At 69.5% G+C, this 57,671-nt stretch carries 49 protein-coding genes and 3 pseudogenes (2 of these 52 only partly in view); 23 read left to right on the forward strand and 29 right to left on the reverse strand.

Annotated features, from left to right (window positions below; all coding sequences use genetic code 11):
• Positions 1–32, reverse strand: the 5' end (the start) of a protein-coding gene (locus tag OHA98_RS16285) for a hypothetical protein (RefSeq protein ID WP_323179603.1). 298 nt of this gene lie to the left of the window's left edge; the window shows 32 of its 330 coding nt (coding positions 1–32); it begins with the start codon at positions 30–32; the stop codon falls past the left edge of the window.
• A 110-nt stretch (positions 33–142) separates the two neighbouring features.
• Here OHA98_RS16285 and OHA98_RS16290 point away from each other — a divergent pair, with 110 nt between their 5' ends.
• The gene (locus tag OHA98_RS16290; RefSeq protein ID WP_266926436.1) at positions 143–2,473 is read left to right on the forward strand and encodes an excinuclease ABC subunit UvrA; all 2,331 of its coding nucleotides are present in this window, start codon (positions 143–145) and stop codon (positions 2,471–2,473) included.
• A 14-nt stretch (positions 2,474–2,487) separates the two neighbouring features.
• A complete protein-coding gene (locus tag OHA98_RS16295) occupies positions 2,488–2,790 on the forward strand; it encodes an FAD-dependent oxidoreductase (protein ID WP_266926438.1) in 303 nt (100 codons plus the stop codon).
• On the opposite strand, the gene OHA98_RS16300 is transcribed toward OHA98_RS16295, so the two are convergent.
• From OHA98_RS16300 to OHA98_RS16310, 3 genes and pseudogenes are all read right to left on the reverse strand, one after another.
• Entirely contained in the window at positions 2,787–3,389 is a 603-nt protein-coding gene (locus tag OHA98_RS16300) for a hypothetical protein (RefSeq protein ID WP_266926440.1), read from the reverse strand. The genes OHA98_RS16295 and OHA98_RS16300 overlap by 4 nt on opposite strands.
• Before the next feature lie 146 nt (positions 3,390–3,535).
• Positions 3,536–4,177 (reverse strand): hypothetical protein, encoded by a 642-nt coding sequence (locus OHA98_RS16305; protein WP_266926442.1) that lies wholly within the window; start codon positions 4,175–4,177, stop codon positions 3,536–3,538.
• A gap of 265 nt (positions 4,178–4,442) precedes the next feature.
• Positions 4,443–5,000 (reverse strand): annotated as a pseudogene (locus OHA98_RS16310) (hypothetical protein); the annotation flags it as partial.
• Positions 5,001–5,034: 34 nt separating this feature from the next.
• Between OHA98_RS16310 and OHA98_RS16315 the strand changes: the two are divergent.
• Positions 5,035–5,163: pseudogene (locus tag OHA98_RS16315) on the forward strand (NUDIX hydrolase); the annotation flags it as partial.
• Between the two features lie 321 nt (positions 5,164–5,484).
• On the opposite strand, the pseudogene OHA98_RS16320 reads toward OHA98_RS16315, so the two are convergent.
• Positions 5,485–5,781, reverse strand: a pseudogene (locus tag OHA98_RS16320) (trans-aconitate 2-methyltransferase); the annotation flags it as partial.
• Between the two features lie 434 nt (positions 5,782–6,215).
• Here OHA98_RS16320 and OHA98_RS42905 point away from each other — a divergent pair.
• The 3 genes from OHA98_RS42905 (at position 6,216) to OHA98_RS16330 (ending at position 9,125) form a co-directional block, all read left to right on the forward strand.
• Positions 6,216–6,440 (forward strand): cold shock domain-containing protein, encoded by a 225-nt coding sequence (locus OHA98_RS42905; RefSeq protein ID WP_353962248.1) that lies wholly within the window; start codon positions 6,216–6,218, stop codon positions 6,438–6,440.
• 396 nt (positions 6,441–6,836) lie between these two features.
• Complete coding sequence (gene lysA, locus OHA98_RS16325; protein WP_266926443.1) at positions 6,837–8,192, forward strand: diaminopimelate decarboxylase; 1,356 nt, start codon at positions 6,837–6,839, stop codon at positions 8,190–8,192.
• A gap of 9 nt (positions 8,193–8,201) precedes the next feature.
• Positions 8,202–9,125, forward strand: a complete 924-nt coding sequence (locus OHA98_RS16330; protein ID WP_266926445.1) for a LysR family transcriptional regulator — start codon at positions 8,202–8,204, stop codon at positions 9,123–9,125.
• A gap of 50 nt (positions 9,126–9,175) precedes the next feature.
• On the opposite strand, the gene OHA98_RS16335 is transcribed toward OHA98_RS16330, so the two are convergent.
• From OHA98_RS16335 to OHA98_RS16400, 14 genes are all read right to left on the reverse strand, one after another.
• Positions 9,176–10,021 carry a serine hydrolase gene (locus OHA98_RS16335; RefSeq protein WP_266926447.1) on the reverse strand — a complete coding sequence of 282 codons (846 nt, stop codon included), beginning with the start codon at positions 10,019–10,021 and terminating at the stop codon, positions 9,176–9,178.
• The gene (locus tag OHA98_RS16340) at positions 10,018–11,637 is read right to left on the reverse strand and encodes an amidohydrolase family protein (protein WP_266926449.1); all 1,620 of its coding nucleotides are present in this window, start codon (positions 11,635–11,637) and stop codon (positions 10,018–10,020) included. Before OHA98_RS16340 ends, OHA98_RS16335 begins: the two co-directional genes overlap by 4 nt.
• Complete coding sequence (locus OHA98_RS16345) at positions 11,637–12,410, reverse strand: amino acid ABC transporter ATP-binding protein (protein ID WP_266926451.1); 774 nt, start codon at positions 12,408–12,410, stop codon at positions 11,637–11,639. Before OHA98_RS16345 ends, OHA98_RS16340 begins: the two co-directional genes overlap by 1 nt.
• Complete coding sequence (locus OHA98_RS16350) at positions 12,407–13,381, reverse strand: amino acid ABC transporter permease (protein WP_266926452.1); 975 nt, start codon at positions 13,379–13,381, stop codon at positions 12,407–12,409. The genes OHA98_RS16345 and OHA98_RS16350 overlap by 4 nt, the downstream gene beginning before the upstream one ends.
• A gap of 8 nt (positions 13,382–13,389) precedes the next feature.
• Positions 13,390–14,274 carry an ABC transporter substrate-binding protein gene (locus OHA98_RS16355; protein ID WP_266926454.1) on the reverse strand — a complete coding sequence of 295 codons (885 nt, stop codon included), beginning with the start codon at positions 14,272–14,274 and terminating at the stop codon, positions 13,390–13,392.
• 445 nt (positions 14,275–14,719) lie between these two features.
• A complete protein-coding gene (locus OHA98_RS16360; protein WP_266926456.1) occupies positions 14,720–14,860 on the reverse strand; it encodes a hypothetical protein in 141 nt (46 codons plus the stop codon).
• A 35-nt stretch (positions 14,861–14,895) separates the two neighbouring features.
• Positions 14,896–15,564, reverse strand: coding sequence for an HAD family phosphatase (locus OHA98_RS16365; protein ID WP_266926458.1), 669 nt, complete (start codon positions 15,562–15,564; stop codon positions 14,896–14,898).
• Positions 15,565–15,712: 148 nt separating this feature from the next.
• Entirely contained in the window at positions 15,713–18,754 is a 3,042-nt protein-coding gene (locus OHA98_RS16370) for a glycoside hydrolase family 38 C-terminal domain-containing protein (protein ID WP_266926460.1), read from the reverse strand.
• Between the two features lie 73 nt (positions 18,755–18,827).
• Positions 18,828–20,582: a beta-galactosidase gene (locus OHA98_RS16375; protein ID WP_266926461.1), complete on the reverse strand. Its 1,755-nt coding sequence runs from the start codon at positions 20,580–20,582 to the stop codon at positions 18,828–18,830.
• A 43-nt stretch (positions 20,583–20,625) separates the two neighbouring features.
• Positions 20,626–22,590: a glycoside hydrolase family 5 protein gene (locus OHA98_RS16380; RefSeq protein WP_266926463.1), complete on the reverse strand. Its 1,965-nt coding sequence runs from the start codon at positions 22,588–22,590 to the stop codon at positions 20,626–20,628.
• An 80-nt stretch (positions 22,591–22,670) separates the two neighbouring features.
• Entirely contained in the window at positions 22,671–23,516 is an 846-nt protein-coding gene (locus tag OHA98_RS16385; protein WP_266926465.1) for a carbohydrate ABC transporter permease, read from the reverse strand.
• Between the two features lie 5 nt (positions 23,517–23,521).
• On the reverse strand, positions 23,522–24,511 hold the full coding sequence (locus OHA98_RS16390) for a carbohydrate ABC transporter permease (protein WP_266926467.1): 990 nt from the start codon (positions 24,509–24,511) through the stop codon (positions 23,522–23,524).
• Positions 24,511–25,782, reverse strand: a complete 1,272-nt coding sequence (locus OHA98_RS16395; RefSeq protein ID WP_266926469.1) for an ABC transporter substrate-binding protein — start codon at positions 25,780–25,782, stop codon at positions 24,511–24,513. The genes OHA98_RS16390 and OHA98_RS16395 overlap by 1 nt, the downstream gene beginning before the upstream one ends.
• Positions 25,783–25,924: 142 nt before the next feature.
• Positions 25,925–27,082, reverse strand: a complete 1,158-nt coding sequence (locus OHA98_RS16400; RefSeq protein WP_266926471.1) for an ROK family transcriptional regulator — start codon at positions 27,080–27,082, stop codon at positions 25,925–25,927.
• A gap of 155 nt (positions 27,083–27,237) precedes the next feature.
• Here OHA98_RS16400 and OHA98_RS16405 point away from each other — a divergent pair, with 155 nt between their 5' ends.
• Together OHA98_RS16405 and OHA98_RS16410 are read left to right on the forward strand one after the other, a co-directional pair.
• The gene (locus OHA98_RS16405; protein ID WP_266926472.1) at positions 27,238–29,355 is read left to right on the forward strand and encodes an alpha-galactosidase; all 2,118 of its coding nucleotides are present in this window, start codon (positions 27,238–27,240) and stop codon (positions 29,353–29,355) included.
• A 46-nt stretch (positions 29,356–29,401) separates the two neighbouring features.
• Complete coding sequence (locus OHA98_RS16410) at positions 29,402–30,262, forward strand: alkaline phosphatase family protein (protein WP_323179564.1); 861 nt, start codon at positions 29,402–29,404, stop codon at positions 30,260–30,262.
• A 264-nt stretch (positions 30,263–30,526) separates the two neighbouring features.
• On the opposite strand, the gene OHA98_RS16415 is transcribed toward OHA98_RS16410, so the two are convergent.
• On the reverse strand, positions 30,527–31,258 hold the full coding sequence (locus tag OHA98_RS16415; protein WP_266926474.1) for an SDR family NAD(P)-dependent oxidoreductase: 732 nt from the start codon (positions 31,256–31,258) through the stop codon (positions 30,527–30,529).
• A gap of 44 nt (positions 31,259–31,302) precedes the next feature.
• Positions 31,303–31,500, reverse strand: coding sequence for a hypothetical protein (locus OHA98_RS16420; protein WP_266926475.1), 198 nt, complete (start codon positions 31,498–31,500; stop codon positions 31,303–31,305).
• A 210-nt stretch (positions 31,501–31,710) separates the two neighbouring features.
• Between OHA98_RS16420 and OHA98_RS16425 the strand changes: the two genes are divergently transcribed.
• From OHA98_RS16425 to OHA98_RS16460, 8 genes are read left to right on the forward strand one after another with little or no spacing between them, the layout of a single operon-like run.
• A complete protein-coding gene (locus OHA98_RS16425; protein WP_266926477.1) occupies positions 31,711–32,061 on the forward strand; it encodes an NADH-quinone oxidoreductase subunit A in 351 nt (116 codons plus the stop codon).
• Positions 32,052–33,314, forward strand: coding sequence for a hypothetical protein (locus OHA98_RS16430; RefSeq protein WP_266926479.1), 1,263 nt, complete (start codon positions 32,052–32,054; stop codon positions 33,312–33,314). The genes OHA98_RS16425 and OHA98_RS16430 overlap by 10 nt, the downstream gene beginning before the upstream one ends.
• Positions 33,307–34,239: an NADH-quinone oxidoreductase subunit H gene (locus OHA98_RS16435; protein ID WP_266926481.1), complete on the forward strand. Its 933-nt coding sequence runs from the start codon at positions 33,307–33,309 to the stop codon at positions 34,237–34,239. Before OHA98_RS16430 ends, OHA98_RS16435 begins: the two co-directional genes overlap by 8 nt.
• Positions 34,240–34,251: 12 nt before the next feature.
• A complete protein-coding gene (locus OHA98_RS16440; RefSeq protein WP_266926483.1) occupies positions 34,252–34,815 on the forward strand; it encodes an NADH-quinone oxidoreductase subunit J in 564 nt (187 codons plus the stop codon).
• Positions 34,812–35,117 carry an NADH-quinone oxidoreductase subunit NuoK gene (nuoK, locus tag OHA98_RS16445; RefSeq protein WP_266926485.1) on the forward strand — a complete coding sequence of 102 codons (306 nt, stop codon included), beginning with the start codon at positions 34,812–34,814 and terminating at the stop codon, positions 35,115–35,117. The genes OHA98_RS16440 and nuoK overlap by 4 nt, the downstream gene beginning before the upstream one ends.
• Complete coding sequence (locus OHA98_RS16450; protein ID WP_266926486.1) at positions 35,114–36,958, forward strand: NADH-quinone oxidoreductase subunit L; 1,845 nt, start codon at positions 35,114–35,116, stop codon at positions 36,956–36,958. The genes nuoK and OHA98_RS16450 overlap by 4 nt, the downstream gene beginning before the upstream one ends.
• Before the next feature lie 5 nt (positions 36,959–36,963).
• Positions 36,964–38,469 (forward strand): NuoM family protein, encoded by a 1,506-nt coding sequence (locus tag OHA98_RS16455; protein ID WP_266926488.1) that lies wholly within the window; start codon positions 36,964–36,966, stop codon positions 38,467–38,469.
• Between the two features lie 5 nt (positions 38,470–38,474).
• Positions 38,475–39,902, forward strand: coding sequence for an NADH-quinone oxidoreductase subunit N (locus OHA98_RS16460; RefSeq protein WP_266926489.1), 1,428 nt, complete (start codon positions 38,475–38,477; stop codon positions 39,900–39,902).
• A 252-nt stretch (positions 39,903–40,154) separates the two neighbouring features.
• Here OHA98_RS16460 and OHA98_RS16465 read toward each other — a convergent pair whose 3' ends face one another.
• Positions 40,155–41,159, reverse strand: coding sequence for an ATP-binding cassette domain-containing protein (locus OHA98_RS16465; protein WP_266926490.1), 1,005 nt, complete (start codon positions 41,157–41,159; stop codon positions 40,155–40,157).
• Between the two features lie 747 nt (positions 41,160–41,906).
• On the opposite strand from OHA98_RS16465, the gene OHA98_RS16470 reads away from it, so the two are divergent.
• The 3 genes from OHA98_RS16470 (at position 41,907) to OHA98_RS16480 (ending at position 44,823) form a co-directional block, all read left to right on the forward strand.
• Positions 41,907–42,182 (forward strand): LuxR C-terminal-related transcriptional regulator, encoded by a 276-nt coding sequence (locus OHA98_RS16470; protein ID WP_266926492.1) that lies wholly within the window; start codon positions 41,907–41,909, stop codon positions 42,180–42,182.
• Between the two features lie 1,052 nt (positions 42,183–43,234).
• Positions 43,235–43,486 carry a phosphopantetheine-binding protein gene (locus OHA98_RS16475; protein ID WP_266926494.1) on the forward strand — a complete coding sequence of 84 codons (252 nt, stop codon included), beginning with the start codon at positions 43,235–43,237 and terminating at the stop codon, positions 43,484–43,486.
• Between the two features lie 47 nt (positions 43,487–43,533).
• Positions 43,534–44,823: a hypothetical protein gene (locus tag OHA98_RS16480; protein WP_266926496.1), complete on the forward strand. Its 1,290-nt coding sequence runs from the start codon at positions 43,534–43,536 to the stop codon at positions 44,821–44,823.
• A gap of 110 nt (positions 44,824–44,933) precedes the next feature.
• Here OHA98_RS16480 and rfbB read toward each other — a convergent pair whose 3' ends face one another.
• From rfbB to OHA98_RS16515, 7 genes are all read right to left on the reverse strand, one after another.
• Positions 44,934–45,905: a dTDP-glucose 4,6-dehydratase gene (gene rfbB / locus OHA98_RS16485; RefSeq protein WP_266926498.1), complete on the reverse strand. Its 972-nt coding sequence runs from the start codon at positions 45,903–45,905 to the stop codon at positions 44,934–44,936.
• 54 nt (positions 45,906–45,959) lie between these two features.
• Positions 45,960–47,024, reverse strand: a complete 1,065-nt coding sequence (locus tag OHA98_RS16490; protein WP_323179565.1) for a Gfo/Idh/MocA family oxidoreductase — start codon at positions 47,022–47,024, stop codon at positions 45,960–45,962.
• A gap of 84 nt (positions 47,025–47,108) precedes the next feature.
• Positions 47,109–48,497 (reverse strand): NDP-hexose 2,3-dehydratase family protein, encoded by a 1,389-nt coding sequence (locus OHA98_RS16495; RefSeq protein ID WP_266926501.1) that lies wholly within the window; start codon positions 48,495–48,497, stop codon positions 47,109–47,111.
• Positions 48,494–49,441 carry an NAD(P)-dependent oxidoreductase gene (locus OHA98_RS16500; protein ID WP_266926503.1) on the reverse strand — a complete coding sequence of 316 codons (948 nt, stop codon included), beginning with the start codon at positions 49,439–49,441 and terminating at the stop codon, positions 48,494–48,496. The genes OHA98_RS16495 and OHA98_RS16500 overlap by 4 nt, the downstream gene beginning before the upstream one ends.
• Complete coding sequence (locus tag OHA98_RS16505; protein ID WP_266926505.1) at positions 49,438–50,556, reverse strand: hypothetical protein; 1,119 nt, start codon at positions 50,554–50,556, stop codon at positions 49,438–49,440. The genes OHA98_RS16500 and OHA98_RS16505 overlap by 4 nt, the downstream gene beginning before the upstream one ends.
• A 102-nt stretch (positions 50,557–50,658) precedes the next feature.
• Positions 50,659–51,810, reverse strand: coding sequence for a hypothetical protein (locus OHA98_RS16510; RefSeq protein ID WP_266926507.1), 1,152 nt, complete (start codon positions 51,808–51,810; stop codon positions 50,659–50,661).
• A 669-nt stretch (positions 51,811–52,479) separates the two neighbouring features.
• Positions 52,480–53,364, reverse strand: a complete 885-nt coding sequence (locus OHA98_RS16515; RefSeq protein ID WP_266926509.1) for an aminoglycoside phosphotransferase family protein — start codon at positions 53,362–53,364, stop codon at positions 52,480–52,482.
• Positions 53,365–53,896: 532 nt separating this feature from the next.
• Here OHA98_RS16515 and OHA98_RS16520 point away from each other — a divergent pair.
• The 4 genes from OHA98_RS16520 to OHA98_RS16535 all read left to right on the forward strand — a co-directional run.
• Positions 53,897–54,160: a MazG nucleotide pyrophosphohydrolase domain-containing protein gene (locus OHA98_RS16520; protein ID WP_266926511.1), complete on the forward strand. Its 264-nt coding sequence runs from the start codon at positions 53,897–53,899 to the stop codon at positions 54,158–54,160.
• A gap of 23 nt (positions 54,161–54,183) precedes the next feature.
• Positions 54,184–54,972 (forward strand): class I SAM-dependent methyltransferase, encoded by a 789-nt coding sequence (locus tag OHA98_RS16525; protein ID WP_266926513.1) that lies wholly within the window; start codon positions 54,184–54,186, stop codon positions 54,970–54,972.
• The gene (locus OHA98_RS16530; RefSeq protein WP_266926515.1) at positions 54,969–57,254 is read left to right on the forward strand and encodes a xanthine dehydrogenase family protein molybdopterin-binding subunit; all 2,286 of its coding nucleotides are present in this window, start codon (positions 54,969–54,971) and stop codon (positions 57,252–57,254) included. The genes OHA98_RS16525 and OHA98_RS16530 overlap by 4 nt, the downstream gene beginning before the upstream one ends.
• Before the next feature lie 135 nt (positions 57,255–57,389).
• Positions 57,390–57,671, forward strand: the 5' portion of a protein-coding gene (locus OHA98_RS16535) for a (2Fe-2S)-binding protein (protein WP_266926516.1). It continues 219 nt past the right edge of the window; 282 of the gene's 501 nt are visible here — the first part of the coding sequence; the start codon lies at positions 57,390–57,392; the stop codon falls past the right edge of the window.

The raw sequence follows: 57,671 nt of genomic DNA on the forward strand, positions 1-57,671 counted from the left end.
CCCAGACGGGACGACAGCAGCTGGAAGAGGATTCGGGTCGGTGTTCAACGCTGAACGATGCTAGCCTATGATTGCCGATTGGAAATCAATTGGCGTAGGGTGATGGCAGCGGACCCATTGCGGCGGGCGGAGGTTGCGGAGCATGACAGTTCGGGGAAACGCGCGATTCGGCGGCGATATCGTTCTCGGCGGCGCCCGGGAGAACAACCTCAAGAACGTCTCGCTGACCGTCCCCAAGGGAAAGCTCACTGTCTTCACCGGCGTGTCCGGCTCCGGGAAATCTTCGATCGTCTTCTCCACGATCGCGGTCGAGTCGCAGCGCCAGCTCAACGAGACGTTCCCCTGGTACGTACGGAACCGGCTCGCCCGGTACGAGCGGCCACGCGCCGAAGTGATGGAGAACCTGTCCACTGCGATCGTGGTCGACCAGAAGCCCATCGGCGGAAATTCACGCTCGACCGTCGGCACGATGACCGAGGTCCACCCCATTTTGCGAGTGCTGTTCTCACGGCACGGAGAACCCAGCGCCGGACCGTCGAACCTGTACTCCTTCAACGATGTGCACGGCATGTGCGAGACCTGCGAGGGGCTGGGGCGCACCACCACCGTGGACCTGGACCGGCTGCTCGACGAGAGCAAGACCCTGAACGAGGGTGCCATCAACTTCCCCTCGTTCGCGGTCGGCACCGCCCAGTGGCAGCTGTACGCGGAATCGGGTCTCTTCGACCCCGACATGCCACTGGCCCGCTTCACCGGCCGGCAGCGCGAACTCTTCCTGTACGGCGGCGGGTTCCGCGTCGACCGCCGCAGCCGGCACAGCGTCTACAAGAACGAGTACGAAGGCGTCGTCACCCGCTTCACCCGCCGCTACCTCAAACGCGAGGGACACACCCTGAGCGACCGTGACCGCCAGGCCGTCGCCCGGGTCGTCACCGAGGGCCTCTGCCCGGAGTGCGGGGGCGCCAGGCTCAACTCGGCGGCCCGGCGCTCGAAGATCGGAACGTACAGCATCGCCGACTGCGCGGCCATGGAGATCGGTGAACTCATCGAGGTGCTCATCGCCATCGACGACCCTGTCGCCAAGCCTGTGGCGACAGCGGCTCTCGCCGTACTGCGCCGCATCGAGGCAGTGGGCCTCGGCTACCTCAGCCTGGACCGCCAGACCTCCACCATGTCAGGTGGAGAGGGACAGCGGCTGAAGATCGTGCGTCACCTCGGCAGCAGCCTCACCGACGTGACGTACATCTTCGACGAACCCAGCGTCGGCCTGCACCCCCGCGACGTGCACCGGCTCAACGAGCTGCTCCTGGCCCTGAGGGACAAGGGCAATACGGTCCTGGTCGTCGAGCACGATCGGCAGGTTATCGCCATCGCCGACCACGTCGTCGACATGGGTCCGGGCGCAGGCGCCCACGGCGGCGAAGTCGTTTTCGAAGGCACGGTCGAGGAACTGCGCACCTCCGACTCCCTCACCGGGCAGCACCTCCGAACCGTGTCCGGGCTCAATCAGGCACCTCGCACCTCCACCGGCACCTACACCGTCACCGGGGCCGATCTGCGCAACCTCAAAGACATCACCGTCGACATCCCGGCCGGTGTGATCACCGCCGTCACCGGTGTCGCCGGATCGGGCAAGAGCACCCTGGTCTCCCGCGTCCTCGCCGCCCAGCAACCCGACGCGATCATCGTGGACCAGTCGGCGATCGGCACCTCGCCGCGCTCCACGCCGGCCACCTACATCAACATCATGGACACCATCCGCAAACTGTTCGCCCAGGCCAACGGGGTCGACGCCGGGATGTTCAGCTTCAATTCCACCGGTGGCTGCCCGGCGTGCAAGGGCCGCGGCCTCATCGACAACGACCTCGCCTTCCTGGACCCGGTCACCACCGTCTGTGAGGTCTGCGAGGGCCGGCGCTTTCGGCCCGAGGTCCTTGCCCACCTCCTCGACGGCCTCAACATCGTGCAGACCCTGAGCCTCACCGTCGAGGAGGCACTCGACCACTTCACCGAACGCGCGGTGCTGCGCAAGCTGGCCATGCTCCGCGAAGTCGGCCTCCCCTACCTCACCCTCGGACAACCGCTGTCCACACTGTCCGGCGGCGAACGGCAACGACTCAAGCTCGCTGACCGGCTGCACGGGACGGGCAGCCTCTACATCTTCGACGAGCCGACGACCGGCCTGCACATGGCGGACGTCGGGACACTGCTCGTCCTTCTCGACCGGCTCGCCGACGGCGGCAACACCGTGATCGTGATCGAACACGACCTGGATGTGATCAAGCACGCCGACTGGGTCATCGACCTCGGTCCCGAGGCCGGCCGACACGGTGGCAACATCATCTTCGAAGGCACACCGGATCAACTGAGCACCACACAGGGTTCGTTCACCGCCGATTACCTCCGGAGTCACCTCACGCAGGCCGCCGCACAGCACCAGCCCGCCGCACCCCTGCGCACACCACACCGCTAAGGGGAGACGGTTCCATGACAGAACCCACACAGACCGAGGTGCGCCACGCCCTGGACGGTGGACTGGAAGGGCTGCAGGCACCCCGGAAAGTGATCGTCGTCGGAGCAGGGCTCTCGGGGCTTGCGATCGCCTACGAACTCACGCGACGCGGCAGCCATGTCACCGTACTCGAGGCCACCGACCGACCCGGCGGGCGAGCGTACACCCTGCGCGAACCGTTCGCCGACGGCCTGTACGCAGAGGCCGGCGCGATGACCGTAACCCCCAACTGTCACTACGCGATGCATTACATACGGGAGTTAGCAGGGCTTTCCTAGGTGGTGTCGTAGGGCTGCCGTGGGGTGGGTTTCGGCAGGTGGGGCAGGTTCCGGTCCAGGTGGCCAACAGGACGACCGCCAAGGCCGGCTCGGCTGACGCCGCGAGGTGAGAACGTCATCGGTCCTATCCATCCCTGGCGGACGAGGGCGATCTGGGAGGGCAGCGGTGACACTGGGTCGAGTGCCCTCCCGCGCGACCAGTTCTCGAACAGCTCCTCGGTCGTCTCGACGGCGGACACCACTATGGTCACCTTCAGGTCCCCGTCGCTCCAGGTGTTCCACAGCGCCCAGCCCTCCGGCCTGGGACCGACGCCGATCCGCGCGCACACCTCCTCGTATGCCTCCTCCACCCCGGCCGGCATGATCATGGGCTTCAACACCGAGGCTCCGACGAGGCGGACCAGAGGCCGGTCCTCGTCCAGGCAGCCATCGCCCGCGAAGTGGTAGTGGCGCAGAGCCCGAGCAAGCACCTTCACGCTGCGCTGCAGCGGTGTCGCCTCATCCGGGTCTGCCTGGAACGAGAGCCATCCTTCGTTGGACGCCTCCGTCGGTTTCCTCCAGCAGTTCGCGGGCTGCTCCTGGGGCTGGGCGGAACTCACGTCCGATTTCACCCGTGAGGTCGGCCTCAGGCTGGGCGGCCACCGCACCGTGCTGCTCGCCGGAAAGCTGTCGAGCGCGGGCCGGCCGCCGGCCGGGCATTCCGTCAAGGACGGGATGCCCGGCGCGCGGACACGGGAACGGGTGGTCAGCTGGTCCAGAGGACCGGGCTGTCGCGGTACGCGTCACCCTCCTCGAACGAGGCAGTCGCGATGGGATCGGTCTTCGTGGCGCTGAGCGAGCAGGTCTCGTACGACGCGCCCTTGGTGGTGAAGTCGCGGGGTGCCGATTCGCTGTCGCACTTGCCCGGGAGGTCGCCGATCAGAACTACGCCCGTGGGGCCGCCGCCCTCCAGCTTGCCGCGCAGTCTCAGCGACGCGTACGACAGGTCGGTGCCACCGACGTTCTCCACCTTCATCCGGATGTAGTAGGGCGTCATTCCCTTCGCCTTGTCGCCGAAGGCGGCCATGTCGGCCTCGGCGCCCTTCTCGATCGCCGTGACGGTCACGGCGACGGTGCCCTTCTTGTCGGTCCCGTACGTGAACGGCAGGACCGCTCGGTCACCGATCTTGACCTTTGTGCCCGGTGCGGCGACATCACCGGCCGGAGCGGCAGCGTCGTCGCCGGTGGCCGCGGACGGGCTCTTGCTGCTCGTGTCGGACGACGCCGGGGCGGAGGCCGAAGGCGATTCCTGTGTCGTTGCCGAGTCCTCGCCGTCGTTGCAGGCCGTGAGCCCGAGCCCCAGGGTGGTGAGGGCAACTGCGAAGACGATGCGTCCCTTGTGTGTCATTTTGTCCTAACTGGCAGTGAGGGCTGCCCATGCGACAGCCGGAACGTTCAACGGAGCGTCAGCGAGGCGCGCTGAGACGCCCCTATCAGGCTGAGGTGGGAATGACACAGGCTTGCCACAGGCACGGCACAGGTGCGCGACGGGTACGGCACGGCTCGGAGGGTGTGGCTCCTGCAGCCGTTTCACTCCGGCGGACGGGCCTCGCGACGGAGCGCCGACCGGGTGTGGTCGTACCGCCATCGCCCGCTGGCGAGAAGGTGCGCTCCGGCGTCAGCCGGACCGGGGTGCCCGGCTCGGTCCAGCGGGCCGTGACCGCGTTGCGGCCCGGTTCGTCGGTGGCGTTCGCCCAGGAGGCGAAGTGCGGCGAACCACCGGGGTCGGAGTCCGGCCCGCAGGCCCGGTCGGTGCTCGTCGAGATCTGCCGGCACACGCGCCCGTTCGTCACCGAGAGCGGGCTGTCGGGCCGGATCGCCGGGGTGCGGTTGCCGCCGACCGCGTGGGTCAGCACCCGGGCGGGGCCTGCCGGGGGCGCGCGCCGGCCGGAGCCGTCGAGCAGCGGGCGGACCCGGTCGTCGCCCGCGAGGAAGAGCCGCGCGGCGGCGGCGATGTAGGTGGTGCCCGCCGTCTGCTGCTGCTCAGCACTCAGCCGGGTCCTGGCCCCCGCCGAGCACACCGGGTCCGGATTGTCCTCGTCGTCCCAGAAGTCGTCGGCGGCCGGGGCCTCGGCCTGGCCGGGCGTCCACTCCGTGTTGAGGTAGTTGTGGGTGGCGCCGACCATGTACACCGCGCTGTGCAGCGCCGCGCCCCGGCCGAGCCCCATCGAGTTGGGCGATGGCCAGACGTACGGGAGCGGTTCGATGCACGTCACTGCCGGCGCGCTGCTGGTCCGGGACGCCACGGAGGTCCAGCTGATCGAGCACCTCGCGTACGGGATCACGTTGCAGCCAGGCGGGCATCTTGAGCCGACCGATACGACGCTGGCCGGCGCAGCCATGCGGGAGCTGTTCGAGGAGACCGGCATCGCCCCCGGGCGGATCGTCCCCGTCTCGATGGACCCCGCGTATGTCGGGTTCGGCCAGAAGCCTGGTGATCACGGGGAGCGGGAGCTTCGGAGATATGGCGGCCGTCGGCGGGACGGAGTCGTACTCCCGGGTGGCGATCTGCTGAATCAGGGTGCTGAGGGAGGGTCCGGTCGACGGGACCTGTGCGTCGGGGTGAGTGACGCCGGCGAACGTGCCGCCGATGTTGAAGACGAACCGGCCTCCGGGCCGCAGTACACGGCGCACCGCGGTGACCACGGCTGCGGCTTTGGTCTTCCACAACGCCGAGTTGCACACGACGGCATCGACGCTGCGTGTCGGGACGTGGTCGGTCAGGTCTTCGGCGGGTGCGTTGACCCAGGTCAGTCGCGGGTCGGTGAGGAGGCGGCGGCCGATGCTCTGCATGGCGGAGGAGCTGTCGAGGGAGGCGATGGTGGAGTCGGGTGGTGCCAGGGCGAGGATGGCCTCGGCCGTCGTACCGGTGCCGCCGCACGGGTCGACGACCACACGGCTGAGGGTGAGGCCGGCACGCGCGGCCAGGTCGTGGCTGGAGGCGCTGTACATGGGGTAGGCGCGGGTGAAGGCGGCGTAGGTCTCGGCGGTGGTGTCGTCGTCCCAGTCGGTAAAAACGTCGTACTCCAACGGGTTCACCTGGTTTTCGTGGTCGGGTACCGCACGTGGCGGGCGTGGAGGTGATCTGGATCGGCTCGGGCCGGGCCGGCGGCACCGACCCGGGTGTTCGGCGTGCCTCGGAACGGTCGGTCGCGGTGGGCTCGGTCGAAGGACGGCTTGGCGTTGCGGCTCCGCTTGAGCTCGAGAAGCCGTCCGGCGCCGCGACCTTCACCAGGCCGTCCCAGAGCTGTTCCGTGCGCAGTCGCTCGTTCGGGTGGATGGCGCGGGTGACGCGGGGAGCCCGCCTGCCGTGGGCGCGATGATCGCGTGGTGGCAGCACAGGCGGGCCTGGCGCGGCAGTTGGCGGGCCGCGCGGACGGTGCCGGGTGAAGGGCGGAGAGTCTGCGGCTACGGGCACGGTGAAGTGGTTCGACGCGGAGAAGAGGTACGGCTTCATCGACCAGGACAGCGACGTCGTCCACCAGCACCCCCGCCTTGAGCCCCCGGACCGCCACACCCCGCTTGATCAGCCACTGAAGGTTCAAGCACAAGCACCTCGGAAGACCGGGAGCCGGTCCGCCGTCGGCGCCAGAGTCTCGGCCAGGAAATGAGAGTCGCACCAAGGACTCTCCGGCACCGGGTAGAAAGACCTGACCACGCGGCGACGAAGATTCACGACACCCTGACCGCCCTCGGCGTCGGACGAGGGGTACGTGGGCGGGCACGGACGCCACGCAGGAAATGATCTTGTGGGGTCGGGGAACAAGCCCTGCAGCACTGGGCCGTTACCGCAGCTCAGCGGATTGTGTCGGTTGACCTGCCAGGGTCGGCGCAGCACCGAGGCCGTCGTCCAGCGGGACGTCCACAACGGCTACGGCTGCTGCGTGCCCGCCGACACCATCGCGCGAGCATCGAAAACCTTGAGGCTCAGCCATAGAAGAATGCGCTTTTATGACTCCCCGCTCAGGCCGCAGGATGGCTGCGAGCCGGCTTCCGGGGAGGAACGCATGACATCAGCGATCGAAACGGGCCTGCTGCCCGGCACATCCGAAATCCGTCCCGAAGGGCTGGCCGTCGGTGGCGTCCTGCTCACCGAACTGGCGCGGCGTTTCGGCACACCCCTCTTCGTGTACGACGAGGAGCATCTGCGCCGGCGCTGCCGGGAGGCGGTCGCCGCGTTCGGCCGGGACAACGTCGCCTACGCCTCCAAGGCGTTCCTGTGCACGGCCATGGCCCGGCTGGCCCATGAAGAGGGACTGTTGCTCGATGTCGCCTCCGGCGGCGAGCTGCGTGTCGCGCTGCACGCCGGGGTACCGGCCGGGCGGATCGTCCTGCACGGCAATAACAAGGACGAGATGGAACTGCGCACGGCCATGTCCGCCCAGGTGCGGCACGTGGTGGTCGACAGCTTCGACGAGATGGACCGCATCGAGCGGCTGCACTCCGAGGAACGCCTGCCTCCCGCCCGAGTCCAGCTACGGGTGGCGCCCGGAGTGGCCGCCGGAGCGCACGCGGCGATCCGGACCGGTGGCAACGACTCCAAGTTCGGCTTCGGCCTCGCGGGCGGAACCGCTGCGGCCGCCGTGCGCCGGGCCGCCGGCTCCCCTGCGATGATCCTGGAAGGCGTCCACGCACACGTGGGCTCGCAGGTGCTCGACACGGCACAGCTCGCGGCCGGCGCCGCCGCCGTCGCCCGGTTCGCCACCGACACCCGGATGCACCGGCTGACGGTCGGCGGCGGCCTCGGCGTCGCGTACGAGGCGGGACAGAGCGCGCCGTCGTTCGCCGAATGGGCGGCCCGGGTGCGCACCGCGGTACGTGACGCGGGCTGGGCCTCCTCGGTGACCGTGGAACCCGGCCGGTCCATCGCCGCCAGCGCCGGACTGACCCTCTACCGGGTGGGCACGATCAAGCGCATCGAGGGCGTGCGGACGTACATCGGTGTGGACGGCGGGATGAGCGACAACCTGCGCCCCGCCCTGTACGGCAGCCGTTACGAGGTCTTCCTGCCACGCAGCCCGCGCGCCTCCCGGCCCCTGCGGGCACGGCTGGTCGGCAAGCACTGCGAGAGCGGCGACGTGATCGTCGACGAGGCCGCGCTGCCCGCCGATGTCGCGGTGGACGATCTCCTGGCCACGCCGGTCACCGGCGCCTACGGATACGCCATGGCCTCCAACTACAACAAGCTGCCGCGCCCCGCCGTGGTCTTCGTGCGGGACGGCCGCGCCCGCACCGTGGTGCGCCGGGAGACCGAGGAGGACCTGCTGCGCCTGGACGTGGACGAGCCCGCCGGGCTCCCGGCGGGGGCGGCCCAGGCGGTACGGTCCGGTGCCGGAGCGGCGCAGTGCGTCGGCACGGCCTAACCTGACCCGATGCTGAACAGTGCCCGACTGCTCGTCCTGCTGGAGATCTCCCGTACCGGCACCATCGTGGCCGCGGCCCAGGCGCTGCATCTGAGCCCGTCCGCGATCTCGCATCAACTCGCCCGGCTGGAGCAGGAGCTCGGCGTGGCGTTGGTGGAGCGTCAGCCGCAGAGCCTGCGGCTGACCGCGGCCGGGGCGCGGCTGGCCGAGCACGCACAGGCGGTCGCCGATCTGATGGCCGTCGCACAGGACGAGCTGCGGGCGCACTCCGAGGGCGAGGCCGGTGTCCTGCGACTGGGCTTCTTCGCGTCCTCGGGCCTGGAGCTGCTGCCCCGGGCCCTGTCGGGGTTCGCGGCGGTCCGGCCCCAGGTCGAGCTGGAACTGATCCTCGGCCAGCCGCACGAGTTGGTGCCCGACCTGGAGGCGGGCCGGCTGGACGTCGCGGTCGTCTTCGAGCATCCGCTGGACCCCTGGTGCCGGCAGGCGGCCGTGGACGTGGAGATGTTCTTCGACGAGCCGCAGCTGGTGGTCCTCCCCCTGCGACACCGCCTCGGGCGGCACGACACGGTCCGGCTCGCCGCTCTGGAGGGGGAGAGCTGGATCGGTACGCACGGCGGACACACCGGCGAACCGGTCCTGGAACGCGCGTGCGCGGCCGAGGGCTTCCGGCCCCGGGTCCGCTGCCGCAGCGATCACTACCAGGTCACGATCAACCTGGCTCGCGCGGGCATGGGCATCGCACTCGTCCCGGCCCTCGGACTCGGCGACACCGCCGGCGTGCACGTCTGCCGACTGGACCACCCCCGGCTGCACCGCCGCATCGGGGTCGCCACCCGGTCCACCAACCGCAACCCGCTGCTGCGCATCTTCCTCGCGGAGCTGCGGTCGGCTGCCGAGGAGATCCGGTCGCTGCTGGAGGTGCAATGGTCGTGACCGGTCCGCCGGTCACGACCATTGCACCTCGGAGGATGGTGTGCCGTGTCTCAGACGACGGTCCGGCGCCCCGCGCAGGCCGCGAGGGTCCGGCCCACGTCCCGTATGGCATGCACCGCGGCCCGCTCGGTACTCGGGCCCAGGGCCGTGTCCCAGTGCGCCACCACCGCGTACGCCAGCCGGCGTCTGCCGATGATGACACCGGCGTCGGCACGTACCCCGGTGTCGGTGCCGGTCTTGTTGGCCACCAGCAGCCCGTCGCGCGGCCGCTCGGGAAAGCCCGGGTCGTACGGGTCGTGGTCGACCAGTGCGGGGACCAGGCCGTGATCGGTGTTGGCCCGCATCCAGCGCAGCAGCCGGGCCGAGGCAGCCGGGCAGCCCATGGTGCCGCGCACCGCGTGTGCCACCAGCCTCGCCAGGTCCCGTGCGGTACCGGTGGCGAAGACGGGCGGCACGTCCGCACCACGGACGTCACGGACCTTGTCGTGCAGCGTGAGGTGGTCGAGCCCGAGCCCCTGTGCGAGCCGGGCCGTGGACTCGCGCCCCACGAGGCGCAGGAGTGCGTTGGTCGCGGTGTTGTCGCTCACCGAGGCGGTCAGCCAGGCCAGGTCCTCGACGGTCCAGCCGCGCCCGCTCAGCCGGCGCAGCAGACCGGTTCCGTCCGCCAGGTCCTCGTCGAGCACTTCCACGAGGCGGTCGGCGGGCAGCTCCCCGGTGTCCAGTCGGCGCGCGACCTCGGCGAGCAGCAGCAGCTTCGAGGCGGACGCCACCGGCAGCACAGTGTGCTCGTCCACTCCCACCGTGCCGCCGCCGTCGATGTCGACGGCGGCGACGGCGAGGGTGAGCGGCAGCGCGGCCGAACGACGTGCCGCCGCGGCCACTTGGGCCAGACTCATCGGATTCTCACCACTTCTCCCGCCCGCGCCGAGGTCGGGCGGCCGTCTCTCGCCGCGACCTGTCCCGACACCACGACCGTATCGATGCCCTCGGGCGCCAGCAGCGGGTGGTCGAAGTCGGCGGTGTCGCGTACCGAAGCCGGGTCGAGCACGACCAGATCGGCCAGGGCGCCGTCGCGGACCACGCCGCGGCCGGTGAGGCCGAAGCGGCGGGCCGGCAGCCCCGTCATCTTGTGCACCGCGCTCTCCAGCGGGAGCAGCTGCTCGTCACGGGTGTAACGGCCGAGCACCCGGGCGAAACTCCCCGCCCAGCGCGGATGCGGCCGACCGGGTTTGGGGACGCCGTCCGAACCGATCATCGACAACGGGCTGGCGAGAACCCGGCGGACGTCGTCCTCGCGCATGGAATGGCTGATGATGGTCACTTCGCCCTGCTCGGCCAGCAGGAGATCGCACGCCTGGTCGACCGGATGGACGCCGCGCTCGGCTGCCAGGTCGGCGATGCTGCGCCCCTCGGCCTCGGGGTGCGTCTGCGCTGCGGCCACCGAGATGAGGTCCCAGCCGCCGTTTCCCACGGTGTTCTCCCATCCCTCGACGCCCTGGGCTATGTCCGTTCTGATCCGGTCGCGCGTCTCGGGCCGGCGCAGCCGTTCCAGCAGGGCTCCGATCCCGCCCTCACTCGCCCACGGGGGCAGCATGGCGTGCAGGACGGTGCTTCCCGCCGTGTACGGATATACGTCGCACAGCACGTCCACGCCTTCGACGCGGGCCCGTTCCAGCCGGGGCAGGGTACGCAGTGTGGCGCCCCAGGCGTGCCGGCCCGCGGTCTTGTGGTGGGAAATCTGCAAGGGGGCGCCGGAGCGCACCGCGATCTCCAGGGCCTCCTCCAGCGCGGACTCCACCTGTGACATCTCGTCGCGCAGATGGGTGACGTAGGGCTTGCCGTGGCGGGCGGCGACCCTGGCCAGCGCGACGATCTCCTCGGTGTCGGCGTAGGTGCCGGGAGGGTAGATCAGCCCGGTGGACAGACCGGCCGCCCCCTGGGCCAGCGTCCGGTCCAGCAGTGCGCACATGGTGTCCAGTTCGTCGGCCCGGGGCGGCCGGTCCTCGAAGCCCATCACTCCGGCGCGCAGTGTGCCGTGGCCGACCAGCGAGGCGATGTGGGTGTGGCGCAGGGCAGGATCCTGTCCGGCGGCGAACGCGTCGAAGTCCACGGCGGGCCGCACCGGTCCGAGCCCGAACGTCACCCTGAGATGCTCGGCGAGTGCCGGTAGCCGTTCCGGGAGCGAGGGGAACAGGCTGGTCCCGCAGTTTCCGCAGATCTCCGTGGTGACGCCCTGAAGCAGCGGAGCCAGACGGAGGCCGTCGATCGGCTCAGTGGCTCCGCCGGTTCCGTGGGGCGCCGCGAGGGCGTCGGAGTGCGTGTGCACGTCGATGAAGCCGGGGGCGACGATGCGTCCGGTCACGTCCAGGGTCTCGGCGGCCGGGGCAGGGGCGCCGGCGGGGAGTACGGCGATCCGCCCGTCCACCACCGCGATGTCCGCTTCCCGGGCGGGTGCGCCGGTTCCGTCGACGAGCGTGCCGCCGCGCAGCAGCAGATCGAGGGGGCGGCCCATCACAGCACCGTCGACAGGAAGGCCCGCGTACGGTCGTGCCGCGGGTCGGTGAACAACACGTCCGGGCTCCCGGCCTCGACGACGGCCCCCCGGTCCATGAACAGGACCCGGTCGGCGACCTCGCGGGCGAAGCCCATCTCATGGGTGACCACGACCATCGTCATACCGCTTCGGGCCAGGTCGCGCATGACGCCGAGCACCTCGCCGACGAGTTCGGGATCGAGGGCGGAGGTCGGTTCGTCGAAGAGCATGAGGACTGGTTCCATGGCCAGGGCGCGGGCGATCGCCACCCGCTGCTGCTGCCCGCCGGACAGCTGCTCCGGATAGTGGTCCGCCCGGTCCGCGAGACCGACGTCGGCCAGCAGCTTGCGGGCCTGCTTCTCGGCCTGTGCACGGGGCCGGCCCTTGACGGCGACCGGACCCTCCATCACGTTCTGCACCGCTGTGCGGTGCGGGAACAGGTGGAAACGCTGGAACACCATGCCGATCCGCTCGCGTTGCCGCCGGACGTCCCGGGCACGCCGCTCGCGCAGCACCCGCCCGGACGGGCCGTGCTGTTCGTAGCCGACCAGTTCACCGTCCATCCACACCCGCCCCGCGTCGATCCGCTCAAGATGGTTGAAGCAGCGCAGCAGTGTGGACTTCCCGGACCCGGAGGGGCCGATGACACAGAGCACTTCACCGCTGCTGACGTCCAGGTCGATGCCCTGAAGCACCTCGGTGTCACCGAACCTCTTGCGTACCCCGCGGGCCCTGAGGATCACGTCGTTCATGCCGCTGCTCCTTTCTTGGTGCGTCCGGGCAGGAGATTGGCCAGGATCCTGCTCCGCAGCACGGGAGCGGCGCCGGGGCTGTAGCGACGCTCGACGGCGTGCTGGCCGATGGTGGCGATGGTGGTGAGCACGAGGTACCAGATCGAGGCCACCAGGAGCAGCGCGACCACTTCGAAGTTGGCGAGGTAGAGGTGCTGGGACACGGTCATCAGATCGGCTCCGGCGATGACCGAGACCAGCGAGGTCGTCTTGAGCATGGAGATGAACTGGTTGCCGAACGGCGGAATGATGACCCGCATCGCCTGCGGAAGGATGATCCGGGACAGGATCCGGCGGTTCGACATCCCGATGGAGGCGCCCGCCTCGCGCTGGCCGGGATCCACGCTCTGGATGCCGGCTCGCACGATCTCTGCCATGTAGGCGCCCTCGTTGATGGAGAGACCGAGAAGGGCGGCCACGAATCCGGTGATGACCTGGTTGGACTGCCAGCTGATGAGTTTGGGGCCGTCGAACGGGATTCCGATGCTGATCACCGGGAACAGCAGGGCCAGGTTGAACCAGAAGATGAGCTGGACCAGCAGCGGGGTGCCCCGGAAGAACCAGGTGTAGGCACCGGCGGTGAGACGCAGGACCGGACTGTCGGACAGTTGCATCACCGCGACGACGATCCCGATGGCGATGCCGAGGATCATCGAGATGAGGGTGAGCTGAATGGTCACCCCGAGGCCTTTGAGAATCACGCCGTCGAACTGGTACTTGGCGACGATGTCCCAGTGAAGATTGGGGTTGACGATGATGGTGTAGGCGAGCCACACGGCGAACAGCGCGGCGGCGAGAACCGCGAGCCAGCGCCCGGGGCGAGGCCGTTTGGTCACCTGGAGGGAGAGGTCGTCCTCCTGCGGCGTCCCGTCGGCGGGGAAGACTTCCGGCTTCCCGCCGGGAGCGATACCGGGTATTTTCTGGTGGTTCATTTCCGTTCTCACTGCCCGTCGTTGACGGTGGCCTCGGGTACGGCGCTGTCGCCGACTCCCCAGGTGTCGAGGATCTTCTTGTAGCCGCCGTTGTCGATGAGTTCCTGCAGGGCCTCGCGGACGGCGTCGCGCAGTCCGCTCTGGCTCTTCGCGGACGCGATGCCCCAGGGCGCGGTGCCGTACTGCTCCGGCAGGACCTCGTACGAGCTGCTCTTCTTCGTGAACATCTTGGCGACGGGATAGTCGACGATGGTCGCGACCGCGCGCCCACTGTCCAGTTGCAGCAGCCCGGTCGGTGCGTCCTCGCTCTGCGAGATCCGCATCTTCTCCTGGCATTTGGCGTTCTGTTCCTCGCCGATGTGGAGGTTGGAGCTGCCCTTGGCGAGGACGACGGTCTTTCCGCAGAGGTCCGCGAGCGACTTGATGTCCTGCGGGTTGCCCTGCTTCGTCATGATGACGCCGCCGGTGCGGAAGTAGTCGACGAAGTCGACCGCCTGGCGCCGCTGGGCGCTGTCGGTCATGGACGACATGACCAGGTCGAACCGTCCGGACTCCAGTCCCGGGATCAGCCCGTCGAAGGCGGCGTTGGTGAGTTCGAGCTTCAGCTTGAGCCGCCCGGCAATGGCCTTGGCCAGGTCGGGGTCGACACCGGTGAGCCGGGTGGTGCCGGGCTCGTACATCTCCATCGGCGGATAGCCGACCGCGGTGGCTACCCGGAGCACACCCTTCTGCCGGTACTCGGCCGGCAGAAGCTCGGCCGCGGTCCGGCCGGAGGCGGCCTGCGACTCGGCCCCGGACGGGGCGTCGCCCTGGCCGGAGCGCCCGCAGGCGGTGGCCGAGAGGACCACCACGGCCAGGGCTGCCAGACAGCGCAGAGAACGGGAATGATTCATCAGATTTCTCCCTCACGGGTGCGGTGCGCCGATGCTGGCAGTCGCACACGGTGAATGGAAGATGATGAAGCTATTCATGCCTCACCATCGAAATCTGTACGGGTCCGGTCCGCTCCCGGGCCAAGCGCTGGAGCCAATGGACGGTGCACGGAGCGGGTGGGCGGTGCCTGCTCGTCCAGGGTGACGACGTCCCTCACCCGCCCATCGCCGACGGCCGCCGCATCCCACTCGCCATGTCGCCCTGTGACAAGTGCTTCACCGCCCTGTCCCGACTGTGTGCCATCTGCCGTGGGAAGCTGTTGTCCTTCCGATAGTGACGGATGCGTTTTCGCTGGTCAGGCATAGTGCTGGTGCCTCGGTGGCAGAGACGGGGTGCCGTGTCGTCTCTTGGCGGAGGTGCCGGACGCCGTCGGTGATGGGGCTGCCGAGGAACGCCCGGGGATGTTCAGGGTGCTCGCCGGGCGAGCCGGCGGCTCATGACCATGCTCATCGACCACCGGATCATCGCCTCGGAGGTGTCGGTGCGGACCTCGTGGTCGCGGACCGGGCGGCGTGAGTGCATCAGCCAGGCGAACGTCCGTTCCACCAGCCACCTCTTCGGCAGCGGCTGAAAGGGGCGGTCTACGTCGTCGGCATCGGTACGGTCAGCGCGGAGAGCAGTGCCAGGTCGGCCTGTTCGAGGCTGTCCAGCAGGGTGATCCGGTCGGCCTCGGCGATCGGCACGGTCGAGGGAACCGCCACCACCGAGCATCCGGCGGCGAGCGCGGAGGCGACCCCGGTCGGAGTGTCCTCGACGGCCACGCAGACCGAAGGGTCCAGCCCGAGTCGAGCGGCGGCGGCCAGGTAGGGAGCAGGGTCGGGCTTGGTGCGTTCGGTGTCCTCGGCGGCGAGGGTGACGTGGAAGAAGCCATGGCCGAGGTGGCCGAGGACAAGGTCCACTACCCGGCGGGGGGAGGCCGAGACCAGCGCGGTCGGCACGGCGGCTTCGTGCAGTTCGGCGAGGAGCGCCAGTGCGCCGGGCCGGGGGACGACCTCGGCGGCCACCTTGCTGCTGAACGCGTCGGTGAGGAGTTCGGCCAAGGCAGCCGCGGCGAGGCCGGTCCGGGTCACGCGGTGCAGATGGTCTGCGGTGTGGTCGACGGCGCGCCCGAGCACCTCGGGCAGGTCCTCCTCGATGAGGGTATGGCCGAGGCCGGCGGCGAGTTCGGCGGTGGCCTGGAGCCAGAGCCGCTCGGTGTCGACCAGTGTGCCGTCCATGTCGAACAGGACGGCGGCGGGGAGTGCGGGCACGGCGGTCCTACCTTCTCGGGCGTGGGGCGACTGATCACCTGCGGGCCGGTGGCCCGGGGATCCAAGGTGCCACCGGTACTGAGGGCTCTCGCGAATCCTGAAGGCCACCGCATCCCCTGAGCTGGGGTGTTACGAAGACCACTGGTGCTCAAGCACCCGTCAGGGGCCTCAGCCGGAGAGTGAGGATCTGGAACGGGCGGAGGGCCAGGCGCACCCCTCGATCGACCACCTGTACGGCGTCCACGCACTCACGCGGGTCGAGTTCGCGCTCCAGGAGATCGGTTCCGGTCGCTGACGCCAGTGGGAAGGCGGTGGTCAGGAGGGTTCGGGCACGTCCACCGTGGGCCTCGTAGAGGCGTACGACGATGTCGCCGGAACGATCGTCGGCAAGTTTGACCGTCTCGATGACGACGGCCCGGTTGTCCGTGGTGACGAGCGGCTGGACCCCGGCCGAGCCGGGGAGGCTCCGCTCCGGCTGGTTGAACGTGTAGCCCTCGCGGACGGCGTCGGCGATGTCGGCGCCGATGACGAATCCGTAGCGCAGGTGGTGGTGGCCCTGGTCGGCATCCGGGTCGGGGAAGCGGGGAGCGCGGAGCAGGGAGAGCCTGAGGGTGGTGGTGGTTCCGCCGTCGGCACGGACGTCCCGAGTGATCTCGTGCCCATAGGTCGAATCGTTGACCACGGCCGCGCCCCACCCCCGTTCGCCGAGATGCAGGAAGCGGTGGGCGCAGACCTCGAACTTGGCCGCGTCCCAGCTGGTGTTGGTGTGGGTGGGACGCCGGACGTGTCCGAAGGGGATCTCCGCACTGGAGTGGTCGGCCCGCACATCGAGCGGGAAGGCGGCCTTGAGCAGCTTCTCCCTCTCGTGCCAGTCGATCTCGGTGTCGATGTCCAGACGTCGGGAGCCTTCGGAAACGGAGACCAGTTGTTCGACGCGGGAGTCGCCGAAGGTCCGCACGATCCGGACACCGCCCTCCTCCGCCCCGACCGAATCGGCGTCGAGGAGATGGCGAACGGTGTTGCGGTAGAACACGTCGATGTCCCAGGCGTCGTACTCGTTGGGGAAGTCCTGGTGCAGTTGGAGGAGGTTGGCGGGGGCGCCCGGGGCCAGTGCCTCGCGCCCGGCCGCGATGTCGTACGCCGAGGTCACCAGGCCCCGGGCGTCGACCCGGACTCGTACCAGGCCGTTGTCCAGCACGAAACCGTCCCCGCAGGGGACCGGTGCGACGGGCCGGCCCGTCGCACCGGTCCGGATCGTGGCGCCGAGGGCGGGGACACCGTCGCGGGCGAACGGAGCGGCGTTGAAGACCACGGGCAGATCGCCCTCGCCGGCCAGGGCACGCTGGGCGGCGTCCGTGATCGTGCGCAGCTCGGCGGTGACGGCGGCATAGGTCTCTTCCGCCTCCCGGTGCACCCAGGCGATGGAGGAGCCGGGCAGGATGTCGTGGAACTGGTGCAGCAGGACCGTCTTCCACAACCGGTCCAGAGCCTGGTACGGGTACGCGAATCCGGTGCGCACGGCGGCGGTCGCCGACCACAGCTCGGCTTCCCGCAGCATGTGCTCACTGCGCCGGTTGCCCTGCTTGGTCCTCAACTGGCTGGTCAGCGTGCCGCGGTGGAATTCCAGGTACAGCTCTCCCTGCCACACCGGCGCGTCGGGGTATTCGGCGTGTGCCCGCTCGAAGAAGTCCGAGGGGCTCTCGATGACGACCCTGGCCGAGCCCTCCAGATCGCCGAGACGCTCGGCCCGCGCCAGCATCTCCCGGGTGGGGCCGCCGCCGCCGTCACCGTAGCCGAACGGGAGCAGCGAGCTGTTGGCCGCCTCCCTGTCCTGGAAATTGCCGACGGCGTGGGCGAGTTCGGCGCCGGTGATCTCGGCGTTGTAGGTGTCGACCGGCGGGAAGTGGCTGAAGATCCTGGTGCCGTCGATGCCCTCCCACCAGAAGGTGTGGTGCGGGAACTTGTTGGTGGTGTTCCAGGAGATCTTCTGGGTGAGGAACCACCGGACCCCGGCCAGTTTCATCAGCTGCGGCATGGCCGCGTTGTAGCCGAAGGTGTCGGGCAGCCACATCTCCTCGGTCTCGACGCCGAACTCGTCGAGGTAGAAGCGCTTTCCGTGGATCAGCTGCCGGGCGAGGGACTCGCCGCCGGTGATGTTGGTGTCGGGTTCCACCCACAGACTGCCGACGGGGAGGAACTGGCCCTTGTCCGCCTTCTCCCGCACCCGGCTGTAGACCTCGGGGCGGTGCTCCTTGAGCCAGGCCAATTGCTGGGCCTGGGACATGGCGAAGAGGAACCCCGGGTGGTCGTCCATGAGATGGGTGACGTTGGAGAGGGTCCTGGCGACCTTGCGGACGGTCTCACGAAGCGGCCACAGCCAGGCGGTGTCGATGTGGGCGTGTCCGACGGCGGACATCCGGTGGGCGCCGGAGGCCGCGGGGGCGGCGAACGCCGGGCGCAGCACCTCGCGGGCGGCGGGGGCGCTGCCGCCGATGTCCTGCAGGTCGACCGCGTCCAGAGCCCGCTCGATGGTGTGCAGGAGCTGCCAGCGGCGCGGCTCGGCCTCGGGCAGTTCGCGCATGAGCCCCCCGAGGACGTCCAGGTCGTGCACGAGTTCCGACACCTGCGTGTCGAGGACCGCCAGCTCCAGCCGGAGCAGCCGGTACTGGGGTGCGCTCTCGGATGCGGCTCCCGTCAGCCAGGAGGGCCGGTCCCCGGTCCGGGACGGGACGTGGTCATCGACCAGGTTGGGATTGGCGGCGGCCTCGACGTAGTAGGTGAAATCCTCCCCGCCGACCGCCGGATCGGCGACCGGAATACAGGCGTTGCGGGGGTTGAGGGCTTTCACCACGCTGCCGTCCGCCCGGTGGACCAGGCCCTCGGCGGAGAAGCCCGCGCCGGTGGCGTCGAAGCCGAGGTCGATGACCGCCTCGACCCGCAGGCCGGCCCACTCCTCCGGAACCCTGCCGCTGATCCTGAACCAGCTCGTGGACCAGGGCGGCCCCCACCGGTGCCCGAGCGCCACGGGTTCGTACGGTGCGGCCAGGCCGTCGGACACGGGGACCGGTTCGCCCGGCACGTTCCAGACCGCGATCTCGACCGGGACGGTACGCGCGTGGACCGCGGGCCGGATGCGCTGGTTCAGCACCCGGTCGAGCCGCTGTTCGGTGAGGCGCCGCTTGCTGTGCATGGATTCCTCCGTCGTCGGGTCGGTGCGGCCGGTCGGTCCACCGGCCGAGGTGTACCGACCGGTGCCACGGACCTCAGTCCTCGACGGGACCGAGAGCGGGGGTGCCCCGCAGCTCCACCGTGCGGGTGGTGGAGCTGTGCAGTTCGAGGACCGTGATCTCGTTCCGGCCGGCCTTCAGGATCGGTGCGGGGACGTAGAGGGTGGTCTGCGGTCCGCGGGACCAGTACCGGCCGAGCGCGAAGCCATTGATCCAGACGTGGCCCTTGGTCCAGCCGTCCAGGGCGATGAAACCGTCGGCCGGCTGCTCGATGTCCAGGTGTCCGCGGTGGAACGCGGGGCCGACCGGGGGCGAGGCGGGATCGAATGCGGTGAAGGACAGCAGGCCCGGATCGTCGAGGGGCAGCGGCCTGCTGTACCAGCCCTCCAGGGAGGTCGCGTTGACGGAGACCTCGCCGAGCAGTCCCTTGCGGTCGTGCATGCCCTGCCCGTAGTTGACCCGGCCCTGGTTCTCCACCAGCACGGCCAACCGCGCGCCGAACCGGGGGGCGTGGAAGGCGAGGCTGTGCTCATGGTTCTCACGTTCCAGGACTCCGACCGGCTGGCCGTCGACGAAGACCTGGGCACGGTCGTGCACCTCGGCGATGCGCAGGACGGTCGGCCCCGCCGCCGGGAGCGACGTCTCGTACAGGACGAATCCGAAGGACTGACCGAGCTGTTCCATGCTCTGCGGGCGGTCGGCGCGCACGGCGCCGCCGAGCCGCTCGCGCTGGTCCAGAAGACCTGCGCATGCGGTGAGTTCGGCGGTGGTCGGGGAGAGCTTGGGCGCGGGCGCGGGTACCGGTTCCTCGGGGACGGGCGCGTACCGGGCGATGACCTCGCGGAAGGCGGCGTATTTGGGGGCGGGGTCGCCGGCCTCGTCCAGGGGCGCGTCGTAGTCGTACGACGTGGCGGTGGCGCGGTACGTGCCCTTGTCGTTGGCGCCGTTGGTGAAACCGAAGTTGGTGCCGCCGTGGAACATGTAGATGTTGACCGAGGCACCGGCCGCGAGCAGCCGGTCGAGGTCCGCCGCGGCGTCGGCCGTGCCGCGGGTGACATGGGTTCCGCCCCAGCGGTCGAACCAGCCGATCCAGAACTCGCTGCACATCAGCGGCCCGGACGGCTGCTGTGTACGCAGTGCCGCGAGCCCGGCGTCCACCCGGCTGCCGAGATTGACGGTACGCAGGACGCCGTCGAGGCCGCCACGCTCCAGGTCGGCGGGCTGGTCGCAGGTGAACAGCGGTACGTCGACTCCGTGCCGGTGCAGCAGCTCCGCCAGATCCTCCAGGTAGCCGGAGTCGTCGCCGTACGCGCCGTACTCGTTCTCCAGTTGCACGGCGAGGACCGGGCCGCCACGCGTGGAGAGGTGAGGGAGGAGGGGCGGCAACAGGGCTCCGAGGTAGTCGTCCACCGCCTTCAGGTAGCGCGGGTCGCGGCTGCGCAGTTCGATGTCCTCGTCGGTGAGCAGCCAGCTGGGCAGGCCACCGCCCTCCCATTCGGCGCAGATGTAGGGGCCGGGGCGGAGCAGTACGTGCAGGTCCTCGGCGGCGGCCAGATCGAGGAACCGGCGGAGATCGAGACCTCCGTCCAGCCGGAACTCACCCGGACGGGGTGAGTGGAGGTTCCAGGGGACGTAGGTCTCGATCGTGTTCAGCCCCATCAGGCGTGCCTTGCGGAGCCGGTCGGCCCACTGCTCCGGATGGATCCGGAAGTAGTGCAGCCCGCCGGAGATGATCCGCAGCGGTCGGTCGTCGAGACGGAAGCCGTCTGCGGCAACCTCGAGTCGTGGCATGGCCGTGGTGCTCCTTGCTGAGGGGACTGATGGGTGGGGCGGGTCAGTTCAGCGGACGGCAGAGCAGCGCGTCGGGTACGCCGCCGTGGTTCCACTTCCAGGTGAAGGCGACACCGGCGATGTACTCCTGGTCGGTGCACTGCCCCTTGTAGTGGCCGGGGGCCCAGTCGCTGCCGACCGACCCGCCCGTGGCGGGGCGGTTGTCGCCCTTGTCGAACCAGACGTTGCGGCCGCTCTGCGGCAGCGGCGAGGCGGAAGGAGCGCAGAGCAGCCCGGCCATGGCGTTGCCGCTGACGCTGTAGCCGACGGCGAAGGTGTTGTCGGGGCACTGGAGCTTGTTGTAGCCCTCGGCCCAGTCGCCGTGGGTGACGTAGCGGTCGTCATGGACGGCCACCCAGTCGGCGCCCCCCTTGGCGGGCTGGTTCGCGTCGGTGCACAGACCGCGCTTGTCGCTGCGTCCGAGACCGGTCAGACGCTGGCTGTCGGGGCAGTTGCCCTTGCGGTAGCCGGGGCTCCAGTCGCCCTGGGCGAGCATCCGGGAGGAGGCGTTGTGGTCCCGGAAGTCGAGGTTGAGCATGTTCCAGTGGTCGACCTGGGCGACCGGGCCGGTGACGCCCCGCGCGTTGACCAGTTTGTTCCAGTCGGCGGTCCGCCAGTCACCGGGGTCGCCGAGGCTCTGTCGTTTGCCCGCGGTGTCGTAGGAGGTCAGGGCCCAGGTGTCCTGCGGTGCGCCGTCGGCGCCGGTCCAGCCGACCAGTGGCCAGATGGCGAAGTCGGTGTCGTTCTCGACCAGGATGTCGGTGAAATTGCCGAACCAGGTCTGCTCCTTGGTGTCGGTGGACCCGCGTCCGCCGGCACCGAACTCACTGATCCAGACGGGGGCGGTGAAGTGCTGCCCGGACTGGGTGACGAACAGGGCCTCCTCGTGCACCAGTTGCTTCAGCTTGTCGAGCGGGAAGTCCTCGTACGGCCAGTCGTTGGTGTGGCCGGGGCCGCTGTCCGCGCCCGTGTAGTTCGGCCCGGTGTACCCGTAGAAGTGCGCGGCGTACACCAGTTTCCCCGAAGTGGTCAGGGTGTTGGAGAGCTCACGGACCGGGGTCAGCATCGGCCTGCCGTAGTCGAGACCGTCCACCGGGATGCCGTACCAGTTGATGCCCTCCATGATGACGAGCATGTCGGGGTTGGCCTTCAGGATGCGGGTGCCCGCCAGTTCGAAGGCCGCGTAGACGTCGCGCTCGTCGCCCCAGCCCCAGTTCGGGTCGTGCCAGGTGTCACGCCGGATCTCGTTGCGCAGGTCGGCGCCGACCACCCGCTGGTTCCCCTTGTAGCGGTTCACCAGGGAGACCCAGTCCTCGTGCCACTGCTCGGCGGACTGGCCGCTGTTCCATCGTTCGTTGCCGTCCAGACCGCAGCAGAAGCGGTAGGTGGTGGTGTGGTTGTTGAGGATGACCGCGAATCCGTCGGCGGTCAGGGCCGCCACCACCGCGTCGAACACCTGCAGCGGGGTCTTGCCCTTCAGCTGCGGGTTGGCCGCGACCGCGGAGTCCGGCACCACCGTGGTGTCGCGCATCATCGCGTTGGCGAACGGCAGCCGGATGGTGTTCAGCCCGAGCGCGTGGAAGTCGGCCGTGATCTGCGCGATCGGCGCGCGGTCCAGTCCCAGCGGGAGGTTGTGCGACATCTGGTCCGCCTGGTGGTTCGCGGGGTCGTTGATGTCGCCGCTGCCCTCCCATGTGCCCTGGGCTCCGGCCCAGTTGCCGGCCTTCAGCTTGAAGCGGTTGCCGTTGGCGTCGACGATGTACCGCCCGCGGGTGCTCAGCGGAGCGGTCCACGAGGCCGCCAACTGCGGTCCGGTCAGGGGAACGACGGTGGGGGTGGGGGCGGCGGCGGGAGGCGCTGCGACAGAACCGGAGGTTCCCGCGAGAAGGAGGGTGATCGTTGCTGCCGTCGCAGGCAGGATTCGGGAGAAGAATGTCCTGACGGCGGGAGCCGGCCTGGCGGATCTCATGAATGTCCCTCCAAGGGTGGGGTCGGGGTTGGACCTTCGGATGGAGCGGCCCGGACCGGTGGTCCGGAGTCAGGTGCGGCTCAGCCCTTGAGACCGCTGGTGGCGATGCCTTCGACGATGTAGCGCTGGGCGACCAGGAACATGGCCACCAGTGGGGCGATGGTCACGACGGCCCCGGCGAACAGTCCGGGCAGGTTGATGGTCTGTGAGGTGAGGAATGTCGACAGGGCGATCTGGGCCGTCCATGTGGACGGGTCCTGACCGATGACCAGCGGCCACAGGAAGGCGTTCCAGCTGTCGATGAAGGCGAGCGCGCCGAGCGAGGCGAGCATCGCTCCGGACGACGGCAACGCGATGCGGCGGTAGAGGCCGAGCCAGCCGAGCCCGTCCAGGCGTCCGGCCTCCTCGATCTCGCTGGGGAACTGGAGATAGAAGTTGCGGAAGAGCAGGACGGCGAAGGGGTTGAACAGCCCGGGTGCGATGATTCCCCACAGCGTGTTGACCCCGCCCATGGAGCCCACGACGACAAAGGTGGGGACGAACGTCACCGAGCCGGGGATCATCAGCGTGGCCACCACCAGGGCGAGCAGCACACCGCGTCCGGGTACCGGGATCCGTGCGAGGGCGTACCCGGCGGCCGAGGCGAGGAGCGTCGACACCGGGGCGGTGATCGCGGCGATGAGCAACGAGTTGCCGAGGGCCTGGCCCATGTGCAGGGTGGGATCGCTGAAGAGCGAGGTGAAGTTCTCCCAGCGCATCGTCGACGGCCACCAGGTCCAGTGCGGTGACGTCAGACCCTGCGTATCCATCAGCGCGTTGCGCAGCATCAGGTAGAAGGGCGCCAGGAACACAGCAGTCAGCAGGCCGGCCAGCACCCCGCGCACGGACCGGCGCATGATCTTCGGCAGTTGTCGGGTAGCGGTCATGTCGCTCACTCCTCACCCTTGCCGAAGCCGGTGAGCCGGCCCTGGAGCAGGGTCACACCGACGATGAGGGCGGTGAGCACGAAGGCTCCTGCCGACCCGAGGCCGTAGTTCTGGGCGCCCATCGCGGTGTCGTAGAGGTAGCCCAGAGGGGTTCGGACCGGGGCCGCGGCCGACCCGGACAGCCCGCTGTTGAACAGGTTGTAGAACTCGTCGAACGCCTGGAAGGCGGCGATGAACTGCAGCATCAGGACGGCCACCGAGGTGTTGCGCAGCATGGGAAGGGTGATCCTGCGCAACAGGCGCAGGCCGGTGGCGCCGTCGAGGGCGGCGGCCTCGTACACCTCCTTGGGGATGGCCTGGAGCCCGGCCAGGAACAGCACCATGTAGAAGCCGACCTGGAGCCAGAGGCGGAGCGTGACGAGCACGACCCAGTACAGCGGCGGTGAGGTGGTCTGCAGCCATGGAACGGCATCCATGCCGAACCATCCGCCGATCGTGTTGGCGATGCCGCCCGGCAGCCCGTTGAACAGACACATCTTCCACAGCAGGGCGGCTGCCACGTAGGAGACGGCGGCCGGGATCAGGAAGGCGGTGCGCAGCACGGCCCGGCCGCGCCGGATTCGGTGCACCAGCAGCGCCAGCCCCAGCGAGGCGGCGAACGTCACCGGCACGATGAACACCGTGAACAGCAGGATCTGGACGAGCGACTTGCGGAACACCGCATCGGAGAGCAGCGTCTGGTAGTTGTCCAGGCCGACCCAGTGTCCCAGGGCGATGGTGCCGCGGGCCTCACTGAGGCTGAGCAGAAAGCTCCAGCCGATGGCGACGTACTTGAAGAGGCCCAGGCCGATCAGCAGGGGTCCGGCGAGCAGCGCGAACGCTCCCCAGGCACGCCGGTCCGGGCGGGAGGGACGGATGGGGGCGGTGCCCCGCGGCTCGGCCGCGGGGCGCCCGACACGCTCATGGTCAAGCGTGGGCACAGGTGTGGACGTCATCACGCGCGCTGCTTGTCTATCTCGCTCTGGGCCTTCTTGGCCGCGTCGGCCAGGAGCTCGGCGGCATCGCCCTGTCCGCTGACCACCTTCGCCGCGGCCGCGGTGAAGAGGGAGCTCACGGCGCTGTTCCAGGTGCTGGGGTTGTTCCTGCCGTACCTGGCGGCCAGCTCGACGGTCTCCTTGGCGGGCCCCTGGGTGAGCTTGTCGGCGGAGGCGGCGACGGACGTGCGCGGCGGGATGTGGAGGCCGTAGTTCTGCGACCAGTCCGTCTGGAGGTCGGTCTGTTCGATCCAGAGCCACTGGACGAACTTCTTGGCCGCGTCCACGTTCTTGCCCTTGGCGTTGACGCAGGTGCTCCAGCCGCCGACGCGCACCGCAGGCTTGCCGCCGGTCTTGAAGGCGGGCCAGGGCAGGACGCCGAAGTCGTCGCCGAGCGCGGCCTTGACGGCGGGCATCGACCAGAGGCCGCCCCACTGCATCGGGACGACGTTCTGGGTGAGGGCGGCGGGATCCCACCAGTCGGTGGTGAAACCGAGCAGCAGGGACCGGTCGTCGTGAAGGCGCTTGAGCCCGGCCACGGCCTCGGCGGCCTGGGGGGAGCCGAAGGCCGCCCTGCCGTCGGTGACGAGGTCGCCGCCGTTGGAGAACACGGCCAGGATGGCGCTGTCGCCGAGGCCGTCCTGGCCGAGGAACAGGCCCTTGGTCTTCTTGGAGGTCAGGGCCCTGGCCGCGTCGGCGAGCGCGTCGAAGCTGTCGGGCGGGGTGATGCCGGCCTTGGACAGCACGCTCTTGCGGAAGTAGAGCATCATGACGTCGTCGAGCGTCTTGACGCCGTAGAGCTTGCCGTCGACGGTCACCATCTCGCGGGCGCCCGGGTTGAAGTCGGACTTGGCGCTGCCGTAGATGTCGTCCAGCGCGGCTATCTGGCCGCGCCGGGCGAGGCTCTCACTGAAGTCGCCTATCTCGAAGACGTCCGGGGCGGAGTCGGTGAGCAGGGTCGCGTTGAGCTTGCTGCGGTAGTCGCCCGGGGTCCAGGTGACCTTGACCGCGATGTCCGGGTTGGCCTTGGTGAACGCGGCTGCGTAACGCGTGAGGGCCTGCTGGGTGCCGGCCTCGCCGTAGGCGTGGGACCAGACGTTCAGGGTGGTCTTCGCCCCGGCGGAGTTACCGCCGGTCGGGTCGGTACTGCAGCCGACAGCCGCTCCGGCGACGAACAGAATGGATCCCCCGAGGAATCCTCTGCGGCTAAGCTTGGCCTTCTGTGCGCTCACTTCGATCCTTCGGGTTGAGAGAGGGTTGGGCGTACGTGTTGGTGACAGGCCCAGCCGGTGTCCGGCATTCACAGTTGGCAGACGGTGATGGACATCGGCTGTGCCGGCAACACGGGGTGGCGAACGGCATAGTGACGATCGGTCAGGGGAAGAGGGACTGGATGCCGACGACGGCGGCGCCGCGTGCCCACTCCTCCCAGGGGAGGGGACGCAGAGTCAGCGGGCATTTCGCCGCTGCTTTGAAGCAGTGCGCGGCGTAGGCGTCCCTGATGTGCATTCCGAAGAGGTCGAAGGTGTCGAGACCCTCGCCGGTGACGACGACGCGCTCGGGACCCACGAGGTTCACCAGCGTGGCGATGCCGACGCCGATGGCGTGGCCCGCCCTCGCGAAGGCGCCCTGTGCGGTGGGGTCTCCACCACGGGCTAGCTGAACCGCGCCGTCGAAGTCCAGGTCAGGGCGATCGGTGGCGCGGCGGATGGCCGTGAGGACGGCGTCGGTGGAGGCGATGGCCTCGACGCAACCGACCTGGCCGCAGTGGCACCGCGGCCCGGCCGGGTCGATGCTGATGTGCCCCATCTCGCCGGCGACGCCGTACGCGCCGGCGACCAGCTCACCGTTGATGACGATCCCGGAGCCGATCCCCGCTCCGATGGTGACCAGTGCGAAGTACTCGGTACCGATGCCCTCGCCGAACCAGTGCTCGGCGGCGGTGATGGCCTTGACGTCGTTCTCCACGGTGACGGTCAGGCCGGTCGCCGCGGCGACGGTCTCGGCCAGCGGCACGTCGCGCCAGCTGGGGAGCACGGAGTAGCGGACACGCCCGCAGGGGCGGTCCACGTCGCCGGAGACCGCGATGCCCAGGTGCCGAGTGCGGGCCCGGTACTCGGGTTTCACGTCGAGAAGTTCGGTGACGAGGTCGGCCAGCAGCTCACACACGGCGGCCGGGTCGCGGTCGCCCAATGGCCGACTGGCGGTGGTGCGCATGTTCGCCCGCAGGTCGCAGACCGCGCCGAAGAGGGTGTCGGCACTGATCTTCACACCGACGAAGAACTCCCGGTCGGGAGTGACGGCCAGCGGGTTCACGGGGCGCCCGGCCCCTGGAGCGGTGCGCTCCGGGGGGAGCTCGTGCAGGTAGCCGTCGTCGATGAGTGGTCGCGCGGCCTTGGTAACGGCGGTCGAGGACAGACCCGTCCGGCGGGCCAGCTCCACCCGGCTGAGCGGGCTCTCGGCCAACAGCAGGGCGAGGATGGCAGTTTCGGCCGGTGCGCTCACCAGTGGCCGCGAGTGGTTTGGAAACACGACGGCAACCTAAAGCAAATAAATAACTTCGTCCAGTATTGATTTTCCCGCCAGGGTGGTCCTACGCTCTGGCCCAACTCCGGGCACTTCCCCCGTTGTTCGCCATGCCCGGCCGTCCGGTCCTCACCGACGCTCGACACCCCTCGGGATCATCCGTGCCTCCCACGCCCTCATCCGTTTCCTTCGACGCCGCCCGCGGGCTGGCGGTCCTCCACACCCGGAACAGCGTCTACGCCGTGCGTATCGGTGCGGACGGCAGCCCCCGGCATCTGCACTGGGGGGCAAAGACCGACGCCGACTCCCTCGCCGAGCTGCTCGCGGCCGCCTCACCCGCCGCGAGCAGCTTCGAGTCGGACCCCGCGCCGGACGAACTGGCTCCGCAGACCGGTGCGCGGTTCGGGCCGGCCGGACTCCAGGTACGGTTCGCCGACGGCACCCGCGGCGCCCAGTGGACCTTTACCGGTCACACGGTCCGGGACGGAGAGCTCCGCCTCCATCTGGCCGACCGGAGCTACCCGTTGGCCGCGGTGCTGTGCTATCGCGTCCGCCCCGGCAGTGACGTCATCGAGCGCTGGGCGGAACTCACCCACACCGGAGCCGACGACTCGGGCCCGATCGCCGTCGAACGGCTGGACTCGGCCTCCTGGACGCTGCCGGCACTGCCCGACTACCGGCTCAGCCACCTTGTGGGCGGCTGGAACAGCGAGTTCCAGCTGAACCGTGACCGCCTCCCGGTCGCCGAGACCGTGCTCACCAGCCGCCGTGGTGTCACCAGCCACCACGCCAGCCCCTGGCTCGCCCTCGACGACGGCACCGCCGACGAGGAACACGGCGAGGTCTGGAGCACCGCCCTTGCCTGGAGCGGAAGTTGGCGCATCACCGTGCACCGCGACCCGGTCGGCCGGACCACCTGGACCGGCGGCTTCGGCCACGAAGGACTCAGCTGGACCCTGCGGCCCGGACAGAGCCTGCACACGCCCGTCTTCGCCGGCCTCTACGTCCGCGACGGCTTCGGCGCCGCCAGCCGGGCCTGGCACACCCATATCCGCACCACCGTCCTGCCCGATCCCGACCGCGACCGGCCCGTCGTCTACAACTCGTGGGAAGCCACCGGCTTCGACGTCGGCCAGCCCGGCCAGCTGCGCCTGGCCCGGCTGGCCGCACGTCTGGGAGCCGAACTCTTCGTCCTCGACGACGGCTGGTTCGGCGGCCGGACCAGCGACCGGGCGGGCCTCGGCGACTGGACACCCCGGCCCGAGGCGTTCCCCGACGGGCTGCGCCCGCTGGCCGACGAAGTGCACCGCCTGGGCATGGCGTTCGGACTGTGGGTCGAGCCGGAGATGGTCAACCGCGACAGCGACCTCTACCGTGCACATCCCGACTGGGTGGTCCACGCGGTGACCCGGGAAGCCACCGAACAGCGCAACCAGCTCATGCTGAACTTCGCCCGCCCCGAAGTCGAGGCCTGGGCCCATCGGACCCTGGACCGGTTGGTGCGCGACCACGACATCGACTGGCTCAAGTGGGACGCCAACCGGGTGGTCACCGAAGCCGGCTGGGCCGGCTGTCCGGACCCCGACCGGCTGTGGATCGACCACACCCGCGCCGTCTACCGGATCATGGACCGCCTCCGCGCCGATCACCCCGGCCTTCGGATCGAGGCATGCGCGGGCGGCGGCGGACGGGCCGACCTCGGCATCCTTGCCCGCACCGACCAGGCCTGGACATCCGACAACACCGACCCCGTCGACCGGATCGGCATCCAGCACGGCTTCAGCCAGCTCTTCCCCGCCCAGGCCATGGCCGCCTGGGTGACCGACAACCCCAACGTCGCCACCGGCCGCACCACGCCCCTCCGGTTCCGCTTCCATGTCGCCATGGCCGGAGCGCTCGGCCTCGGCGGGGACCTCACCGCCTGGTCCGAGGAGGAGCTCGACGAGGCCACCGCGCTCGTCGACAGCTACAAGCGGATCCGCCCCCTGGTCCAGCACGGCCGCCAGCACCGCCTCCACGGTCCCGGCGGAGTGGCAGCCGTGCACTACTCGTCCCAGGACGACACCGAACACGCCATCCTTGCCTGGCGCCCGGCGACCCGCTTCGGTCACCCGGCCCCCCGGCTCGCCCTGCCGGCCCTGGACCCCGCGGCCGACTACCTCGACATCGACGAGGACATCGTTCACAGCGGCACCGTCCTGACCGGGCGGGGGATCGACCTGCGGCTGCCCGCCGGCGACTACGCCAGCCGCCTGATCCGGCTGCGCCGGACCGTCTGACGCTCCGTCTCCCCTTCCACATCCGAATCATGAAGGAACCGAGAACATGCCCACACCCCGTGTTCTGGTCGTCGGCATCGACGGCGTCCGCCTCGACCTCCTGCCCTTGCTGGACACTCCCCACCTCGACGAACTCGCGGACTCCGGCTTCCTCGCGCCCGTCCACATCGACGACGACACACCGACCATGTCGGGCCCCTGCTGGACCACGATCGTCACCGGTGCCGGCGTGGCCAAGCACGGGGTCTGGGGCAACAACTTCAGCGGAAACCGGATCGGGGTGTTCCCCGACTTCACCACCCGGCTGGCCGCCGATCACGGGCGGCGCACCTTCGCGGCCGGCGGTTGGGAACCCCTGTTCCTGGCCCGCCAGGGCGGCCCGGTCTTCGCGGCCCCGAGCAGGCTCGCCTACATCGCCCCGCGCGAGGACACCCCGCAGGCCTGGGAGGAGTGCGACCAGAGCGTGACCGACGAAGCGGTACGGGTTCTCGGCTCCGGCGAAGACCTGGACGCGTCCTTCGTCTACCTCGGCGCCGTCGACGAGACCGCCCACTACCTCGGCTGCGGTTCCGGGTACCGGAGCGCGATCGAGGCCGCCGACCGACGGCTCGGACAACTCCTCACCGCCGTACGCGAACGTCCCGACGCCCGTTGCGAGGAGTGGACCATTGTCGCGGTGACCGACCACGGGCACCGCGACGAAGGCGGCCACGGAGGGCGCAGCGCACTGGAGCGCACCGCCTGGATCGCCGCGGCCGGTCCCGGCATCGCCCCCTCCACCGCACCGGACAGCCTCCGCCACGCCGATGTCGCCGCCCACGTCTACGCCGCCCTGGGCATCACGCCCGACCCGCACTGGACGCTCGACGGACGGCCCTTCCACACCATCGCTGCGCAGATCGCCTGACGTCGGCAGGAGACCACGGGCGGCGGGACCCGGGCGCGGCAGTCGGCCGACGTGCCGCCTGTTTCCGAGTCGCAGGCCCCGGGGAGGGGCGGATCGTCGCCCAAGGGCTGTCCCGTAATCCCTGGCGGGCGCGCGGCGACAGCTACGGCACCTCGCCGCGTTGCCGGAACGCCCGCATACATCCGGTATGCGGGCGTCCCTCCGCCTTGCGGTGCACCGCATCCGACGCCGCGCGCTGATCCGCCAGGGATTACGGGACAGCCCTTACATGCCGCCGGCGACACGCAGGGTCGCGCCCGTGGCGTAGGCGGCGTCATCGGACAGGAGCCAGGAGACGGCGCCGGCGATCTCCTCGGGCCGTCCCGCCCGGCCCATCGGAATGTTGGCGGCCACCTTTGCGGGCCGCTCGGGATCGGCGTGGAACTCCGTCCAGATGGTGCCGGGTGCGACGCAGTTGACGCGAATGCCGTCCGTGGCGACTTCCTTGGACAGCCCCACGGTCATCGCGTCGACCGCCGCCTTCGCCGCGGCGTAGTGCACGTACTGACCGGGGCTGCCGATCGTGGCAGCGGCCGAGGAGATGTTGACGATCGCGCCACCGCCGGTGCGGGACATGTCCCGCACCGCGCGACGCGCGCACAGGAGATAGCCCAGCACATTGACTTCCAGAGCCTGGCGCATCCCTTCCGCGTCCGCGTCGGCCAGCCGCCCGTTGGGGCCGCTGATTCCGGCATTGTTGACCAGGCCGGTCACGACCCCCAGGTGCTGCGCAGCCAGATCGAAGAGCCGGTCGACATCGTTCTCGTCCGCCGTACTCAGCCGGACGGTCAGACATCGGCGTCCCGCGGCACGGACCGCGGAAGCGACGGTCTCGGCGGACGAGTCGTCCGAGCGGTACCCCACGACGATGTCATGGCCATCGGCGGCGAGACGTTCGCAGATCGCGGCACCGATGCCTCGGCTACCGCCGGTGACCACAGTGACAGGCTGGTGCATGGTTCTCTCCCGGGGGCATCGCTCCAGATATATGATCGATCATCCTACGTGCCGTCGCGGCTGAGAACGATGGTCGGCAAGAGCTGCACCGCGCATACCTGCGGCAGGGCGAGCATCGCCGGGCTGTGGCGGGAAGGGTGCCGGTCGGCCATGCCGCCTGCCGCACCCTGCGCGCGAGCGCCCTCCCGGGCGACGGAGGCCATCACCGGCGAAAGGCGCTGACTGCCCCGGACCTGGGTCAAGGCCCCTTCTCGCGGCCGGGTCTCCGTACGCGGGACGCACGTCAGGCGCGGCTGCGGAACCACTCGTCCACGACGGTCCCGGGGAGCGGTGCGTTGTCCGGCTCGGCGGCGGTGTTGACGGTGGGGCGGCCCCGCGGGCAACTCGCATGGGTTGCTGAGCGTTCGTGTCTTTTCGGGTGAAAAGTGATCAAGCTGCATATGGTGGCGCAGATGAGTGTCTGGGAGCCGGTACTGGTACTTCTCGGGCTGGTCGTCACAGGGGCCGTCGGGCTCTACGGGCTGAACTCCCTGCTGGCGGCCAAGGCTGAAACGGTGCCCTCAGCCCCCTTCGCCGGGGGCCTCGAACCGGACCAGCACGCCTTCTCCCGCTTCCACGTCCGGTGGTACCCGATCACGATGATCTTTCTGGCCTTCGACATGGAGATGCTGTTCATGTACCCCTGGGTCAGGGTGGTGAGCGAGATGGGTGCTCCTGCGGTCATCGAGATGTTCGTCTTCCTCGGAATCCTCTTCGCCGCCGTCACCTACGCCTGGCGCGAGGGAGCACTGCGATGGACCTGAGCCGCGCCCTGCGCAGGTTCGTCGCGAGGCGCCCTCCTGTGTTTCTGGTAACCCTTCCCGGCGCCACGGCGGAGCGGTTGGCCGTGGAGGCCGAGCTGCGAAGCCGGGGTTGGCCGTCGGCAGACGGGCCGGCCGGCGCGTCTGCCCTGGTGGTGGCAGGAGACCCGGGTGGCGATCAGCTCGCGTGGCTGGGGGAGACATGGCGCTGTGTGCCGCAGCCGAAGGCGTACGCGGTGGTGGCCGACGCCGTGAACGGTCCTGGTGCCCTGGATGAGGTGAGCGAGCTTCTGGTCCGGGCGGCACCGGAAATGGGTCCCGTGGGTGCGGCGGCGCCCGGTGAACCTCATGCAGGGCACACGGGCCATGAAGGGGCACCGGATCACGGCGCGGATGGTGATCAGTCCAGTCACGCCGGTCACAGCGGTCACGGGGGCCACTACGGGCATGCGGGCCATCATGGTGGCGTTGTCGCCGGTCTGCCGATCGCGGAACGGGCGGACGACCGCGATGGTTTGAGGCTGGACCGGCTGTACCTGAACCTGGGGCCGGCGCTTCCGGACTGGCCGGCGGGACTGGTCATCGGTGTGGCGCTACAGGGCGACGTGGTCCAGGAGGCCGAGGTGCGGTCGCCGGGCACCGGGGTTGCCGTGCACCGGTGTCCGTTCTGGAGCGCGCCGTGGCTGCTTGCTGCGGGCGGCGAGACGGTGCCGTGCGGGGCTGCTGATCGGCGGCGTTGCGCTGCGCATCTGGACAGTCTCGGGCGTTTCCTGGCCGTCGCGGGGTGGCCGGACCCTGCGGCGCGGGCGCGCCGTCTGCGGGACGCGGTCCTGGCGGACGTCGCCCCCGGGGAAGTGGCAAGGAGTGTACGGCGGTTGACGCGGCGGATCCGGGCATCGCGCACCCTCCGACGGCTGACGGCCGGCCTCGGTGAGCTGCCCGCCGCGCGGGCGCGGGACTTGGGTATCACCGGTCCGGCGCTTGCCGCGGACGGTGATGTGCACGCGCGTCTGTGTGTGTGGCTCGATGAGATCGAGCGAGCGCTGGGCGGCATGAACGACACCCGGCCCCTGGCAACGGACGGGGCGGAGGGGCCCCGTGGACGGATCGGCGGTGCAACGCCTCCGTCGCAGGCTCTGCTCGACGTCCTTCCCGTCCTCCTCCGGGGGGCGGAATACGCCTGTGCCCGGCTGATCGTGGCAAGCCTGGACCCGGATCTCGACGAGCTCGTGTACGCGGGAGTCGCCCATGGCTGATACGGCGCCGCTGTGGGGTGTCGTCCTGATGCCCTTCGCGCTGGTCGCGGCGGCCGTCGCCGCCGCTGGACTGGACGCCGCCGTCACCGCCGCATCCCGACGCGGCCCTGCCGCGGCCCTGCGCGACCTGCCGGCACCGCTCGGCGAGGCGCTCCGGCTCCTGGGCCAACAGCGTCGTCGTACCGACGTGGCGGACATCGTGCTCGGGCGGGTCGGTATCGGACTGGTGCCGGTCGCCGCCGTGCTTGCTGCGGCGGTCCTGCCGTGGGGGTTCCGTGCGGTGACCGATCCGGTCGCCGGCATCGTGTGGTTCAACGCCATGGAGGCGCTCGCATGGGCGGCGATCTGGCTCGCCGGCTGGGGGCCGAACTCGGCGCTGTCGCTGATCGGCGGCTACCGGTTCCTCGCGCAGGGGCTGGCGTACGAGCTGCCGCACATGTTCGCGCTGACCACTGCCGCGCTCGGGGCGGAGTCGCTGCGGGTCGGCGACGTGGTGGCGGCCCAGCAGGGCCTGTGGTTCGTGGTGTGGATGCCGGCCGCGTTCCTCGTCTATCTGCTCAGTGCCCTGGCCATGGCGTTCTGGGGACCGTTCGGCCATCCGGTGGGGCGTGACGCCGCGGGCGGTGCGGTCGTGGAGTACAGCGGCGCGGACCGGCTGCTTCTGCTGGGCGGCCGGTGGCTGCTGCTGGTCGTCACGGCATCGTTCAGCGTGCCGTTGTTCCTCGGCGGCGGTCAGGGGCCGCTGTTGCCTCCCTGGGCCTGGACCCTGCTGAAGACGGCTGCCGTGCTGGTCCTGCTCATCGGGGGACGGCGTCTGGTGCCCGTGCTGCGCATGGACCGCTACATGGAGTTCGTCTGGATGGTGCTCGTCCCGCTGACGCTGCTGCAGGCACTGTTCGCCGCCGTCGTCGTACTCGATCGCTAGGGGAAGCCACAGATGCTCGACGACGTCATCTTCTGGACGCTCGGTGTGCTCGCCGTGGCAGCCGGGGGCATGGTGTTCCGGTTCGATTCCATGGCCCGGGCGACATACTCGCTGCTGCTGTCACTGCTGTGTGTGGGGGGCTTGGCCATCCTGCTCGGGCTCGACTACCTCGGGGTCGTCATCGTGCTGATGATGACCATCGAGATGGCCATCATGGCCGTCTTCATGGTGATGTTCATGATGAACCCGGCCGGTCTGATGCCGATGTCCATGCTGCACAACAAGCGAGGCGGGGCCGCTCTCTGCGCGGGCGTCTTCGTGCTTCTGGTCGTCGGCATCGTTCTTGCCCCCTGGCCGGAGCGGGCCGGCAGAGCGGACGGCGACCCGACCATGGCCCTGGGGCAGTCGCTGATGGGGCCGCACATGCTCACCATGATGACACTCGGGTTCGCGCTGTTCACCACCATCGTCGCCACCGTGGTGCTCTCCACCCGCCGCGGGCGCTACGACCGGCTCGGCGACGACCTGCGTGCCCGGCACGCCGATGATCCCGTACGAGGAGGGATCGGCCGATGACGTTGGAACTGTTCCTGGTGGTGGCGGTGGCGCTGTTCAGCGTCGGACTGTTCGGGGCGTTGACCCAGCAGTCCATCGTCATGCTGATGATGGGGCTCGAACTCATGCTGGGCGGGATCATCCTCGCAGCCGCGGCCCTCTGGCACTACGTGGCGCCCGCCTCGACGGACGGACAGGTGCTGATCGTGCTCGCCGTCACCGTCATGGCCGTGGAGATGGCCATCGGCTTCGCCATCGTCACGGCACTCTTCCGCGCCCGGGAGGTCGACATGACGGACGAAGCAGCGGAGTTGAAGGGGTGAGCGCCCTGCTGTGGGCGCTGGCCGCAGTCCCACTGGCCGCGGGCACGCTGCTGGCCATCGGCGGTCGCCCCACCGACCGCCCGGCCCCGGGCATCGCGGTCGCGGCAGCCGCCGTCGGCCTCGGCCTGGCCGTGCTCGCCGCCTTCCAACAGCCCTCCGTCACGGTTCCGTTGCTGGAGGGAGCGGGCTTCGGCCTGGCCGTGGACGGGCTGTCCGGGCTGATGGTGGTGACCGTCACGGCGGTGACCGCGGCGGTGCTGCTCTTCAGCGTCGCGGACATCGGACCCGAGCAGGCACGAAGCCGGTTCTTCGGCCTCATGCTGATCTTCGGCGGGGCGATGCTCGTCACCGTCACCGCCACCACCCTGCCCGCCCTGCTGATGGGCTGGGAGGTCATGGGGGCGGCCTCCTGGGCCCTGATCGGCTACTGGTGGAACGACCCGGTCCGCGTGGCAGCGGCCGGTACGGCGTTCCTCACCACCCGCGCGGCCGACCTCGGTCTCTACCTCGCCGCCGGCGCGGCCCTGGCCGGAGGACAGGGCCTGGCACTCGACGCGCTTCCCGGGGTGACGGGCCCCTGGCTCCACCTGCTGGCCGCCGGAGTGATCGTGGCGGCCGCGGGCAAGTCGGCCCAACTGCCCTTCAGCTTCTGGCTGTCCAAAGCGATGCAGGGCCCCAGCCCCGTCTCCGCGCTGCTGCACTCCGCCACGATGGTCGTCGCCGGGGCCTACCTCCTGATCAGGATGGAACCGCTGCTCACCGCGTCAGGCTGGGGCGACGACGTCGTGGCCTGGACCGGAGCCGTCACCGCCCTGGCCCTCGGGCTCGTCGCCGTCGCACAGCGAGACCTCAAACAACTGCTCGCCGCGTCGAGTTGCGCACAGATCGGATTCATGGTGCTCGCGGCAGGCGTCGGATCGACCGTCGGCGGCACCCTCCAGCTGATCGCCCACGCGGCCGCGAAGAGCCTCGCCTTCCTCGTCACCGGATTCTGGCTCACCCGGCTCGGCACCAAGAGCCTGCCGGAACTGCGCGGGGCTGCCCGCCGCGAGCCCGTCGCCGGCGCCGCGTTCACGGTGGCCGCGCTCGCCCTGGCCGGCGTACCACCGTTCTCCCTGTGGGCCGCGAAGGACGTGCTCCTCGCCGGAGTGCTCGAAGCGGGTCCCGCACTCTGCGCGGCGGCTCTCGCGGCAGCCGTCGTCTCGGCCGTCTACAGCATCAAGGCGCTCTGGTACGTATGGCAGCCCGCACCGTCGCCGGTCGGCCGCTCCGTCCCGCTCCCCACCACCACGAGCATCCCTCTCGCCGCCCTGGCGTTCGCCGCGATGACCCTGTCCCTCCTCGTGCTGCCCCCGGTACGCGAAGCCCTGACCCGCACTCTCGGCGCAGAGGGGGAAGCGGCTCCGCATGCCTGGGAGTTCGTTCTCAGTGGCCTGATCTCCCTCGTGACATCCGCCGCGGTGTGGGCATGGGGGGATCGCCGCAGCCCCGTGCCGCAGCGCGCCGCGCGACGGGCGCCGGACTGGCTGGGCCTGGAAGCAGCGGCCCACACCCTGCTCGTACGCCCGGTGCGACGCCTCGCCGAGGCACTCGCCGCCTTCGACGACCGGGTTCTCGACCGCGGGGTCGACGACCTCGCGCGCGGCACCCTGCGCTTCGCCGACGCGGTCGACCGGAGGGTGGAAACAGCGGTGGACGGCGCGGCCGAAGGGGTCGCCGCCACGGGCAGGGCGCTGGGGCGGCTGGCGCGCCGCCCGCAGACCGGGCAATTGCACCAGTACCTCGCTCAGGCCGTCGCGGCCTTCACCGTCCTTGCCGTCGTCGTCGTCCTCGTGAGGTGACCGCCGTGCTCACGGCCATCGTCCTGCTTCCCACCGCGGTAGCCGCCCTGCTGCTGTGCCTCCCGCGCAGCACGCCCCGCCTCGTCCTCCTCGGCACATGGGCGGGTGCTTCCGCGACCGTGCTCGCCCTCGCCCTGGCTGTATGGGCGGGCTACCGCACCGGGGAGGGAATCCAGTACGAGGCGAACGTCCGCTGGATCCCCAGTGCCGGAATCGGCTACCACATCGGTGTGGACGGACTGTCGCTGCCGCTGCTCGCGCTGACCGGCGTCCTGTTCCTCGCCTGCGCCGTCCACGCCCTGCGGCAGACCCATCGCGTACGGGAGTTCGTCGTGCTCTTCCTCTTCCTGGAAAGCACGTGCCTCGGCCTCTTCGTGGCGCTCGACCTGATCCTGTTCTTCGTCTTCTTCGACCTGTCGATCGTGGCGATGTACTTCATCATCGCCGGGTGGGGCCACGCGGGCGCCCCGCGCGCGGCCATGAAGTTCTTCCTCTACACCTTCACCGGCTCGCTCGCCCTCCTTCTCGGGTTCATCGGGCTCTACCTCGCCGCCGCACCGCACACCTTCGACATGGTGGAGCTGGCCCGGCAGAACCCCCTCGCCGGACGCTCGCTGTACGGCGGTCTGGTCCTGCTCGCCGTCGGCGTCGGACTGGCTGTCAAAACACCCACCGTGCCCTTTCACACCTGGCTGCCCCCCGCCCACACCGAGGCCCCCGCCGAAGGCTCGGCCATCCTCGCCGGTGTCCTGCTCAAGATGGGCACCTACGGGTTCCTGCGCATCGCGATGCCCCTGCTGCCCGAGGCGTGGCGTTCGTACGCACCGGTCTTCGTCGTCGTCGGCCTGATCTCCGTGCTCTACGGTGCGCTGGTGGCGCTCGCCCAAACCCAGTTCAAGCGCATGATCGCCTACACGTCCGTCAACCACATGGGCTACATCATCCTCGCCATCGGCGCCGCCGCCACCGCCGGAACGGATACCGCCGACGCGCGCCGACTCGCCGTCACCGGCGCGACGTACCAGATGGTGAGCCACGGACTGCTGACCGGAGCACTGTTCCTCCTCGCCGGTGTGCTCTACGAGCGCGGCCGTACGTACGACATGGACGCGTACTCCGGTGTCGCCGTCCGGGCCCCTCTGTTCGCGGCCCTCATGGGCGTGGCGGTCTTCGCCTCGCTCGGCCTGCCCGGCTTCTCCGGCTTCATCGCCGAGTTCCAGATCCTCGCAGGCAGCCTCGGCCCCCGTCCGGTGGCGACCGGCCTCGCGGTCCTTGGCATCCTGCTCACCGCCGCGCTGCTGCTACGAGCCCTGCAACGCATGTTCATGGGGCCGCTGCGACTACCGGAGGCTCCCGGTGCCGCCCGGCCCTTCCCCGACCTCCGAGCCCACGAAGGCGTCGCCATCGTGCCGTTGCTCGTCCTCGCCGTCGTCCTTGGCCTCACCCCCCGTTTCCTGCTCGACATCATCGAACCCGCCTCCCGCGGTGTGCTGGAGCTGCTCGCCCGATGAACGGGATGACGGGGACGACCGTGATGAACGAGAACCCACTGGATCTGCTGCCCGAAGTCCTTCTCGGTGCCTCGGCGGTGTTCGGACTGCTCCTCGGAGGATGGCTGCCCCGGCACCGTCAATGGATCGTCGCCGTCGTGGCGGCAGCCGCGTGTGCGACGGGCATCGTCGCGGCGGCGGTCGCCGCCACGGGCGAGTCCATGACGGCGTTCGACGGGGCGTTCGCGGTCGACCCGGTGACCTCGACGGTTCGTATCGTCGTCCTCGCCGGAACGCTCGTCGTCCTGGCCCTGGGCTTCGCCCCATTTCGCGGGGACGCTCGGGAGAGCGAGTTCTACGTCCTCGTCCAGCTCGCCGCGCTCGGAACGCTGATGCTCGCGGGAGCCCAGGACCTGCTGTTGCTCGCCGCCGCCTACCTCCTCGCGAGCATTCCCGCCTACACCCTGGCCGGCTTCCGCAAGGACGGACCCGGCACCGAGGCGGCTCTGAAGTACTACGTGGTCGGAGCGCTGCTCGGCGTCGTGCTTCTCGCCGGGATCACCCTCATGTACGCGGCCGGGCGGGCCACCGCGTATCCGGCTCTCGCGGAGGCGCTTCCGGCCGCGCCGGAAGCGCTGGTGGCAGTCGGTCTGGTGGGTCTGCTCGGGGGCCTTCTGTTCAAGGCCGGGGGAGTGCCAGGACACTTCTGGGTGCCCGATGCCGTCCAGGGAAGCGCACCACCTGTCGCGGCCTTCCTCGCCACGCTCCCCAAAGCCGGCGCGCTCGCCGCGCTCTACCGCCTGGTCGCCGTACCGCTCGCAGGCACGGACGTGCCCTGGCCCGAGCTGATCGCCGTGCTCGCCGCCCTGTCCATGACCCTCGGGAACTTCGGCGCCTTCTTCCAGACCGACGTCAAGCGACTGCTCGCGTACTCGACGATCAGCCAGGTGGGGTACCTGCTGATGCCGATCGCCGCGACCGGCGGCAGCGAGCAGGCGCAGCCCGCTCTCCTCTATTACCTGGCCGCCTACGCCGTGACCAACCTCGGAGCCTTCGCCGTCGTATGCGCACTCCCGCACGCCCACACCCTGGATGACTACCGCGGTCTGCTTCGCCGACACCCAGCACTGGTGCTCAGCCTGATCGTCTGCCTCCTGGGCCTCGTCGGCACCCCACCCACCGCGGTCTTCCTGGGCAAGCTCGAGGTCTTCACCGCGGCCGTCGACGGCGGATTCGCGTGGCTCGCGGTCGTCGCCGCAGTGAACACGGTGGCCTCCCTCTTCTACTACCTGCGGTGGATTCGCCCCGCCGTGTCCTACGGCGCACCGGCCAAGACCCGCACGCCGGTGCGGCCTGCGGCGCTTCTGGCCTGCACAGCGGCAGCGGCCTCGGTCGCCCTCGGTATCGCGGGCGGTCCCGTACTCACGATCCTGGAAGGTGCCCCGGCCCGGTGACGGCCGGCGGGCCGGGGTGTTCATCAGCAACATCAGAAGCCGCCGCCACGAGCTCACCCAGGCGCAGCGCGACGTCGGATGGATCGTCCGGCTCGGGGTCCACCGCCTTACCGGGAACGAGCACAGGGCGACGGTGCATGCCGGTCGGTGAACGATGCCGGAAAGCCGTGTGCGGGAGAACCGCACGCACGGTGTGAACCGACGGGGGCCGGAAACGGAGGGTCAAGCCCCCGCGCCGGTCCCCGACCCTGCTCAGCCCGCATGAGCCTCGCGGGCTGAATAGATCGTGCGGACCACGCCTTCCAGCTCGGGTTCGATGATGGACAGGTCGGTGACCGTGTGCCTGGCCAGGACCGCGCTGATCAGGTCGGAGACCTGGTTCTGCTCCGGGTCGAAGCGCAGGGTGACCGAGTCGGTCCTGGCGTCGGGCGGGTCCTGAAGCACGCCGTCCAATGCGATCCCTTGCCACTGATGGTTTTCGGCCAGTTGCACCACCAGCTGCCGGTGTGGGGCGTAGCGGGTCTTGAGCGTGTTCACATCGCCGTCGTAGAGGACCTTTCCGTCATCGATGAGCACAATGCGACGGCACAACTGCTCGACATCGTCCAGGTCGTGCGTGGTCAGGATCGCCGTGACACCCTCGTCGTGATTGAGGACGCTGATGAACTCGCGAATGCGTTCCTTGGCGACGACATCCAGACCGATGGTCGGCTCGTCCAGGTAGAGGATGCGAGGTTCCGGCAGCATGGCGGCGGCGAGATCGCCGAGCATCCGCTGTCCCAGGGACAGCTGGCGCACGGGGGTGTCGAGGAAGGGGCCGAGGTCGAGCAGTTCGGTGAAGCGTGCGGTGTTGGCACGATGACGGGAACGTTCGACCCCGTACAACTTGCCGATCAGATCGAGCGAGTCCCGCAACGGCAGGTCCCACCACAACTGACTGCGCTGGCCGAAGACGACGCCGATATTGCGAGCGTTGCGCTCCCGGTCGCGCCACGGCACGACACCGGCGACCTCGACGTGGCCGGCCGTGGGATGCAGAACTCCCGTGAGAATCTTGATGGTTGTGGACTTCCCGGCGCCATTCGGTCCGAGGTAGCCGACCACCTCGCCCTCATCGATGGTGAACCCGACGCCGTCGACGGCGAGTTTACTCACGTACTCCCGCGTCAACAGGGTCCGTATTCCGCCAAATGCTCCAGTGAACCGTTTGGGCCCGCGAAACTCCTTCACCAGCCCGGCTACCCGAATGATCGACATGATCAATAGTCTGGGCGACCAGGATGGCGACGGTCAACGGTGCGACTCCCGGTTATGGAAGTAACGCCTGGTGAGAGAAGTGATCGGCGCTGTCGGTTTGGTGAGGCGGTCCAACGGGAGGGCGAGGTGAACCGCCGCCTCGTATGCGACGGGTACGACTCGGCCGGCGTCGGCCCGGGAACTGATGCGCGGTGACATTCCGGTCCGCTCGGTCCCGGATCGCACTGTGAACGAACAGATCACCGCGTCCGTCGTCACCCGTGAAGGTATCGGTCGCCGTGAACTGATCCCGTACCGGGAGCGCCGATCGTCCCGGTGCGTCTCCGCGGGCACGATACCCGGCCAGGGCAGCCGTGGGCTTGGATTCCCGGCGGAAGGCGTCCGCGCCTGCACCACGATGCGTTGTCCGCGCGGGACGGGCACAAGGTGGCCGTGGCCCTTTCGCGTGCGTCTGACCGGCGGACGAGCTGTGGAACCGCGCCGAGACTCTCCGGCGGGTCATGGGCGGACACACACGATGTGCGGGCGGGGTCGCCCGGGAACCCCCGAACCAATTGCCTGCTATAGCGCAGCAAATCGGACTCGTCGACGGGTCCGATTCTCCGGGCCGCAGGTGGATGACGTAGACAGCCGTTCCGTGATCTATTAGCTTTGTAAGCGCTTACGCGGCAGCGGCGAGCGAAACTTGCCCCTTGTGTCCTAATGCGGATGTTTGATGCTGTCGAGGTGTGTTAGTTGAGGAGTGTCATGGCTTTCCGGGATGAACCAGGGAGCACGAGCGAACAGTCGATTAAGCCCTCGGCGGCTTTGGATCCTCTGAGCAAGCGTGAGCTCGAGGTGTTGCATCTCGTGACCAAGGGCATGACGAATCGAAAAATTGGTACCGTACTGGGAATATCGGAAAGAACTTCCAGGGAGCATGTTGCTCGCATTCTCCTGAAACTCAGGGTGGGTTCGCGGGTCGAAGCCGCTGTGATTGCCGCAGAGGCAAGATTTGAGGCGACTGCTCAGGAGCGCTCGTGAAGTGGTCCGAGTGGTTTTCTCGGGGCGCTCGTGGGAGCCCAGGGTTCACCGTAGGAAGTCGTACGGCGAATCGGGTGCGGGTAGTGGCTGGAATCCGGCAGGAACGGATCGAGTGCGGGCGGATTCGGAGCGTCTTTCCGCGGGTTCCTGCCAGGTAAAGCCGTTCGGCGTGAAGGCGTGAAGGTTCGCAGCGTTGGCCGGGGCCACCTCGTATCGGGGCGAGGGCTGCTGTGAGCAGGGCGCTTGCCTCGTCGGTGTGGAGCGAAGGATTCGTCGTGACGAATGCCGGTACGGGAGTTCCCTGCCCTGCCGGGCCGCATGGTTCCGCCGGCCACAGGTGTACCGGTGCTCCCACTCGATTCGGAGGAGCTCACATGGCGCCGCGGGGAGATTCGCCCTTCGGCGCGGGACTTTGACGTTGGCTCGAATGCCCCGTCCCTCTGCGTCTCTCTGCCTTGTCCTCGGGAGCTTGTCGGCCGTGCTGTTCGAGCGTCGGACGGGTCTGTCCGTTCCTGCGGAGGCCTGACGCGCATGGTCTCCTCGGCCTGTCTCGGTGACCGGTGGATTCCCGGGCGGCGTACGAGCGGCGCAGTCCGTGACGCGGTACCGCGCGCGGCCGGGTAGCGGCGGGGATTCCTGCTGGTGCGCACCGCAGCGTGACCGTCGGGGACCGCCGAAAGTCCAGGCGGTCCCCGCTGTTCCCCGCAGCCGTGCCGCGGCCTCGTGGATGCCGTCGTCAGCGATGGCCGCGCCCATGGTTTCCGTGATCGGTCGCGTCGGGAGCAGCCGTGATCGCGAAGGCTTGTGGGCTCCGTTTGATCCGGCGCACGCGCCCCTGCCGACTCGCACAGGGGGCTGGATGGCCCCGGCACCGCTGCGTCGCCCCTGAGTCGGGCCCCCTGGAGAGGTGGCCTGAATCAGGCCACCGGAAGAGCGGCGCTCGGATGAAGTGCCTGTACGGCTTTGAGCTTTTCTCGACGACGCGACGACGCTGAAGAGGTCCGGACGGTGGAGCTCTCCGTGTCGCGGCATACCCAAAAATGAGGAAGATCATGGACGCTGATTGGCCCGAAGAGTTCGAAAATCTCGTTCGCTCATATCTGCCGCACCTCGGCGATGGCGACAGACTCCTTCCCGATGCCGATCTGATCAGTCTGGGCCTTGATTCTCTCAATGCCGTCGGATTGCTGCTGGATCTTGAGGGAGCATTCGATGTGACAGTCCCCGCCGAGGGGCTCACGATCAAGACCGTCGAATCACCTCATTCTCTGTGGTCGACGATCGAACAGCTGCGTAAGGCCTAGGGGAAGGATCGATCCACGAGAATGTCGGTCCGTCGATCTCCGGATCCGTGATCCGCCATCACACGATCGACGGTCTGTGCATGGGTTCCGGCGCTCTCGTCGATGATGGATCACGGCGTGGGCTTGATCCAGTGAAGGCAGAGGTTATGCGTACACACCAATTGCGGCTCGATTCTCCGCTGCCGCTCTCGCACGGCGACGAACTTGCGAAGCGCATCTATTATGCGTCGTCGGACATCGAATCATTCCGGCTCATCGAGAAGGAACAGCGAGTGGTTGCCGTGGAGGTGACCACTGCCGGCGAGGTCGAAACGGCAGATCTCGCACGCAAGGTGAACCTCATCAATGATCGAGATGTTCTTCCCCAGCGGATCACCCACGCGGAGCGTGTCTGGAGCTCGCCCCATTCCGAGAGGGTCGCTGATGGTGATGTCTATGATCAGCTCCTTGCGCTCGGCCTGGTCCAGGAGATGGGGCAGGGGCTGATTGCCTCCAGTGGGCTCTTCACCGCCACGCTCCATGCTCTTGACGAACGGATCCGCAGCCTTGCCGTCGGAAGATTCGGCGCAAGGGAGCACCTGTACCCCACGCTCATTTCCACAGAGACTCTTCAGCGTGGCGGCTATCTCGAATCGTTTCCCCAGTTCCTCATGTCTGCGCATCGTCTCCATGCCGATGTGGATACGTACAGTGAGTTTGTGGTCGGGGATGAAGGTGCGGAAGACGTCGGCGCCCTCCTGGCCAGACATGGCGAGCATTCCGGGTACTGCCTGCCGCCGACCATGTGCTTCCACACCTATCAGCAATTCCATGGGGAAAGACTGGATTCCGGCGGAACCGCGGTGACTTCGCGCGGAAAGTCGTTCCGTCACGAGTCGCGGTACAGTCGCTCCGTGGAGCGGCTGTGGGACTTCACCATTCGGGAGATGGTCTTCTTCGGTGAGGGCAAAGAGGTCACCGACCTTCGGCAGTCCTTCCTCGAAGCGTCGTGCGAGCTCATCGACGAATTGGGTCTTCCCGGCCATGTCGAAGGAGCCAACGACCCGTTCTTCGGGGACGGACGGAACCCCCGGCGGATGCTCGCACAGCGGCTGAGCGGACTCAAGTACGAATTGCGGCTTCCTGTTGAAGAGGGGCGCACTGTTTCCGTGGCGTCATTCAATGCGCATGGCACGCTCTTCGGAGAGGCGTTCAAGATCACGTTGGCTGATGGCACTACCGCGAGTTCCGCGTGTGTGGGTTTCGGTCTGGAACGGTTTGCTTATTCCTTCTTCTGCCAGTACGGGCCCGAGCTGGGCAACTGGCCCGGATCTGTTCGGAGAGCTCTCGGCCTCTGAGGCCTCGCGTGGTGGTCGGGCAGCCGGAGACCGGAAACGGTCTCCGGCTGCCCGACCACCACGCATGCACGGGAGAATCCTCGGTAGTGGCCCGTACCGCGCGTGGCCCTCTATTCGGAGTGCTTCCCCGGCTCCCACCAGTCCCGGTGGCCCCGGTACCACTCCACGACCTCTGCGAGTCCCTGACGGAAGTCCACCTGCGGCCGGTAACCCAGTTCCCTGCGGATCAGGCCGTCGTCCAGTGAGTAGCGCAGGTCGTGCCCCTTGCGGTCCGTGACCCACCGGATCCGCTCCGGGCCGACATCGAACAGCTCCAGGAGATGGCCGACGAGCTGAAGGTTCGTCAACTCCGTTTCGCCGCTGACGTTGTAGATTCCGCCGGCGCGCCCCTTCTCCAGGACCAGTTGCACAGCCCGGCAGTGATCCGCCACATGCAGCCACTCCCGTACGTTCCTCCCGTCGCCGTAGAGCGGAACGGTGCCCCCGTCCAGCAGACTGGTGACGAAGCGCGGGATGGCCTTCTCCGCGTTCTGGTAGGGGCCGTAGTTGTTCGCGCAGCGGGTGATGCTGATGTCCATCCCGTGGGTCCGCCAGTAGCTCCTGGCCACCAGGTCCGAGGCGGCCTTCGAGGCGGCGTAGGGCGAGTTGGGCAGCAGCGGCTGTGCCTCGTCCCAGGAACCCTCGGCGATGGAGCCGTAGACCTCGTCCGTCGAGATGTGCACCACTCGCGAAACCCCTGTGGCCAGGCAGCAGTCCAGCAGATTCTGCGTCCCCAGCACGTTGGTGCTGAAGAAGGGCGCGGCATCGGCCACGGACCGGTCCACATGCGATTCGGCGGCGAAGTGCACGACCGCGTCGTGCCCCGGGAGCACATCGAGCAGTGCGTCCCTGGAGCGGACGTCAGCTCGTACGACCTCCAGACGCGGGTGGCCGGTGGGCAGGTTGGCCAGGTTGCCGGCGTAGGTGAGGCAGTCCAGTGCTGTGACGCGGGCGGTTTCGTATCCCGCGTAACTGCCGCCCAGCAGTTCCCGCACGTAGTTCGATCCGATGAACCCGGCGGCGCCGGTGACCAGGATTCTCATATGCCGACCGCCATCCGCGTTTCGAGCGCTCTCATGTTGCTGCTCCCTGGCTGGTCACGGGCCGACGCTGAACGGTCGGGGGGCGGGTTCGGCGGACGACCCGGCTGCGATGATGCTGCCGAGTGTCCGGGCGTCGCTCAGCAGCGGGGCGTCGAACTCCCGCGATCCCGTCCGCACGGCCTCCAGAACCCGGGTCAGGAAGAGCCGCATGCTGTCGGCACGGGCCACCCGATGGACGTATTGCCGCTCCCCGGTGCTGACTTGAACACTTCCCCGCATCTCCGGGGGCAGCGAGAACGGGCGCTCGAAGTCGATGGCGCAGCCACCGCCCAGCAGCCGCAGCGTGTTCTGGTAGACGGTCGTGAATCCGAAGTGCCCGATGGCCGTCCTGCCGCCCGGATAGCCCGCCAGCACGCTGTACGCGGTCTCCAGGCCGTCCTCGGTGCGCCGGCTCACCAGCACGTTCACCTGCTCGGGTTCGGCCTGCCAGAGCACCCTGCCCAGGGACGCCATATAGGGGCCGGTATCGAGGAAGGCACCGCCTCCCCGGGAGCGGTCGTAGCGGAAGTCGTCCCGCGGAACCGGCGGCGTGAAGACCGCGACCGCTTGGGTGGTTCCGCCGAGACGCTCGGCGATCGACCTGACCTCCGCGTACACGGGATGGAAGCTGTAACACACCGCCTCCGCGAGAACCAGGGACGAGGACCGGGCCAGCGACACCATCTCGTGGGCCGTGTCCGCGTCCAGCAGGCCGGGTTTGTCGACGATGACGTGGTGACCGGCCTTCAGGGCGTGACGCACCGCTGCCGCGTGCTCGCTGTTCACCAGCGACACGTAGACCAGGCCGGGGCGGGCGGTGTCCAACGCCGCCCGCCAGTCGCGGTGGAAGCGTCCCGGCTTCGCGAGCTGTCCGACCGATTCGGCGTCGGCGTGCGCGCTGGCGATGCCGATGGAATCGATTCCGCTCGTGGCCGCCGCGGCCGGCAGAACGCGGCGCCGCGCGAACCTAGACATGCCTATCAGGAGGAAGTCCATCTCACTCTCACGGCTCTCGGTCGGGGAGTCGGATGCCGCCTCCGGACGGGCATCCGACGCGGGTCTCCCGCGGTTGCGGGACATACGGCCGCCGGGGCCCGGCAGGCGGGAATTCCTGGGCGCGACGCCGTCCGGGCACCGGTCCGCCCGCTCCGGGTGCGCCGGCCGTCACAGAAGACATGCGGCCAGGCTTCGCACCTCGACGTTGAGGTGGTACCCGAGCCGGTTCATGCGGTTGAGCAGACCGAGGGTCATCCACCGGTAGTTGCCCGGGACCTCGATCTCGTGATCCTCGGGAAGCTGGATCACGACGTGCAGGGTGTCCGCCCGGGAGAAGCGGCCGCCGTCCTCCGACTGGACGGTCCGCAGCCGGATCCAGGACTCAGGTGCTTCGAGATACTCGGTCAGCAGCGGGTGGTCCTGCGGCCCGCGGTACGCGCCGGGGACGAACTGTATCGACGGTCCGAGTTCGAGCCGGTCCGTCAGACCCGGCTGCACCATGGCCTGGGCGAGGAACCGCAGCACCCCGGCACGCCGCTGGCAGATCAGGGCCACGACATTGCCGGCGCACGGTTCGAGCATCGGCTGCCACCACGCGCCGACCTCACGGCTGGTCGCCCTGACCGACACGCCGATGATCTCGAAATGGCGGCCGTCGCGATGGCGGATGCTGTCGTCGTCGCAGATCCACCCGTCCATCTCCCGCAGACCGATCCGTCTGGCGTCGAGGCTGAACCTCGCCTTCTGGTCGATGAGCCAGGTCGAGACACCGGAGAGGTCGGCGGCCGGGCCCGGCGTCCGGTGCGACTCCAGCACGGCGGAGCGGAACCCGCCGGACAGCGACTCCGGAGAAGGCCGGCCGCTCCCGGGAACTCCGTAGGAGATTCCGGAAAGTACCGTACGGGCGTTCATGTTGACGCGATTGCCGAGTCCGAGCTGATCGCGCAGCTGCCCCAGGGTGAGCCAGGCGAAATCCTCCTCGACCGGCACCTCCTCGTCCTCACGCACTTCGACGATCATGTTCCGGTTCCTCTTGAACAGGTACCAGGAGGCATGCTCGGACAGCAGCTGGTCGAAGAGCACACGGCGTCGCGTGCCCTCCATGAAGTAGTCCAAGTACGGGGTGGACCTGCCGCCGTGCACACGCTGGTAGTTGCTCGGTGTCGCCTGGACCGTCGCCGCGTACTGGACGAACGCGCTGTTGCCGGGCTCCATCTTCGCCTGCATGAGGAAATGCAGCACACCGTCGAAACGCTTGGCGAGGATTCCCAGGATGCCGATCTCGGGCTGGACGATGATCGGCTGGCACCACTGCGGAACAGGCCCGAAGTCCGTACGTACGGACAGTCCCTCGACCCCGAAGAACCGGCCCGACACATGCCCGAGCCGCTCGCCCAGCCGCCATTGCGGGAGGGCGGCCAGCGGCACCCGCTCCACCTCGTACGTAGCGGACCGGTGCCTTTCTTCGAGGAAGGCACTCGCATCAGGGGTGAGGGGGGAACCCGGCACCATCGCCGACGCGAGGAAGTCCTCGGCCCCGCATGCCTCGGGTGTCACGCCGCTGCCTCCTCTTCCGCTTCACGGGCCATGAGCGCCACCCCGGCGGCCAGGCCGAGCGGCTCGAAGCCGATCAGTGACCGCAGCAGCGCCGTGTCCACCACGAGCCGGCCCCGGTCCGTGATGGCGGCGGCACCGGGGACGATCGGCACGACGGAGTCCGTCGCCGTCTCGACCGCGCTGACCACGTCGGCCACCGAGTGCCCGACGCCGGTGCCCACGTTGACGACGCGCGGCAGCTGCTGATGTCCGGTGAGCAGATCCAGGGTCGCCCGCACGAAGTCGTCCACATGGAGGAAATCCCTGATCTGCCGTCCACCACCGTGCAGCGGGAACGGTGTCGAGGTGAGGGCGCTCCAGAACGCCGCCGAGACGACGTTCTGCCCCCGCGTCCGCGGCAGGAGGCGTCCGTAGATGTTGCTGCACCGGAGCGCGCACGTCCGCAGCCCGTGCACTCTGCCGTAGTACGCCAGGTACTGCTCGGCGATCATCCGTGACATCCCGTACGGCGACGTGGGCTCGGCGGTCTCCGACTCCCGTTTGCGTTCCGTCCCCATGGCGTAGACGGCGCCGGCGGACGAGAGGAGCACCACCGCCGTCCCGGGGCTCTCGGCGCGGACCAGCTCGCAGACGGGGATGACGAGCGACAGGGTTCCGATCACATCTGCGGCCGGCTCGCTGCCGGAGGGCACCGGGAAGTGACCGCCGGCGGCGATGACGACCACGTCCACGCCGGAGCGGAGCACCTCCGCGAGTCGCTCCGCCCCGTCGCCGGGCACGAACACGACACCGGAGGGGGAGGCGCTGTCACCGAGCCCATAGGGATCGGACCGGCCGATCACCGTGACCGCGAGGTCACGACGGGATGCCCCACGCGCCAGGGCGTTGCCCAGGAAGCCGGCGCCGATGACCGCGATACGCGGCGCCGCCGCACCCCCGTTCATCCGGCGTCGCCCGTCAGCAGGCCGGTCAGGCGGGCCACCACCGTCTCCTCGCCGTCCTCGTCGAGTGCGCGCGGATCCACTTCGAGCCGGCCCTGGTGCATCTTGAAGTCGCGGAGATGGACGGCGGGGGTGCCCTGCGCCGCTTCCCTGGCGAGGGTCCGGGCATCCCGTCCGGCCCCGGCCGGGTCGACGGTCAGCAGCACCCGGTGGATGGCCCGCCCCGATTCGTCCGCGATGACCGTCGCGGAGAGGCCCGGCAGCCCGTCCAGCCGGGCGGCGACCTTGCTCATCCTGGCGAACTGCGCCGCGGCCCGCTCCTGCGGCGTCGTCGCCGTGAACTCCTTCACCGCCTGGAGCAACCCCATCAGGTTCTCCTTGCCCACCTTCATCGGCCGGGCGATGCCCGCGTACTGCGCCCGGCAGGCCTCGATCAGATCGGCCCGCCCGCACACGAATCCGGAGGTCGGAGCGCCCAGCGCCTTGGGACCGCTGTAGATCACCAGGTCGGCGCCGCTGGCCGGCCAGCGGCTGATGTCCTCCTCACCCGCGGCGTCGACGATCACCGGCACGCCGTGCTCCCGGCCGATCGCGACCAGGTCGGCGAGCGGTACCTGCCTGCGATGGACGGCGTGCGTGTGTGAAGTCACGTACACCAGAGCCGCGGTCCGCGGGCCCACGGCTCCGGCGACGTGGGCGGGAAGCGTCTCGTTGACGGACCCCACCTCGACCGTCCGGCCGCCGCCGAGCGCGATCATCTGGCTGATCGGAGCCCCGCCATAGCTGATGGAATGGCCCTTCTGCAGCACGACGTCGGCCGGCTGCCCGCCGGCGTCCGGCAGCCGCTGGATGCGTGGCAGGTCGGTGCCGGCGACGCAGGCTGCCACGCACACCGCCATACCGGCGGCGGCGCCGAGAACCGGCCAGGCGTCCTCGCTGCCGGTGGCCTCCGCCAGGTACGCACCGGCGGCCCGCGCCAGCCTGTCCATGTCGACGTGATACTTGGCCGCGTCGCTCATCGCCGCGATCACACCGGGGCTGAGGGTGCATCCGCCCAGCGGTGTCGAGTTCGCCTGGGCGCTCACTATGGGAGAGACGCCGAGATCCCCGTACTCCATGCTCTGGCTCCTTGTCGCAGTGATTCATCAGGTCGGGTGGGCGAGGTGCCCCGGGATCCGGCGCCCGCGCCGCGTGCCGCCGCGGCGCGGATCCGCCGTCCGTCATCCCGAGGCCAGTTCGGCGTCGAGCCAGGACACGAAGCCGCCCAGTGTGGTGTCGTACAGACGCTCCAGCCGTCGGCCCGGAGCGGGGACTTCGCCGCCGGCCACCTGTTGCAGCGCGTCGGCCAGGGTCGCGGCGTCCGGCCGATGCAGCGCGATGCCCAGCCCTTCGCGGGCGACCACCTCGCCCGACGTGCCGAAGGCGTCCACGATGCTCGGAATGCCGTGCAGCCAGGTGTCACGCAGGCGAAGGCGCGTGGCGGTCTCGTTCTCCGCACCGGGCTTGGTGATGCAGACGTATGCCTTCGCCGCCTTGACGTACTGGTCCCGCTCGGAGAGGGCCGGCGGGTCCACGTTCAACAGCACACTGCTGCTGAGCCCCAGTTCGTCGATGGCCTGTCGTACGCGCCCGATGGTGGCTCGGGTGTCCTCGATCGGCTTTGCGTACAGGAACGCCGCGGTCGCGTCCACGCCTCGCTCGCGCAGCAGACGCATGGCCTGCACAAGCATCAGCGGATCGTAGAACGCCCACATCCCGCCCGTCCAGAGGAAGTCCGCCATGGGGCGCGCACCGGCCGTGTCGGCCAGCCGCATGCTGCCGCTGCTGAACCCGACCGGCACGGTGCTGACCAGATGGTCCAGCGTCCGCGAGCGGATGATGTCGGCCGGCCTGAGCCTTCCGAAGGCGCAGAGCACCGTGAGCAGCGCGGTGCGCTCGGACGGAGATCTGCAGAGGAAGTGGTGGCTGACCTGTATCTGCCGCTGATACGTGGCCAGATAGCGCTGGTACTCGCCGGTCGGGTCGCTGTGCGCCAGGAGTGAGGGGAAGTCCATCTGCTCGATCGGCGCACGGCACTCACCGACGATCAGCTTGCGCCGGGCGACGGCGAGTTCGAGCCGGTCCCGGTCGGCGGTGTCGAAGAACAGAACGGCCTTCGCCGCCGCGATGGCCCGGTCCGCGTCCGGGCCGGTCCCGACGAGCTCGGCCTCACCCAGATCGACGGGATCCGCCGCGGGCGGAGCGACCACGAACACGCGGAAGTGCCGGCTGAGGACCTGGGTGATCTCGGCCAGACGCTGTCCCGCGCCGGCGATGGACCTGTCCGACAGGGAGTACGAACCGGCGTCCACGACGATCGTTCGCTCGGGCACTGGGCCTCCAGATTCCTCGGGGGTCGCAGGCGACCCGAATGGCAGGACAGGTCATCGGTGAAACAGGGGTGGACGGGCCGGCTCCCTGACGGGTCCGTCGGCCTCGGCGCCGACGAGCCTCGGTGCCGCACCGGTGAACTCCTGTGCGAGCGAACCGGCTTCCTCCCGTGCCGCGGTGAGCGCGGTCGGCCGGTCCGGCCCGGCTCCGTGCCAAGCGCGGCATGGGCCGGGGCACTCGGGCGGGCCGGGCCCGGAGGTTCAGCCGGATGCCCTCGGCCGTGGGGCGCACGGGCCCGGTCCGTACTGTTGGAGTGCCCCGTAGCCCTGACGACGGGGGACTCCCGCAGCGGCGGGGGATTCGCACGCGTGCTCTCCGCCGACCGAGCCCGTACACCTCCGGGAGGCGGACGGACTCCGCTGCCCTCGCGCCCCGGGCGCGATTCCCGGCGAGGGGTGACTCATCCCGGCGTCGGCGGCGCGGGTGCGACGTTGCGGGAGCTTCCGGCCGTCGTGTGCGGAGGCGGGTGCGGCCGGCCACCTCCGTGCGAACGCCGGAGGCCGCCGTCCTCTCGTCGTGCCCCACGTCGCGGCGCTCACGGGCGGTGCGGTGCACAGCGTGCGCCGGGATCGTGGGCGGCGCCGGAGCGTTCCCGGTGTGAAGCCGCGCCGTCAGTCCGCCGCCAGGACCCGTTCGAGCGTCGCGTAGCCCGCCGGTTCCCAGGTCGGCTTGCCCCCGGGCAGACCGAGCCTGCCATTGCGTCCGATCGCGATCAGGTTGAGGGCGCGCAGGACGGCCCAGCCCCGGGCCCGGGTGACCGTGGCTTCGTCGGCGCGCTCGTAGGCGTCGAAGAACCGGCGCGCCGCACCGGCGGGCAACAGGATCCAGGCGGCCGACAGATCGGTCGCCGGATCGCCTGCGCACAGTTCGCCGAAGTCGATCACTCCGGCGAGCGTTCCGTCCTGGACGACCACGTTTGCCGGATGCAGGTCACCGTGCAGCCAGAGCGGCGCACCCTGCCAGGCGGGTGCCGCCACGGCCTTCTCCCATACCGCCCGCGCGGCGTCGGCGTCCTCGTGGCCCGCGATGACCTCGAACACGTCGTCGATGGGCGGCAGTCCGGCCAGGGGGATGCCGCGTGACGGGTTGGCCGGCGCGTCGGCCGGTGCCTGCTGATGCAGCGTCCGCAGGAAACCCGCGAGGACCTCGGCGGCCTCGACGCGGGTGATCGGCGCGTAGTCGGCCGGCTCGCCGTGGACCCAGCGCGCGACGGTCCAGGTGTGCTCGAAGAGGGGAGACGGTTCGCCGATGCGCACCGGGACGGGCGTCGGCAGCGGAAGGCGCTCGGCCAGCGCCGGAAGCCACGTCTGCTCCATGCGCAGCAGAGCCGGTGCCCGCTCGGTGCGCGGCATGCGCACCGCCAGTTCCTCCCCGAGACGGAACTGCTGATTATCCCAGCCTCCGTTGACGTCACGCAGTTCGAGGTCTGCGATATCCGGGTGCTGATCCCGCAGCAGCGCGCGCACCAGATCCTGCTCGAATTTCAACTCTTCCATCGAGGAGCTTCCCATCATTTCATCGGCATGCATAGAAAAGCTAGCAGCGGTCGGAGAGCGATAGTGCACGAGGGCGGGTGGCGCTATTCGCCGCGTTCCTCAGGGGTGCGCGGCGCCGGAGGCCGGACAAAGGCCGCCGCCCGTCGGCCGGCCGCGGTACGCGCCTCCGGTGGCCGTGCACAGGCCCCGACGCCGTCCGCGGCACGGACGCGGCCCCCGAGCCTCCGGTGCCCCGTCGAGCGGCGGGATTCCTTCCCTCCCATCGGCCACTTCCTCTGCTGCCAGGGGGATCCCGCCCCGAAGTCACCGTATCAACAAGCTCGTTGACATCTCGCACACGAGTACTGACCGGCACCGCGTCCGCATCGAATGCGGGACAGGGCCAGTGATCAGACACTACCCATTCACCGTCGTCGGGGTGACGTGGCCGATGCTCCACGGTCGATGGGCCACTAGACAAGGTGACTGCCCGGCAGGAGTATCGCTTCGTATTCCAACGAGCACGAGCAGGTCCGCTCTCCGGGAGAAATACTTGGACATCAATTCTCTGCAGCGAATCGCATGGGACAACAAGGTGCTGAAGGGTTACAACACCACCGACTTGCCCCTGGAGTTCTGCATGCTCCAGGAAAAGGTGGCCGCGGCCTTCACCTCATGGCGGAAGGGGACGGATCTTTTCGGGGAGGAACTCGCCGACGTCGTCCTCTACGTGACGAGCGTCGCCGAGATGGCCGGCCTCGATCTGCAGGAAGCCGTCCGGGCGAAGGTCGACAAGAACGCGGCACGTCCGGATTGAGAGACAGGGGAGCTGAGAACGTCATGGGCATTGCCGACAGCGGAACGCGAGCACTGTCCTTCGGTGAGATCGTCGATCGTTACGACCGGTACCGGCCCAGCGCGCCGCCGGAGGCCCTGGACTGGCTCCTCCCGGACGGGTGCGGGACGGCGGTCGATCTCGGCGCCGGCACCGGGGCGCTGACCCGGCGGCTGGTGGGCCGCGCGGAGCACGTCGTCGCCGTCGAGCCCGACCCGCGGATGCGCGAGACCCTCGCCGGCAACTGTCCGCAGGTGCGGATCCTGCCGGGAACCGCCGAACGGATGCCGTTGCCCGACGGCCGGGCCGACGCATTGCTGATAGCCATGGCCTGGCACTGGATGGACCCGCGGCGCGCCATGCCGGAGATCGCGCGCGTGCTCCGGGGCGGCGGTACGTTCGGCGTCCTGTGGAACCACCGCGACGTCTCCGTCCCCTGGGTCGCCGAACTCGACCGGTTCACCCGTGCGCTGCGGGCCCGTGAGAGCGGTGGGGATGCCGCGGCGCAGGCGCCGGGACGCGACGTCCCGGACCCGCCGGCCGGGACACTGTTCAGCCCTCTCGTCGAAATGCGCATGACCTGGTCGATGCCCGTCACCGCCGAGGAGATCGTCGGGCTCCTGGGCACCGACGCCGGCGCGATCGCGTTGCCGGCGGAGGCCCGGCAGGCCGTGGACGAGCAGGTGGCCCGGTACGCGCGCGACGAACTGGGCCTGTCGGGGGACCGAAGGATCGAACTGCCGGTGGCGTGCCGTGCTCTGCGCACCACCAGGAACCCCGACACCGCGCCATGAGCGCCTTCGGCACCCGCGTGAACCGGGTGGAGGACCAGCGGCTGCTCACCTCGGGCGGCGTCTACGTGGACGATCTGCGGGTACCCGGGCTCCGCGGAGCGGCGTACGTGACCTTCGTACGTTCCCCCGTCGCGCATGCGGTGATCACCCGCATCGACACGTCCCGGGCACGGGCCCATCCCAGGGTGGTGGCCGTCTACACGGCCGCGGACCTGACCGGCCTCCCCGCACCGCGGCCGTTCGGGCGTCCGGCGCACAGCGGCGGGTTCTTCGCCGAGCCCCTGCTCGCCGGGGAAAAGGTCCGGTTCGTGGGGGAGCCGGTCGCGGTCGTGCTCACCGAGGCGCGGTACGACGGCCAGGACGCCGCGGATCTCGTCGACGTGGAGTACCGGCGGCTCCCCGCGGTCGTGGGCCCTGCCCAGGCACTCCACGACGGCACCCTCCTGTTCGAGGAGGCCGGATCCAACCTCGCCGACCAACGGGACCGCGACACCTACGACGACACCGTCTTCGACGGAGCGGACGTGGTCGTCGAGCGGGAGATCGTCAACCAACGCGTGGCCTGCGTCCCCATGGAGGGCCGCGCCACCGCGGCTGTCTTCGACGGCACGAGGCTCACCGTGTGGCACAGCAGCCAGAACGCCCAGCGCTGCCGGAGCACCCTGGCCGAGTCCCTGGGCATCCCGGCCGAGGCGATCCGGGTGATCGTCCCCGATGTCGGCGGCGGGTTCGGCGCGAAGATCGGCATCGACCGGGATGCGATCGTCGTCGCCTGGGCCGCGTGGAGGTCGGGCACCGCCGTTCGGTGGGCGGAGAGCCGCGCCGAGAACCTCGTCGCCATGACCCAGGGCCGCGCCCAGCTCAACCGCGTCAGGATCGGTGGCCGACGCGACGGCACGATCACGGCGTACCGCCTCGACGTCGTCCAGGACGCCGGCGCCTACCCGCGCACCAGCACGCTCGCCCCCGTGACCTGCACGATGGCTCCCGGTGTGTACGACATCCCGCAGGTGCAGACCGGCTACCGGGTCGTCGTCACGAACGGGACCCCCGTCAACAAGTACCGCGGCGCGGGCCGTCCGGAGGCGACGGCCGCCATCGAGCGGGCGGTGGACCTGTTCGCCGCCGAGATCGGCATGGATCCGGCCGAGGTCCGCCGCCGCAATGTCATCGCCGCGGACGCGTTCCCCTTCCGGACCGGAACCGGGGCCCTCTACGACTCGGGTGAGTACGGGGCGGCCCTCGACAGGCTCCTCGGTGCCGCGGCGTACCCCCGGCTCAGGGCCGAGCAGGCCGCGCGCAGGGACAAGGGGTGCGTGAACGCGCTCGGCATCGGCATCTCCGTCTACGTGGAGATGACCGGCGGCGGTGGTGAGACCGCCAGGGTGACCGTGGACGGCCGGGGACACGCGACGGTCCTGACCGGCAGTTCGACGCAGGGTCAGGGCCACGGCACCGCCTGGTCGATGCTGGTCGAGGCCGAGCTCGGGATTCCGGTGGACCGGATCACCGTCGTGCACGGGGACACCGACCTGATCCCCAAGGCCGTCGGCACCTACTCCAGCCGGTCCCTGCAACTCGGCGGCTCCGCGGTCCACCAGGCCGCCGCCGACGTCCGGAACCAGGCCCGCTGGCACGCCGCCGGCCTGCTCGCGGTCCGCGAGAGCGACGTCACCCTCGACGTGGCTTCCGGCACGTGGCACGTGGCAGGAGACCCCGGCCGATCCCTGACCTGGGACCAGGTCGTCGGGCACACCGGAGCGGGGAGCATCCGCGCCGATGCCGAGTTCGCCTCGGAGCGGCCGACGTTTCCGTTCGGCGCGCACCTCTCGGTCGTCGAGGTCGACACCGAGACGGGGATGGTCACGGTGCTCCGGCACATGACCGTGGACGACGCGGGGCCGGTACTCAACCCGGTGCTCGCGGAGGGCCAGCGCCACGGAGGCATCGCGCAGGGGATCGCCCAGGTGCTGTTCGAGGAGGTGCGCTACGACGCGGACGGCAACCCGCTCCACGCGACGCTCGCCGACTACGGGGCCGTCGCCGCCGCAGATCTGCCCGACTTCGAGCTGGAAGCCGGCGAGACCCCCACGGATGTGAACCCCCTCGGTGTCAAGGGGATCGGCGAAGCGGGCACGATCGGTTCGATTCCCGCGGTGCAGAACGCCGTCATCGACGCCGTCGCCCATCTCGGGGTCCGGCACATCGACATGCCGATGACACCGGACCGTGTCTGGGCGGCGATCGGGGAAGCGGGCACCGAGCGCCGGTCCCGACGTTGAACGGCGAACGGACCCCCGGCCGACGGGTCCGTGCGACCACGGAACCGGTCCTCACCGTCCCCGTCGGCCCCCGCACGACGACCGGTGCTCGTCACGCGCCCACCGGCGTCGCCCGTCCGTTCTCAAAAGGAAGACATGAATCGCATCTCGGTGAACGTGGACGGCACGACGTACGAGGACGAGGTGGAACCCAGGCTCCTCCTCGTCCACTACCTGCGGGACCGGCTGGGCCTGACCGGCACCCAGAACGGCTGTGACACCGGGAACTGCGGTGCGTGCACCGTCGACCTGGACGGGGCGAGCGTCAAGAGCTGCTCCGTCCTGGCGGTCCAGGCGGACGGCGGTGAGGTGACGACCCTCCAGGGGCTCGCACGGGACGGCGAGTGGCATCCGCTCCAGCGGTCGTTCCACGAGCGG

The organism is Streptomyces sp. NBC_00654 (assembly GCF_026341775.1).
Classification (GTDB): Bacteria; Actinomycetota; Actinomycetes; order Streptomycetales; family Streptomycetaceae; genus Streptomyces.

Coding starts and splice junctions, on each gene's coding strand:
- OHA98_RS16290 (WP_266926436.1), top strand. CDS start 143: ATGACAGTTCGGGGAAACGCGCGATTCGGCGGCGATATCGTTCTCGGC.
- OHA98_RS16295 (WP_266926438.1), top strand. CDS start 2,488: ATGACAGAACCCACACAGACCGAGGTGCGCCACGCCCTGGACGGTGGA.
- OHA98_RS16305 (WP_266926442.1), bottom strand. CDS start 4,177: ATGACACACAAGGGACGCATCGTCTTCGCAGTTGCCCTCACCACCCTG.
- lysA (WP_266926443.1), top strand. CDS start 6,837: ATGACATCAGCGATCGAAACGGGCCTGCTGCCCGGCACATCCGAAATC.
- OHA98_RS16330 (WP_266926445.1), top strand. CDS start 8,202: ATGCTGAACAGTGCCCGACTGCTCGTCCTGCTGGAGATCTCCCGTACC.
- OHA98_RS16335 (WP_266926447.1), bottom strand. CDS start 10,021: ATGAGTCTGGCCCAAGTGGCCGCGGCGGCACGTCGTTCGGCCGCGCTG.
- OHA98_RS16340 (WP_266926449.1), bottom strand. CDS start 11,637: ATGGGCCGCCCCCTCGATCTGCTGCTGCGCGGCGGCACGCTCGTCGAC.
- OHA98_RS16345 (WP_266926451.1), bottom strand. CDS start 12,410: ATGAACGACGTGATCCTCAGGGCCCGCGGGGTACGCAAGAGGTTCGGT.
- OHA98_RS16350 (WP_266926452.1), bottom strand. CDS start 13,381: ATGAACCACCAGAAAATACCCGGTATCGCTCCCGGCGGGAAGCCGGAA.
- OHA98_RS16355 (WP_266926454.1), bottom strand. CDS start 14,274: ATGAATCATTCCCGTTCTCTGCGCTGTCTGGCAGCCCTGGCCGTGGTG.
- OHA98_RS16370 (WP_266926460.1), bottom strand. CDS start 18,754: ATGCACAGCAAGCGGCGCCTCACCGAACAGCGGCTCGACCGGGTGCTG.
- OHA98_RS16375 (WP_266926461.1), bottom strand. CDS start 20,582: ATGCCACGACTCGAGGTTGCCGCAGACGGCTTCCGTCTCGACGACCGA.
- OHA98_RS16380 (WP_266926463.1), bottom strand. CDS start 22,590: ATGAGATCCGCCAGGCCGGCTCCCGCCGTCAGGACATTCTTCTCCCGA.
- OHA98_RS16385 (WP_266926465.1), bottom strand. CDS start 23,516: ATGACCGCTACCCGACAACTGCCGAAGATCATGCGCCGGTCCGTGCGC.
- OHA98_RS16390 (WP_266926467.1), bottom strand. CDS start 24,511: ATGACGTCCACACCTGTGCCCACGCTTGACCATGAGCGTGTCGGGCGC.
- OHA98_RS16410 (WP_323179564.1), top strand. CDS start 29,402: ATGCCCACACCCCGTGTTCTGGTCGTCGGCATCGACGGCGTCCGCCTC.
- OHA98_RS16415 (WP_266926474.1), bottom strand. CDS start 31,258: ATGCACCAGCCTGTCACTGTGGTCACCGGCGGTAGCCGAGGCATCGGT.
- OHA98_RS16425 (WP_266926477.1), top strand. CDS start 31,711: ATGAGTGTCTGGGAGCCGGTACTGGTACTTCTCGGGCTGGTCGTCACA.
- OHA98_RS16430 (WP_266926479.1), top strand. CDS start 32,052: ATGGACCTGAGCCGCGCCCTGCGCAGGTTCGTCGCGAGGCGCCCTCCT.
- OHA98_RS16435 (WP_266926481.1), top strand. CDS start 33,307: ATGGCTGATACGGCGCCGCTGTGGGGTGTCGTCCTGATGCCCTTCGCG.
- OHA98_RS16440 (WP_266926483.1), top strand. CDS start 34,252: ATGCTCGACGACGTCATCTTCTGGACGCTCGGTGTGCTCGCCGTGGCA.
- nuoK (WP_266926485.1), top strand. CDS start 34,812: ATGACGTTGGAACTGTTCCTGGTGGTGGCGGTGGCGCTGTTCAGCGTC.
- OHA98_RS16460 (WP_266926489.1), top strand. CDS start 38,475: ATGACGGGGACGACCGTGATGAACGAGAACCCACTGGATCTGCTGCCC.
- OHA98_RS16465 (WP_266926490.1), bottom strand. CDS start 41,159: ATGTCGATCATTCGGGTAGCCGGGCTGGTGAAGGAGTTTCGCGGGCCC.
- OHA98_RS16470 (WP_266926492.1), top strand. CDS start 41,907: ATGGCTTTCCGGGATGAACCAGGGAGCACGAGCGAACAGTCGATTAAG.
- OHA98_RS16475 (WP_266926494.1), top strand. CDS start 43,235: ATGGACGCTGATTGGCCCGAAGAGTTCGAAAATCTCGTTCGCTCATAT.
- rfbB (WP_266926498.1), bottom strand. CDS start 45,905: ATGAGAATCCTGGTCACCGGCGCCGCCGGGTTCATCGGATCGAACTAC.
- OHA98_RS16490 (WP_323179565.1), bottom strand. CDS start 47,024: ATGTCCCGCAACCGCGGGAGACCCGCGTCGGATGCCCGTCCGGAGGCG.
- OHA98_RS16500 (WP_266926503.1), bottom strand. CDS start 49,441: ATGAACGGGGGTGCGGCGGCGCCGCGTATCGCGGTCATCGGCGCCGGC.
- OHA98_RS16505 (WP_266926505.1), bottom strand. CDS start 50,556: ATGGAGTACGGGGATCTCGGCGTCTCTCCCATAGTGAGCGCCCAGGCG.
- OHA98_RS16515 (WP_266926509.1), bottom strand. CDS start 53,364: ATGGAAGAGTTGAAATTCGAGCAGGATCTGGTGCGCGCGCTGCTGCGG.
- OHA98_RS16525 (WP_266926513.1), top strand. CDS start 54,184: ATGGGCATTGCCGACAGCGGAACGCGAGCACTGTCCTTCGGTGAGATC.
- OHA98_RS16530 (WP_266926515.1), top strand. CDS start 54,969: ATGAGCGCCTTCGGCACCCGCGTGAACCGGGTGGAGGACCAGCGGCTG.